This window comes from Streptomyces sp. NPDC047061, assembly GCF_040643955.1.
In the GTDB taxonomy this organism is placed as follows: Bacteria; Actinomycetota; Actinomycetes; order Streptomycetales; family Streptomycetaceae; genus Streptomyces.
Genome location: NZ_JBEYVI010000056.1, coordinates 1 through 53,968, shown reverse-complemented (window position 1 = coordinate 53,968; position 53,968 = coordinate 1). Strand labels below are relative to the sequence as shown.

Sequence of the window (53,968 nt, the reverse complement as noted above, 5' to 3'; positions counted from 1 at the left end):
GTCCGCGGCGAGGTCCTGCACAACCGCTACCGCGTGCTGACCCTGGAGTCGGCCTCCATCCCCAACGCCCTGGCCGCACTGCTGCTGCACGTCCGGGACGAGACCGGCTGCATCCCGCACATCTACTTCGAGTGGACCGAGGGCAGCCCGTTCGCCAACTTCCTGCGCTTCTTCCTCTTCGGCCAGGGCGAGGTCGCCCCGGTCACCCGCGAGGTGCTGCGCGAGGCGGAACCGGACCGCGCCCGGCGGCCCCGCGTCCACACCGGCTGAGGCTCCGGCGACCGCGTCAGGATCCCGTCAATATTCACCTGTGCCACGCTAGGACCCCGTCAGCAGCAGGAGCGGACCGCCCTACGGCCGCCTAGCGTCGGCGGCATGGAACGGAGCAGACCGGCACCCCCGGCCGGCGACCGCCACTGGCGCGGCAGCGCCCGGCTTGCGGTGGGCTGCGCCCTGCTGTTCTGCGCCATGACCCTCCTGGTCGACTGGGACGCGGGAAGCCTGACGCCTCTCCGCGCCCTACTCTGGTTCACCTTGTCGGCCGCGGTGTGCGCCATCCTGCTGCCGCCACGGGTCAGCGCGGGCTCAGGCTGGCTCGCGGTCCGCACTCCGTGGCGCCGACGCATCGTCCACACGAACGCACTGACGGCCGTACGACAGTACGAGGGCGTCTCCTCCCACCTGGTCCTGCGCGACACCTTCGGCAACCGGCTGGAACTCGATCCGCGGATCCTCGCGGCAAGCCCCTTGCTCTGGCACGAGCTCGACACGGGTGTCCGGCGCTCCCTGGAACGCGGAACGCTGCGCCTGGGAGCGGATGTCATGGAGCGGCTGGGGCATCACATCGACGACGAGACGGTCCAAGCGGTGCTTCGGGCATCGGGACTTTCCTGACCGCAGAGCAGATAGTCCCTGATAGCCCCCTCACGCATCACCTGTGAGCCCACCCATCACCAACACATTCGAGATGACAGAAATAAGTGTCATCTCAGTGATAGATGCTAGATTGCCGATGTGCCACAGGACGCCCAGTTGATCTTCGCCGACCACGTCGGCCGCTTCTACGCCCGCCACTACGCTTTCCCGCCCATGGCCGGACGTCTGCTCGGATATCTGCTCGTCTGCGATCCGGCCCAGCAGACGATCGACGAGCTGAGCGACGCACTGCTGGCGAGCAGAAGCGCGATCACGGGTGCGGTCAAGCTGCTGGAGAGCTATGACCTGGCACGACGCACCAGATCGGCCGGCGAACGGATGGACCGGGTGAGCCTGAACCCGACCGGCCGACAGCCGCAGAACTTCGACGCGACCCTCCACCTGGAGCACGCGGCACTGTTCCGGGAGGGCTTGGACCTGCTCACCGACGCGACGCCGACGCGCCGGGCCCCGCTCGAAGAGATGGTCGCGCTGGCGGAGTTCCTCGCCGAGCGCCTGCCCGCACTGCGGGACGAGTGGCACGCACACCGCGAGGGACTGCGCGACTCCGGGAAGCTGCCGCCTTCCGGCTCATAGCCCCTCACAGCCCCGACGGCACGGAGAGTTCCATGACGACCGAACCCAACCCGACCTACCAGTCCGATGTGGCAGCCCTGCGCGAGCGCATCGATCGCGGAGACCCGGACGCCGCCGACGAGCTGATCGAACTGGCCGCGGAACAAGGTGACATGGAGGAACTCCGGCGTCTCGCGGAGACCGGCAACTCCACCGCGACAGACCAGCTCATCGAACTCGCCGCCGAACAGGACGACCTCGCCGAACTCCGACGTCTGGCAGACCAGGGCAACACCACCGCCGCCGAGGTTCTCGACGAACTCATCGACGAATGAACCGGATCCGGCTGCTTCACCGCGTCCGCGCACACGAATGACCGAGTGCCCTGCACGGTCCGGACGCAGCCGTGGTGGGCGGTGATGACGACGGTGGCGAGAACGTAGAGCCGCCGGTCCGGCGATCGCGTCTTCAGTGCTCGCCGCGATCGAGAGCGGCCACCTCGCGGACGGCCTCGGCAACGGCCGTGAAGTCCTTCTTCAGGATCGCGTCGTGATTGCTGGCGACCTTCGCGCTGAGCCGGAGGTTCGGGTTTCGCTCGAATACCTCGTCGAGGCCGGCGCGGATGCGTTCCTGCTCGTCACCCTTGCTTCCGAGGGACGCCCCGGAGGCCAGCACGTACCGCACCGGAACGGTGATGTCGTCCAGCACGGGGCCCAGTTCGCCTGCGCGGGAGATCTTGCCCAGCTCGATATTGCAGTCCGCCATCTGTACGGGGGTCATCCGCGGGGTCAGGCCCGTCGGGCGCAGCAGCGGCAGGAACCAGCCCATCCGCCGGAACAGCTTCCGGATCCGCTGCTCCATGGCCTCGTCCAGCCAGTCGTACGGCTGCGCGCCGTCGACCAGGACCGCGCCCAGCGCACGCTCCGGATTCCGGTTGGCCCAGTGCGCCCCGACGAACGCCCCGTACGACCAGCCCACCACCAACGCCCGGTCGACGCCCCTGGCCGCGAGAACGGCGTCGACGTCCCGGACGGCGGCCTCGAAGGAGTAGTCCGCCGAACGCTTCGACTTCCTGCCGCGGGCCCTCTCGTCGTAGGTGATGTGCCGCCATTCCGGCCCCAGTTCGGCGATGACCCGCCGCCAGTACCCCTGCGTGGCGAACTGGCCGTTGAGGTAGACCACCGGAGTGCCGGCACCGTCGGTGTCAGTGACGGCCAGGGCTGTGTCGTCGACCGGCACCATGCCGGTCCACGCCGAACCGTTCGAGGAAGTGCTGTTCTTCGTCATGTCGCTGTTCCCCCTGATCGTATGAGCTGTCGGGTACGGCTGTTGCGGGCCGGGCCCCGCATGTGGATCGCGGCGGGCCCGGACGGGGCGGTTCTGGTGGCGCTTCTTCAGAGGCTGCGGGCGGTGATGTCGCCGCGGGAGGTGGTGGCGCGGATGTCCAGTTCGGTGCTGCCGTCGTTCTTGAGGGCGTTGCTGACGCGGCCGTAGTCGGTACCGGCGTCCAGGGCGCCGGAGACGCCGGGGGCCGTGGCGACCGAGATGTCGCCGTCCTGGGTGCGGAGGACGACCGTGCCGGGGCCGGCTTCGTTGATCCGGATGTCGCCCCGTGCGGTGCTGATCTCCGCGGAGCCACCCAGCCGGCCGACCTCGACGTCGCCGTCGGTCGCGGTGAGGCGGAGGCTCGCGGCCTCGTCGATCTTGATCTCCCGGTACGCGCCGTCGAAGACGACTTCCCCTAGGCGCCCGACGCCACGCAGCTCCGCCCCGGCGGCCTTGCCCTCGACGCGGGAGCCGGCGGGCAGCTGAACGGTGACCTGAAGGGATCCGGAGGGTCCGAAGAGCTGGTTGCCGGGGGCCGACGCCGTGATCCGCAGGACTCCGTCGGCGTAGGTGACAGTGGTCTGCTCGGCGGCCTTGGTGTCGCGGTTCTTGGAGGGGTTGGCGGGCAGGACCTCGACGGTGGTGTCGGCGCGATCCGCGGCGATGAGCTGGACACGGCCGGCGGGGATGTCCACAACGGCGGTGATCGGGGCGGGGGTGGCGAACTTCTGCATCACTGTCTCCCATGACTCGCTGTTTCCGATGAACGAAAAGCTACGTTGCATTCACTGATCACACAACAGACTCGTTGCACATAACCTCAGTTTGCGCAGCTACATGGCGTTAAAGCGTTGCGTTGACTTTCAAGGTCAATGCAACGGAGGTCATCTATCCGTTGCATTAGATTGAGAATGAACGCTACTCTGAACACTGCGGGGACCGCCGAGGGACGCGAAGGAGACCGCGATGCCGGGAGGCAGGCTCACCCAGCAGGAACGACAGCAGATCGCGCTGGGACTGGCCGACGACCTCGCTTACGCCGAGATCGCCCGCCGCCTCGACCGTCCGACCTCGACGGTCACGCGGGAGGTGATGCGCAACGGCGGCCCCACCGCCTACCGCGCCGACCTGGCCCACCGCACCACCGAACGCCGCGCCCACCGGCGCAGGCAGACCGCGCGCCGAGGGACCGAGACACCCTCGCCGGCCTACGGACGCGATCCCGAGGCCGTGCGGGAGTACGAGGAGACACTGACCGCCGTCATGATGGCCTCGGGCATGACCGCGATGCCGGCCCGGGTGATGGCCTCCATCACCCTCACCGACACCGGCAGCCTGACCGCATCCGAACTCGTCGAGCGCCTCAAGGTCAGTCCGGCGTCCATCTCCAAGGCAATCGCGTTCCTGGAGAGCCAGAGCCTCGCCCGCCGGGAACAGGGCGAAGGCCGCCGTGAGCGCTACATCGTCGACGACGACATCTGGTACCAGTCGATGATGGCCAGCGTCCGGGCCAACGCCCGGGTCGTCGAGATCGCACGGCAGGGCGTCGACGTCCTCGTCCCCGGCACCCCGGCCGCCAACCGCCTGGAGAACGTCGCCCGCTTCCTCGACTTCGTCAGCGAGAGCCTCGCCCGCGCCGCGGAGCAGGCTCGCGAGATCCTCCACACGAAACCCGGAACGTCCTCGACCGGCGCCGGCCGACCAAGTCCGGACCAGGAGTAGACAGCCGTCCCGATGGACACGGTCCGACGATCCTCGGCTTCCTGCCCGACGCCACCGTCACCCTCTGCATCAGCTGCCGACACGACGGCGTGACTCTGCCTCGCCGAACCTCGGCCCGGCCGACAGGGGCACGTACTGTACGCCGAGGAGTCCGGGCCGCGCGCCATGGTGCCGGCGCGGCCGGGAGGGGACGGTCCGGCCTCGGGGTAGAAGTCGGCGGTCGCCTACACCTCGATGTGCGAGCCCATGATGACCGTCCGGTCTCGGGGCAGGCCGAAGTACTCGGCGGCATCCGCGGTGATGTAGGAGGTGGCGATGAAAAGGCGCTTGCGCCAGGGCGCCATAGTCGGCGCCGTTCCGCGGCGGAGCTCGATCGTGGAGAGGAAGTAGGACGCCTCGTCGAGTTGGAGTGGCCCCTCGGTCGAGGCCGGGTCCAGCGACGCCAGGACGCCGGGCACGTCCGGTGTCTCCATGTAGCCGACGTGAGCGGTGACGTGGATGATCCCGTCGTCGCCGTAGCCGAGACCGTCGACGGTGATCCGCTGGTCGGCCGGGACACGGGGAATGGGTTCGGTCGTGATGGCCAGGATCACGACGTGATCGTGTCGTACGTGGTTGTGTTCGAGGTTGGCCCGCATCGCCAGGGGCGCGGTCTGCTTGCCGCGGTTGAGGAAGACGGCCGTGCCGGGCACGCGGAGCGTCGTCGCCTCCTTGGCGCGGAGTTCGTCGATGAACTCCTCCAGCGGGCCCTCGCGTCGCGCCCGTTCGGCGGTGACGAGCTCGCGGCCGCGCTGCCAGGTGGTCATGACGGTGAACACGGTGAGGCCGATCAGCAGCGGCAACCACGCGCCGTGCACGAGCTTTGTCAGGTTGGCCGCCACGAACAGCAGGTCCACCGTCAGCAGCAGCGCGGCACCGGTACCGATCAGCCAGCGCGGGGTGCCCCACTGGGCGCGGGCGACGTAGAAGAACAGCAGGGTGGTGATGGTGATGGTGCCGGTGACCGCCATGCCGAAGGCGAAGGCCAGCGCCGCGGAGCTGCGGAACGCGAAGACCAGGGTGAGGACCGAGACCATCAGCAGCCAGTTGATCCACGGGACGTAGATCTGGCCCGCGGCGGACTCGGAGGTGTGCGCGATCCGCAGCCTCGGCAGATAGCCCAGTTGGGCCGCCTGAGAGGTGACCGAGTACGCACCGGTGATCACCGCCTGGGAAGCGATCACCGTGGCGGCCGTGGCCAGCAGGATCATCGGCCAGCGTGCCCAGCCCGGTACGAGCAGGAAGAACGGGCTGCTGATGTTGCCCGGGTCGGCGAGGATCAGCGCGCCCTGACCGAGGTAGCTGAGGACGCACGCCGGGAAGACGAGGAACATCCAGGCGCGCGTGATCGGGCTGCGCCCGAAGTGGCCCATGTCGGCGTAGAGCGCCTCGGCGCCGGTGACCGCGAGCACGACCGCGGCCAGGGCGAAGAATGCGGTGTCGAAGTGGCCGTGCAGGAAGCCCACAGCGTAGGTGGGCGACAGGGCCTTGAGGATCTCGGGGTGGTCGGTGATGCCGACGACGCCGCACGCGCCAATGGTCAGGAACCAGACGATCATGACCGGCCCGAACACCCGGCCCACCGCAGCGGTTCCCCTGCGCTGCACCAGGAACAGCACCACGATGATCACCGCGGTGATCGGCACGACCGCGTCACCGAGCGACGGCTCGACGACCTTCAGGCCCTCGACCGCGGACAGCACCGAGATCGCCGGCGTGATCATGCTGTCGCCGAAGAACAGCGACGCGCCGAAGATGCCCAGGGCCGCCAGGACGACGGCGGCCCGCGCGCCCCGCGGGCCGCTCCAGCGGCGCAGCAGGGTGATCAGCGCCATGATGCCGCCCTCACCGTCGTTGTCGGCGCGCATCGCGAGCAGCACGTAGGTGACCGTGACGATGATCATCACCGACCAGAACGCCAGGGACACCACCCCGTACACGTTCTCCCTGCTGACCGGGACGGGATGCGGGTCGCCGGGGTTGAACACCGTCTGGAGGGTGTAGATCGGGCTGGTCCCGATGTCGCCGAACACCACACCGAGCGCCCCGACCATCAGCGAGAGGCGCACTGCGGACCGCGGGTCCGGAGCATGAGGCCCGGGCAGTCCCGTCGGCGGTCCCTCGCCCGAGCCGATCGGGTGCCGATGGCTGGTCATGTCGATCCTCCGCGGCGCAGGCCGGTTACCGGGCGTGTCGTGCGGGACGATACATGTCCGTTGAAAGCCTCTCGGCAGCACACCCCGCATGCCGGATCCCGATTCGGCACGATGCCGCAGAGGTCCACGAGTGGTGGGGGTGAGCGACCCTCAGGTACTGCCTCCGAAGCCAAGGCAACCACTGGCGCTGCGACGGGCCGAATTGCAGTCGACAGTCAACTCTCAACTACGCAGGCCCGGTTAAGGAACCGCTAAGAAATGCACCATCGAATGTCATGAGCATCCCAAAATGACCTAACGTCGTGATCGACCACAACTTACCGCGAGCGCTCGGGGGAACGGACGCTCGCCGAAATCGGGGAATTCATGTCTTTACGCACCCGCACGCTTGCCGTCGGCACTGCGCTCTCGGTCGCTCTCCTCACAGGGTCGACCACCGCCGCGTCAGCCGACTCGCAGCAGGACGAAGTGGTGTCGGTCCAGAACGGCGACACCGCATACGGCTGGGTATCCAGTGATTATCTGCAGGCACATCCGGGGTTCCTCGAATCCCAGGCGAAGTCCGTCGAAGCGGAGCCGCAGAGCCACTTCGGATGCAACACGGACGTGTGCATCGACGTCCTGGGAACCGGACTCAAGGTGAACCAGTGGAACACCACCGCCAACGCCAACGTGGGCTGTAGCCAGGCGAAGTACGTGCGGAACTCGAACCAGGTCTTCGAATCGGATCCCATCTGCCCGCCAAACAGCAATCCGGGTGTGTACTACTACTACACGAACCCGAACACCACCTACCCGCAGAACACCAAGCTGTGCAACGCCTGGACGAAGATCACCGGATACCCGTGCGCCACCGTGCATCGGTGAACTGTTCACCGGCGAAACGAAATCCCGTTCATCAGGAGCGACATGCAGGACGATGAAGTGGTCGCCCGGGGAATGCTTCCCTCCGGAGAGGACTGGCAGCTCACTGCCACCGTCCGTCCGGACAATGTCATGACGATGCTCAGCATCACCAGACAGGGCACCTCGGTATTCGGTGGCGGCATGGGGGGACCGGCGCTTGCCGAGAATCAGAGCCTCAATCTCTACTGGGGCAGCGAGGGAGACGTCTTCGGAATCGTCGTGCGAGCCGCAGAGTCCGTCGCGCATCTGACCGTGACGGTGGGATCGGCCGAGCCGACCGAACTCCGGCTGCATCCGGTCCCGCACTGCCCTGGAGTGAACGTTGCCGCATTCGGCCTGAAGATGGACCGCAGGGAAGAGATCTCGCTGTCGGCTCGTGACAGGAATGGACACGTGCTGGAGACGCGCTCGTCCCCAGTTGCCCCGCCCGCTCCTCCCGCGGGAACCACTGGCGGCGGCTGGCTCGCTGAGTGACAAATCCATAGAGTGTGCCCCTGCCCGGCGAGAATGAGGAGTTTGAAGATCCTCGTTTCGCTTCGGGCGGAGGCACTCTCTTGTGACCAGTACTCCCGGGCGGTTCAGTTCCGGTGGATGGTGATCGTTGTCCAGAGTCCGACGTGTACCAGGTCGCCGTCCGTCAGCGGCACCGGCTTGTAGGGGACGACAGGGTCCTCGGCGCCGTTGACCGTCGTGCCGTTGGTCGAGCCCTTGTCCATGAGGGACCAGGTGGAGTCGGGCTGCTGGATGAGGATGGCGTGTTCGTGGGAGACGCCCGGGTCTTCGGAGGCACCGCCCAGGTCGATAAAGGGGGTGTGGCCCGAGGACCGGCGCCGGCCGATGGTGATCAGGACGTGGGTGAGGGGGATGTGGCGGTCCGGGGAGTGGGTGGGGAAGTAGAGTCTCTGGTCCTCGGGTTCGCTGCGGGCCATCACCTTGGCGAAGTACTCGTGGTCGACGGAGACGGTGGCCGTCCAGGAAGGTGACCGAGACGCGGAGACGGCGCCGGCCCCTGCCCCGGTGGTGAAGTCGTAACGGCACGCCTCGCAGAACCGGGCCAGGTCGCCGCGGGGCGCTCCGCAGTCGGGGCAGAGTTCGGCGGCGGAGGGTGCCGATACGGAGGTCATGCGGTGGCCGCAAACCTTGCACCAGTCGTCGGTTCCGGACTGACGGCCGTTCGGGCAGGTCGACGTGCTCGCTTTTCCCTCTTCACCCCTCTACGCACGGAGAGCGCTATTTCTTCTTCACGCGTATGGTCTTCGTCGAGCGGGTTTCCAGCATCATCTCGCCCACAACAACCACCTTGGCCTTGAGCCGCACCGCGCCGTTCGCGGCGTCGACGACATCCACCACCTTGGCCAGCAACTTGGCGGTGTCGTCGTTGCCGGACGTGCTGGCGAGCTGGACGGCGCGGCCCAGCTTTGCGGTCGCGGAGTCGAAGTCGCCCTGCTTGCGCGCTTCCACGCCCTCCTGGATGGCCTGGGCGAGCTCGGCCTGCCCGGTGTAGTGGGCGACCTGGGGGTTGATGTGGGTGGAGGCCGCCATGTCGTCGGTCCAGCAGGCACGTACGAGGCCCTGGGCGGCCGCCTGTGTCGTGCCGTCGGGCTGGGGGACCACGAGGGAGATCCGGGCGGCCAGCATCTCCTCGCCGACTTCCGAGAGGGGCACCCGGACACAGACGTGGTAGTCCCGGGACTCGTCGCCCGAGGAACCTGTCGGGTAGTCGCCTGCGCGGGGGCCGGTCTCGGCGCGGCGGAAAGTCAGGCCCTCGACCGTGGGGGCGACCTGCTTGACCCACTTGATCTCGGAGCCCTCCGGGGTCCAGACGCGCAGCGCCACAGCGGTACCGGGTTGGCTGTGGAGGCGCCGAGGTCGTGGGGACGGGGTGGATCCGGCGGACGACGACCGCCGTTCCCGTCTCCTGCTCCATCCGGCTCAACGAACTCGTCGGCAATGGTTCGGCGCCCTGGCCGACGGCAAGCACACCGCAGAGTCCGCCGACTGGATCGCCGCCACTGTCAACGACTGATCCCCCTGACGGCCTTGGGTGCATGCCGCCGCTGCGGCGCGCCCTCGTCCCACGTGCCAGAGCACTTGGCCTCGTCCGGGACGTCCGACCAGCAGGAGCCAGGAACTCCGCGTTCAGCGTCACCCGCCCTCTGCGCCCGATCGATACGCGCCGCCTCGACACGCCCTGACCTGCCCGCAGGTCACCTGACACCCCATCAGAACGAGCGTCAAATGAGCGTCAAGATACCCCCGAGAGCGTCATTTCAGCGTCAAGATATCGCCCGTAACGCCCACACCGCACATTACGCACACCACCCAAACCCGCAGGTCAGGTGCCCTTTGCGGCCAGTTCAAGGATCGCCACGCACTCCACGTGATGCGTCATCGAAAACATGTGAAACAAAAACATGCGGAAGGAACTGGCAGGTCAGAGCCTCGCACTCCACAAATCGAACACAGTGTCGATGTGCGTTACGTGCGGAGTGGGCGGTACGTGCAAAATGTTGACGCTCAATGCACTGCCGAATCGTCACTGCGCACGCCGCTGTCCCGGACGGCGAGGCAAACGGCAGCCCATTCGGCGCCAGTGCGCCACCCGCGCCGACGGCGGCCAGGGCAGCGCCACCACGACCGAGTACGCCGCACATCGCCGGCTCAAGCCCGCCAAAACCGCGGGCTCATCAAAATCACCAAGCGCCGTCGCCGTTGGAGCGCGCGGCTCACCGATAAGGGAAAGCAGCTGCTGGCGTCCCAGGGCCGGCCTTGCACCGAAGCCGCGAGCCCGTCGCTGCCTGATTTTCTGGGCACTCGTGCCAGAAACGCCCGCTCATCATGGGGACTTGAAGGATGTGTGGAGGTCACCATCCATGCGCCGGCGCAGTCGCGCGTCCTACGGCTCGATCACCGTCGACTACGAGCACGAACTCGCCCAGCTCGACAAGCAGGGACACCGGCCGCTGCGGACCACAGGCATGGACGACCCCGGAGCTGGGCTGTAGCAGCGATCGGCCCGGTGACGCTCTGAGCCTGCCGGATGGCTGGTTGATTATGCTGCGATGAGGTCCTCGACGGTCTTGGCTCGGGCGGTCTCGCGGTGGGATTCATGGCTCCACCGTGACGGCCGCCCAGCGGGCCGGACAAGCATCAACCGGATCATCGCTACCTTGAGCATTGAGGCCCTAACTTCCCCTTCCGCCTCAGATATCTCCAGCCCTATGCCGAGGCGGCCCGCACCTGGCTGCACGCCGAGGCCGAGGTCGTCGACACCACGCGGCTCGCCCCCGCCGAGGCGGCCCGGCGGATCGCGGAGGCGGTCATGATCCAGCCCTGAAAGAGTCATGGATGATCACACCTGCGACAGAAGGGAAAATGTCAGTCGGAAACGGGCCTCCGGATTCTACGGTGACTCCCCCGCGGCAGGTGATCCGCGGTAAGTGATCCATGGGGGGAACCATGTTTCTGTCACGCGGAACCCGCACAGCTCAAGAGCCGCTGCCAGAGCCGGAGTCGGCGGTGCCGGTTCCCGGGCCCGGCGGGTGGGCGGCCGTGGAGTCCCTGGGGCGTGCCGTGTTCGCGGTGCTGGACACCGACGGCCGCGCCGACTACGCGGAGTGGTTCGAGGAGTTCCGGGAGGATCCGCAGGGCGTGGTGAAACCCGCGCTCACTCCGGCCGTCAGTTCAGGAGTGATCGTCACCTCGGCTCTCCTGTACGTGCTCCCGGTGGCGGCCTGGCTGGTGAAGATGGTCGCCGAGCGCCTCGCGGGGCAGGCCGTGGACACCCTCGGCGAGACCGTCCGGGCGAAGATCGGACGCCTGCTGGAAGACCGCCGCGGCGGGGCGGCGCCCGCCCTGGACCCGGACGAGGAGCAGGTGGCCCTCGCCGCGCTGGCGGCCTGGGCCCGGAGCGTCGGCGCCGACGCCGAGCAGGCGGGCACCGTGGCCACGGCCGTCATCGCCGTCCTGCGCGCCGGAGGTGCCGGTTGACGGCCGGTGACGACCGGCAGCGCGGGGTCCTGTCGCCCACCGGCGCCCGCTATGTACTGCTGATCGTCACACTGACCCTCGCGGGCGCGTTCGCGGGGCAGGTGATCCACAATCTGGTGCTCGGCCCGTCGTGGGCCGCGGCCGTGCTGAAGTGTTCGGGCAGGGGCGCCGCTCTGTTCCCCGACTCCGCCTTCGACCGGGCGCTGTACGTGTCCCGCTGCACGGGACCGGTGCAGCGCCGCGAGGCCGAGGTCTCCCTGGTGGGCTCGGCGGCGGTACTGCTGCTCGGACTGGCCGGTCTGTGGGTCCTGCCGCGCCGGCTGCTGCGCCGCGCGGGTCCGCTGAAGGCCGTACCGGCGCGCTGGCAGGAGCTCGCCGACCGGGTCGCCGCCGAGATGGGGGTACGGCGTCCGCCGCGACTGGTCTGGGGCGCCGCCCCCGTCCGGGAGGCGTTCGTGCTCGGCCGGGGCGGGCGCTCCCGCGTCGTCCTGCCGCGCGGCATCCGGCTGCTCCCCGAGGCGGAGGCGGAGGCGATCGTCCGCCATGAGGTGGGGCACCTCGCGGCGGGCGACACCGTTCTGGTCTGGCTCACCCGCGGCCTGTGGTGGGCCCTGCCGCCGGTGCTGCTCGCCGCGCCCCTCGTCGCCGCCGTCCAGGGCTGGCGGCTGCCGGAGACGAGCCCTGTGCGGATGCTGTCCCACCCGTTCTGGGCCGAGTACGGCGCGAGGGCCCTGGTCCTGCTGGTGGTCGCCGCGCTCGTCACTCAGCTGATCATGCGGTCGCGGGAGCACGAGGCGGATCTTTCCGCCGTACGAGGGCAGTCGGTCGCGCTGTGGGAGTCTCTGCTCGGCGGGGCGCAGCCGACCGGGAGGCGGAGCTGGCTCGACCGGGCGCGCGCCAACCACCCCACCCACGACCGCCGACTCGCCGTACTGCGCGCGCCGCTGACGCTGCTGCGCCCCAGCCTCCTGGACACCCTTGTGGTCGGGCTGCTCGCGGCCGTCCTCCTGGACTCCATGGACGGCCTCGGCAACCTCCTCCTCAGCGGCACCTCGTGGAGTTCGGCACCGGTCGGCGCCCTGTCCGCCGGGCTGTTCCTGGCCGTCGGCTGGGGCATCGCGGTGTGGCGCGACACCCAGGCCCGCGGCGGCGCGAACAGCGGGGCCCTACGGTGGCTCCACGCCGCCCTGGGCATGAGTGCCGGGGCCGGGCTGCTGGTCCGGTTGCAGAGCACGGGGACCACGGCCAGCGGGCCGATGCGGGGATGGCCCCTGCTGATCGTGCTGCCGCTCGCCGTCATGGGGGCGGCCTCGCTCGGTGCCGCGTTCGCCCGTCTGTGGAGCAGCAGGCGCGGTGCCGAACGCATCGCCTTCCGGGACCAGTTGGCCGTTGTCACCGTCAACGCACTGCTCTTCGGCGGCGCGTTGTGGCTGGCGATGGACTTCTGCACGATGCTGAAGGCGGCGTTCGCCGAGCCGGTGCCGTCCGCGGCGCTGCTCACCGGCCCCTACTCGGCATCGAGCGGCACCCGTGCCGTCGGGTTGGCGGCGGTCGCCGCGACGGCCCTGTGGGCGGCCCTGCGCCGGGCCCGGCCGCTGGACAGCCACTGGCTCCCGGCGCTGGGCGTCGCCGGTGCCGTCGTCGCCTCGGCGGTGACCCGGCTGGGGTACCGGCCGTCGGCGATGCCGCGCGACTGGACCGCGACCTGGCAGCTCGACGTACTGACCGCGCTGTGCGCGGGGGCGGTCTGCGCCGTCGCACTGGTCGTCTGCCGGGGTTCGGACGGTCTCGGCCCCGCCCTGTACGCGGCCCCGGCGGCGTCCGTACTCACGGCCACCGTGCTGTGGGCGGCGCGCTTCGGTTCCTGGCGGCATCCCTTCGACGTGTGGGCCACGGTCCTGGTCGAGGGCTCGCTGTCCGGTCTCGTCGTCGTGCTCGTGGCCCTGGCCGCGCCGGCCGGGCTGCTGCCCGCGTGGGGCGCCGGGCGCCGGACCGTGACCGGCGGCGCGGCGGCCGTCACCGCGCTCGCGGCGACCGCTGCCGTCGTGGCGCTCGAACACTTCGGGGACGCCGTGCTGTTGCGCTGAACCGACGCCGACGCGCCGAACCGCTCGACCGCGACGCGCCCGGCCCGCCCTCGTCAGCGCCGCCTCGACCAAGCCCGGTAGGGCTCAAGTGCTCTCAGAGGGCAATTCGCCTAGATCAAATGCCCTCTCAGAGGTCGATGACAACCTTGCCCTTCACGCGCCGGCCGGCCTGGAGCTCGACCGCGCGGCGGATCTCCTCGATCGCGAAACTCGCCTCGACAGGCACGTGGAGTCGACCCGCCACAACCAGGCGCGCGATCTCTTCCAGGGCGCCGGGAGCCGCGTTCGCGCCGTTGGCCGCCGTCACGCCGTCGATCTGTGCTGCGATGGTGCAGATTCGCTTGTCCGGGACGCCGAGTTCCCGTGCGACGTGCACGGTCTCCTCTCCGTGCAGGTCCATGGCGGCGGTGACGCCGTCGGGAGCGAGGGCACGGACCCGGTCGGCCAGGCCGTCGCCGTAGACGACCGGTTCGGCTCCGAGTTCGCGCAGGTAGTCGGGCGAGGACGGCGATCCCGTCCCGATCACGCGCGCTCCGGCGATCCGGGCGAGCTGGACGGCGAACACCCCGACCCCGCCTCCGGCGCCGCCGATCAGCACGGTGTCGTCCGGACCGGGGTTGATCGCGGCGAGGGCGGCGGATGCCGTGCGGCCCGCGATCGTGAGGGTGGCGGCGATGCGGTCGTCGACGCCGTCGGGCGTGTGGTGGGCCTCGTTCGCCGCGGTGTCCCCGGATGAGTCGACCACCACGCAGTCGGCGACCGCGCGGGACAGAGCGCCCCCGAACGCCCGGTCGCCGTGCGTGAAGCCGCTCACCCCGTCGCCGACCTGGTCGACCACTCCCGCGTAGTCGGTCCCGAAGCCGACCGGCAGGGTCAGGCCGAACCGGGCGGCGGTGTCCGCGTCGGCGGTCATGAACCAGTCCATCGGATGGCGCTGGATGGACTTGTTCGGGGACTGGGTCGCGACCAAGAACGGCATGCTCGACACGCTGCTCGCGATGATCGAGTCGGGTGAGATCGCCCAGGCGCAGACTCGGACCGAGCTCCTGACGGCCATCACCAGGATGCTCGACGCCGGCCGCGCGGCGGGCGACCTCCGCTCCGACGTCACCGCCGAAGACATCGCCGCCGCCCTCATCGGCATCTTCACCGTGGCCCCCCGACCCGAGCGCGAAGCTCAGGCCGGTCGCTTGCTGAACCTCCTGATGGACGGCCTCCGGGCCACGGACCGGCCAGCCTGAGCCCGGATCGAGGCCGACGCATCTGGGCTCTGCCCGACTGGCGCCAGGCGGCTGCTGACCGCCGATTACTGCTGGTCGTCGGTGAGAAGCTCGGTCAGCTGGGCGTCCACCAGTCGTACCTGCTCGGTGAACGGCTGCAAGGTGGCGGTGACGTCCGTGAGTTGCTCGTCCTCGCCGACGTCAGCGTCGGTGACGACCAGCTCAAGGTTCTGGTCGATGATGCGCATGTGCAGCCCTTGGAACACACCGCGCAGGTGGGCGACGGCCTGGTTGCCGCCGCGGGTGCCGCAACTGGCGACGGCGGCGGGCTTGTCGCGCCACTCCGCGTACGCGGGCGAGCCCGGTGAGGTCGTAGTTGAGCTGGGCGAGGATTCCCTCATCGCGCCAGGAGGCGTAGTGCACACCACTCATTCATGGTCCAGAGGCCGAACTGCGCGACTCCGCACGGGTGATCGCGGGGGCGGTTCGGCCGCGGGGACGGCTCCCGGTGCCGGTGCCACGGGCGGACGACCCGGCCCGCGAGCTCTACCTGCTCGGCCACGGGCTGACGTAACCCAGGCGGTCTCGTGCGTCAACCCGTGGGTTGACGCCAGGTATCAACCCGGGAGTCAACCTGCGGGCCGAGGCCGTGCGGCGCCGCGGGCGGCAAGCTCTTCCCCATGACGACGACTGACTACCTCATCTCCGCCGCCCTGATCCTTCTGGTGATTCCGCAGATGCGCGGCGGCCGTCTGACGCCCCGCACGCTCCTGCTGCCGCTGGTGTCCGTCAGCGCCGCGGCCGCGCACTACCTTCATTCCTTCCCGACCGAGGGCCACGACGTCCAGCTGGACCTGTTCGGCGTCACGATGGGCATAGTGCTCGGTCTGGCCAGTGGTCTGGCCACCCGCGTCAGCGTGACCGAGGACGGTGCCGCGTACTCCAAGGCCGGGTGGCTGGCCGCCCTTCTGTGGGTGCTGGGCATGGGCGCGCGCTCGGCCTTCGTGTACTGGGCCGAGCACAGCGGCGCTCACAGCATTGCGCAATTCAGCCGCGACAACCTGATCACCGGCACCGCCGCCTGGACCGCCGCGCTGCTGCTGATGGCCGTCACTCAGGTGGTATGCCGCCTGGTGGTGGTGCGCGTCCGGGCCTACCGGCTCACCTCCCCCCTTGTCACCCCCGCCGTGGCGTGAAGCGTGGCACCCAGCAGACCACCGCTCGCAACACAATCCGCCCTGGCCCGGTTCCGCGTTCGCGGGCCCGGGCCGGGCTTTGCGATCAGCGGCGCAGCGTGCATCTATTCTTCAGAAGTGACGGACATACTTCAGCCGACGGGCCCGGTCAGTCCACGGCTGGCGGTGGCTCTTGCCAGTGCCCGGGAGCGACGCGAAGGCAGGGGCCGGCGTATGCAGCCCGTGTTGTGGGGAGTCATGGCCGCCGTCGCAGTCCAGTCCCTGCACGCCTCCCCCGCCCCCGGCGTCAGAGGCAGGCACCTGGCAGTCACCCTGGTGCTCGTCGGCTGTCTGCTGCCCATGGCCGCGGTCGCGTCGAACCTGTGGCCCCTCACCGGTCGTCCTGCCCGCTGCCTGGTGTTCTGCGTGCTGGTGGACGGCTTCGGGTTTGCTCTGGGTATCCTGCAGCCCGGCTCGATGTCCACCCTGCCACCGTCCGTCGTGGTCCTGGTGGCCTTCCTCATCCTGGAGCGACGGGCGGCCACTGTGCTCGCGGCCGTCGTCATGGGCTGTCTGACCGGGGCGGCGGCCGCCGGGTTGGACGGCGGTACCGACAACTTCCTGCATCAAATCCTGTTCGGCGTCATCCTGGCCGTCGTGGGCATCGTGGTGCGGCAGTCGATCATCAACGAGGTGGCCGTCACCGTGCTGCTGGCCCAGCTCGAGGACGCCCGGGAGGCGGAGACCGAGGCGGCGGCGCTGGCCGAACGCACCCGTATCGCCCAGGATCTGCACGACGTGCTCGCCCATACCCTGTCCGGACTGGCCGTGCAGATACAGACCGCCCGGCGGATGACCCGGCGCGACCAGGTGAGCGGGGATCTGCGGGGGCTGCTGGACCGGGCCGGTGAGCTGGTCAAGGAGGGTGTGGCCGATGCGCGCCGGGCTGTGCGGGCGCTGCGCGGCGAGCGCGTGCCTTCTCTCGCGCGGCTGCCCGAACTGGTCGAACGCTATCGGGTGGACCTGGAGCTCGACGTGACGCTGTCCGTGATCGGGCCGCACCGGGAGCTGCAGCCCGACGTTGGTGAAGCCCTGTACCGCGGTGTGCAGGAGGCGTTGACCAATACGGTCCGCTACGCACGCGACGCACAGGCCACGGTGACGCTCAACTATGAGCCCAGGGCCACCATCCTGACCGTCGAAGACCGCCGCGCCGGGCCGGGACCGGTCCGGGCGGCACTGACCGAAGGCTCCGGCCTGGGGCTGACCGGCATGCGCGAACGCGTGACCGGGGTCGGCGGCACCCTGCACGCGGGGCCGACAGCGCATGGATGGGAAGTACGGATGGAGATACCCGCGTGACGGAGCCCGGCGAGGCGGCATCTGACGGCGAGAAGATCAAAGTACTGGTCGCGGACGATCAGCAGGTCGTACGCAAGGGCCTGGTCCTACTGATCGACATGCTGGACGGCATCGAGGTGGTCGGCGCAGCCCGTGACGGTGCCGAAGCGGTGCTGCTCGCCGGACAACTGGCCCCGGACGTAGTACTGATGGACCTGAACATGCCGGTACTCAACGGTGTCGCGGCCACTGCGACACTGCGTGAGCAGGTACCCGGCTGCAAGGTACTCGTGCTGACCACCTACGCCGACGACGACTCCGTCTTCCCGGCACTGCAGGCGGGAGCGCGGGGCTATCTCACCAAGGACGCCGACGACGACGCGATCGAGGACGCCATCCGCAGCGTCCACGATGGCCGTATCTGGCTCGATCCCGAGGTACAGGCCCGCCTGGTCGCGGCCGTGCAGACCAGCGAGGTCGCGCCGCCCGCCGCGCAGCGAAAACAGGCCCACACGCCGCAGACTCCCGCACCTTCCGACGTTCTGACCCCGCGCGAGACCCAGGTGCTCACTCTCATCGCCCGGGGCCTGTCCAACGCGGAGATCTGTGCCCGGCTCGTCGTCAGCCCGGCCACGGTGAAGACGCACATCAACCGCATCTTCGCCAAGATCGGCGCAGCCGACCGTGCCCAGGCCGTCGGCTACGCCTATCGCAACAACTTGGTCGAGCCCTGGGACTGAAGACGCCACGACGGCCGGCGGCGGGCAATGGCCCGCCGCCGTCCCGGTTCGGCGACGTGGCAAGGGCTCTTCGTCATCAAAGGGACGATCGGTCAGGGAGAGCAGGCGCACGGAGCAGCCGGTGTCCCGTTTCATTCGATCTTGCCGTCAGGTGACAGAGTGACCTGCGGAGATGCAAAGTCGAGTGAGACGCCGAAGCCCCGCCGTCTCACCTGTTGTTGTCGGTCGCCGAGCATCCCGCACATGCCTGCGGAGCCGACCTGACCCAGGAGAGCGCCCCGCCGGAAAACTCGATTCGGCCACTATGGCCGCGCATGACCGCGCTCGTCCAAGTGCAACGACACCTTGCGGGCTTGCTCGCTGCGGGAAGCCCCGAGAGCACGACGAGCGCGGGGGCGCCGGTCCCCTCCGCCGATCTGCGCGCGATGGTCACCATGATCTTCCGGACCTGGCCCGAAGCCCGCCCGTACGCAGGCACATCGTTCCTGGCCGCCGTGCTCGACGCCGAGCATGCTTCCCGCACCGCGCAGGCCCAGCCCATGCTCAACACCGCCCGCCCGCGCGGTCACCACGCAACTCATCAGGAATCGGGCTGTTCTGGTGCGATGTCCAGGACCACCTTGGAGAGCGGGCAGCTAGTGCAGGCGAGGATATACCCGTCCGCTTTCTGCTGCTCATTCAGGCAGTTGGGCTCGGCCTGGGTGACCTGGCCACTGCGCAGGCGGACCACGCACTCGCCGCAGTTGCCGACGGTGCAGGAGTGCTCCATGGCCACGCCCGCAGCCAGGCCTGCTTCCAGCAGGGTCTGGCCCGGCGCGACCGTGGTGGTGACCAGCGGCCGGCCGTCGTCCCAGACGGTCATCTCCTGCGCCTGCTTCACCCCGCCGCCCGGTGCCTGGCCCGCAGTGAAGCGCTCCTGGTGCAGCCGGTCGTCGGGGATCTCCAGCCGCCGCAGTGCCTGCTGGACGGCGGCCATCAGCTGCTCGGGCCCGCAGACGAAGAAGTGGGCATCCCCCGGCGGCAGGGCGCTGACCCAGGACCGGATCTTCTCCTCGTTCAGCCGGCCCTCGTCGGCACTCAGCACGTGGGTGACGCCGAGGCGGTCGGGACGGGCGGCGGCCATCCGGTCCAGCTCGTCGCCGAAGATGACGTCCTGGCGAGTGCGGCTGCTGTAGAGCAGCGCGATGGAACCGCTGGTTTCGGCGGACAGCTGGGTGCGGATCATGCTCATCATGGGGGTCATGCCACTGCCCGCTGCTATCAACACCGTCCGCTCGGACGGCGGGCTGACGGCGTGGAAGGTGCCCGAGGGGCCCCGTACGGCGAGCTGGTCACCCACGCGCACCTGCCGGTGGACGTGGGTGGAGAACCGGCCCTCGTCGACGCGCTTGACCATCAGGTGCAATCGGCACTCCCCCGGGATGGAGGTGGCGGAGTAGGCGCGCCGGTAGGGCGCGCCGTCGATGTCGGCGACGAGCGTGAAGTACTGCCCGGGCTTGAAGTCGAACGGGCGCTGGGGCGTCTTGACGTCTTCCAGCACAAGGGTGAGCGCGTCCGCGGTCTCATGGCGCACCTCGGCGACTCGTACAGCGCGCAGCAGCTGCGGCGCAGCGGTCGCGGTCAGGGGGCGGCGCCTGCGCAGCAAACTGCGGCGCCCTGCGGCGGGAGCGGGCTCAAGACCTTCGTAGCCTTCCTTGGCCAGGGAGCTGCGGTAGCCGCGGTCGGCGGCCCGCCGCAGCAGACGGCTGATGCCGGGGATCGCCTGGACTGCGCGAAGCAGGAAGGCGGGGGGACCGCCGTCGGCGGCTGCCGCCCCGGAAGCCAGATGCGCTCCGGCCACGGCCATCATGTCCGGCATCACCGCACGGTCATACCGTGTCCCGGGAGCCCACAGGGCCGCGCGGGCCAGAGCGTCGTTGCCGGTGATCACGGCGTCCTCGACATCGACGACCACGGCCAGGTGCGGAGGCACGCCGCGCAGCGCCATCGTCTGCAGCAGCTCAGGGTCGTCGGTGATCGAGGCGCGACCGTGTGCGTGCAGCACCGCGTCGCGCCCCGGCACGAGGGCCGCCAGGGACAAGCGATCGTCCTGAAGCAGATTGTGCAGGGTGTCGGCGCGCTTGTTCCCCTTGCGGTCGGCGAGGGCGAGCGTGTGTCCGTCGATGATCCGCACCACCGCCGAGCGTTCGCCGCGCGGGCTGGTGTCGCTGCCGCCCGAGGTGTCCCACGTGGACAGAGCAAGGAACGGTGCGGCGTTCAGAAAGTCGGCGATCCCAGGCCCGCCCAGGGGGCCTGCATCCCCGGCCACGACAGGCCCGGGCGCGGCTTCGGTGGCTGGCGGCTGCCACAGCCCCGAGCGAAGAACGGCCTGGGCGCAGTGGACGTACGCCTGCTCGATATCGACGTGGACGCGGCGGCCCCTGGCGGCCGCGGCGCCGTTGACACGGAGGATCTCCCCCACCCCTGGCAGCAGGAAGAACAGCGAGACTCCTCCGGGCACCAGGGCCGACCCGGTGTGCGCAAAGGAGAGCCGGGTGGGTGAGTGGACGTGGGCGAAGCCTGGCGTGCCGCCCACGAACGTCGTCCGCGCGGTACCGGCGGCGTCGCGGTAGCCGAACGCGGCCAGCGGGCTGTGGGCCAGGATGCTGCGACATCCCACGTCGAGCTCGGTGACCTGCTTGAGCATGACCGCCGACGCCGGACGTCCGACGATCTCCTCGACCTCGTCTACCGTAGTAAGCCTGCTTACGGGCGACGCGGACCTGGGCTTATGCATGGGCGCTTCCTCTCACGGGCAAGACAGCGGCGTGCTCTGGTCCCGCCCTCATGCACGTCTGGCGCAGCGATGTGCTCCGCGGGCGGTGCGGGTTGCCGGAGGCGAGTTCAGTCGAGGCCCTTGCGGCCCGGCGCCCAGAACGGCTTGGTACGCACCTGGCGCCGTGACCAGCCGCGTTCCTCGACCAGATGACGCCGGATGAGCTGGATCGTGCGGGCTTCGCCCGCCAGATACGCCACGCCGGGCTCCTCCGGCAGCGGAGGGGCGGCCACCGCGTCGACGACCGACTGCGAGGACGCGGCGGAGCGCCCCTCGCGGTAGACCCAGTCGATGTCCCAGTGCGGGCGGGCGCCGACATCCGCGGCGGGCGCCAGCCGCTCGCTCGGAGTTTGGGTCTCTAGACGGGCGAAAACCTGCACGCCTGCTGGCAGGGCACGCATCATCGGTCCGAAGGCGACCTGGGCGGTCTCCTCCCCGGCAAAAAGATGAAAAGGAGCGTCCCGTGTGGTGAAGGTGCCGGTCGGGCCCAGCAGTATCAGCTCGTCGCCCGGCCTGGTCTCACACGCCCAGCGAGCGCCGGGCCGCTGACCGTGATCGAACACGATCAGCTCCAGGCTTTCGCCGCGACACTCCCATACGGAGCAGGTCCGCGGCGTGCCCACGAGCCAATCGAGCGCGGCCGGGGATGGAGCCACCTGCACACGCACATGCTGACCGGGCGTCCAGTCGGCTCCGGCCAGAGCCGGTCCGGTGAGCGTCACTTTCCGCAGCCGTGGCCCTAGCAGTTCAACGTTGGCGACACGAACCAGCACGAACAGCCGGTCCATCAGACGCCTCTTCACGGACGCCTCCCTTCGAGTGTGAGCAGAGGAGGGGTGGACACCCAGCGCACAGACCGTTGCGAGCCCCCGAGCAGACCCCCTAACTAAACTAAACCGTTCAGTACCCAATTGCAATACTGAACCGTTCAGTACCCGATCGGAGGCGCGGCGGGTACCCTGCATGTCATGCCGACCACACCCCTGACACAGCCCGCGCCGCCAAACGGCCGGGATCTACGGGCAGCCCAGAAACGCGCCGCGATCCTTACCTCGGCGCGTGAGTTGTTCGTGAACCGGGGGGTGGACCACGTCAGCATGGACGCGGTCGCGGCCGGAGCTCAGGTCTCCAAGGCGACGCTCTACAGCCATTTCGGCAGCAAGAGGCTGCTATTCGAGGCAATCCTGGCCGACGTGTCGGAGGCGATGCTCGCGGCGAGCGACGAGGCCCTACGCCTGCGGATCGATGAGGCGGACATCCGCACCCTGGGCCAGTTGGAGCAGGCCCTCGTCCATCTCGCCTCCGACCTGTCGGCAATGATGATGGGCTCGCAGGGTTACGGCGGCTTCCTGACACTGGTCAACCAGCGTCGCTGGCAGTCCGGCGCTCCTGCGGACGAAGTCTCAGCCGAACCGGTCGCCCGCGTGCTGGCCGCGCGGTTCGACCGCTTCGTAGCCGCAGGGCTACTGGACATCGAAGACACCCGCACGGCCGCGTTCCAGTTCGGCGCGCTGACGCTCCTGCTCGTCGAAGACGACCAACTCGATCCACGGAACGTCGCCGAGGACCGGCTGCATCGCGTCGTCGAAGCCGGCGTGCGCACGTTCATCCGCGCCTTCGGCGTCAGCGCCAGGTAGCGGTCAGACACAGCACCGGCGTCGGGTCACAGCCTCCGGACGACGTCAACGGCCAGGACAGCAGGACAGGCCAGCCGCCGGAGCCGGGCCACGCCCACCGGCCGCGGTTCAGACCTGCCGCAGAATCGCCGCGGCTCGCGGTGCCCGGGTGCCACGCGAGGCCGACTGGTGCCCCTGCCAGCCTCCGGCACACGGAACCGCGCCGGTCAGCTCGACCAGCGCATCCGTGCGGGCAGTGAGGCAGTCGTGGAAGCCGGTCCGGCAAACGCGACAACACGGTCATGCAGTCAACACGGACAGCGTCGCACAGCCCGGCCGTGGCGTGATCGAAACGCCCCGACCGCACGCTCGGCTGTGTCGTCTAGCCCGGCACGCCATTGCGCGTCAACTCCCCCTCACGGTAGCGCTGTTGAGAACAGGCCCGCCGCCACCCGGGAGCAGGGCGGGTTTCACCAGGAGCGCGTTCGACGCCATGCGGTTCAGCAGCACCTCCGACAGGACGGCCCTCAGATGTCCTGCCGCCGCGAGACCAAGCCCCTTCTCCCGAGCGCGACCATAGCGCTGCCCGGGCCCTCGGTAGCCACTCGCCCATCCCGACCGTGCGCCCTCATGCAAAACCCAAGGGAGGGCCTCCCGGGCATCTTGCTTCCCTCGCCCTTTCGCCATGACGGTCACCGCACCCGTTCACCGTCCCGGGGCCGGGCCGGGGTCACAAACTCGAAGAGCCCCCCCTCTCGTATCGGTACCGGCACCGATACAGGAGGGGCACCCGAACTCACCCATCTGCGTCAGCACTTGACTGGCGTGGGCTCGGCGATACTGACCGGGCCACCAGCCACCACAAGCACCGTTGCAGTACTGGTGACCGCGGACTCCGCCTACGGCCAGGAATGGCGGCTGCGCCGCATGCTGGAAGAGGCCGGCGTCGGCTACGTCCCGGCCGTGCCGAAGTCCCAGCACGTCCATGCCCTGGGCCGCATCGACTTCGCCATCGCCCAGGCGCCCGACGATGCCTGGGAGCGCCACTCCTGCGGCAACGGCGCCAAAGGCCCGCGCATCTACGAGTGGGCCGCGGCGAGGCTGCCCGCCATCGAGGACTTCGACGGCGATCAGCCCACCCACCAGCGCTGGGTCCTGGCTCGCCGAAGCCTGGCCCGGCCGGACGAGATCGCCTACTACCCGGCCTACGCGCCCAACGGCACCGCTGTCGCCGAACTCGTGCGCGTCGCCGGGAGCCGCTGGGCGATCGAGGAAGCCTTCCAGGCCGCGAAGAACGAGTGCGGCCTCGACCAGTACGAGGTCCGCCGTTATCCGGGCTGGTACCGGCACATCACACTGGCCATGCTCGCCCACGCCTTCCTCGCCGCCATCGCCTCAGCGGCAGCCGAAAAAGGGGCGGCAGAAACGGTTCCGGCGCTCTCGCGCCGCTCACCGTGGCAGAAATCCGACGGCTCCTGGCAGCTGGCCGTCCCCCGGTGACACACCTGCGGCGCACCGGCCACGCACTGAACTGGTCGCGCCGGCGCAGGCGTCACCAGGCCATCGCCAGACGGTGCCACTACCCCCGCCGCATCCGAGGTCACGAGCTTCCACAACCTGACGTGACGTCAGCCGAGTACACTCAGAAACACGGCTCTGACCAGCAGTGATAGCGAACTGCAACTGGAGCACTAAGCCCAGACCAGCAGACCTGGAGCCGTTCCTCCACGGCTGGAGCCCGCACGGACCCCGCTTCTACTGAGCCGCACCCTCACCAAGAGACAGTAAAGAAGGGCTTCCCACAGGAAGCAACTGACCGCCCGTCACCTGGAAGAACGGTCGCCTGACATCCCATCAGAACGTGCGTCAAACGTGCGTCAAACATACGCCGCATGCGTCAAGATATCGCCCGTAACGCCCACAGCGCACATAACGCACACCACCCGAACCTGCAGGTCAGGAGCCCTTTGCCGCAGGCTCAAGGATCGCGACACACTCAACGTGATGCGTCATCGGAAACAGATCGAACGCCCGCAGTGACCGCACCCGGTACCCCCCGTCCCGGAAGTACGCCAGGTCCCTGGCCAGGGCCGCCGGGTCGCAGGCCACGTAGGCGATGCGGCGGGCGCCCAGCGACGCCAGGTGGGCGACCGTGTTGCGGCCGGCGCCCGCGCGGGGCGGGTCGAGGACGATGAGGTCGACCTCCGTGATGCCCGTGCGCGGGAGCACCGACTCGACCTTGCCCTGCTCGACGCGGACCCGGGGGAAGTCGGCGAGGTTGTGGCGGGCGTCCTCCACCGCGCGCTTGCCGGACTCGATGCCGAGGACCGCGCCCTTCTCGCCGAGGCGGTCGGCGAGGGCGCCGGCGAAGAGGCCGACGCCGCAGTACAGGTCGAGCGCCATCTCGCCCTTGCGCGGGAGGAGGCCCTGCATGACGGCGGTGACCAGGGTGTCCGCCGCCTTCGGGTGGACCTGCCAGAAGCCTCCGCTGCCGACCCGGTGGGTACGGCCGTCGGCGCGTTCGCGGACGAAGGCGCGGCCGTGGACGCGGTGGATGCCGCCGTCGTGCTCGTCGACCCGCATCACCGAGACGGGCCTGTCGAGTTCGACGAGGGGGAGGCGGGCGCCGGGGCGCGGCTCCAGGATGACCATGCGGTCCTGGGAGCCGGTCGCGGCGATCGCCTCCACCGCCGCCATGCCCGACCAGTCGCGCTCCTCGATGCCCAGCTCGCTGACGCCCGGCGCCGCGATCATGCAGTGCTCGATCGGCTCCACCTCGTGCGAGCGGTGCCGGCGCAGTCCCGCGTTGCCGTCGGCGTCGACGGCGTACTGCACGCGCGTGCGCCACTGCGGCACCTCGCCCGCCGGGAGCTTGTCGCCCTCCGCCGGCACCACCGTGCCGTCCCAGCCGGCCTCCTCGGGAGTGAGGCCCGCGAGCCGCTGGAGCTGCTCGGCGATCACCTCGCCCTTCAGCCGGCGCTGGGCTCCCGGCTTCGCGTGCTGCCAGTCGCAGCCGCCGCAGCGGCCGGGGCCGGCGTAGGGGCAGGGGGCCGGCAGGCGGTCCTTGGACGCGTCCAGGATGTCCACCGCGTCCGCGCGCAGGAAGCGGGCCCCCTCCTCGCCCTCGGTCACCCGGGCCACGACCCGCTCACCGGGCAGCGCGTGCCGGACGAACAGCACCTGGCCCTCGGCGGTCCTGGCGATGCAGTGCCCGCCGTGCGCGACCGGGCCGACCTCGACCTCGTACTCCGTCCCCACCAGCGATTTCTTCGGTTCTGCCTGCATGGCGGGGTGACTCCAGATCAAGGGGGAGGGAAACGGCCCGGACGAGGGCCGACGACAGCCCACCAGTCTACGTGGTCGCCGGTGCCGGCCGTGCCCGTCCAGAGGGAGCGAGACCGACGCCCTCCCCGTCCGTGCGCCCGCGCTCCCCGCCCCCTCAGCCCCCGCTGTGCTCCTTGGGCCGGTGCTCCGCCGGACCGCGCCGCACCGCGCCCGGTGCGTTCCACTCCTGCCGCTTGCGGGCCCGGTTCCTGGCCACCTCGGAGGACTCCAGCTGGTAGGGCACGGAGGTCACCATCACGCCGGGCGTGAACAGCAGCCGGCCCTTGAGCCGCAGCGCGCTCTGGTTGTGCAGGATGTGCTCGTACCAGTGGCCGACGACGTACTCCGGGATGATCACGGAGACCGCGTCCCGCGGGGACTGGGCGCGCAGGCCCTTCACGTACTCGATGATCGGCCGGGTGATCTCGCGGTACGGCGAGTCCAGGACCTTCAGCGGTACGTCTATCCCGCGCCGCTCCCACTCCTCGCGCAGCGCCTTCGTCTCGGCCGGGTCGACGTTGACGGTGAGCGCCTCCAGGGTGTCCGAGCGCATGAGCTTGGCGTAGGCCAGGGCGCGCAGGGTGGGGCGATGGATCTTGGAGATCAGCACGACCGAGTGGACCCGGGAGGGGCGGACGAGGTCGTCGTCGGGCTCCTCGGGGGCCGAGATCTCCTCGGAGACGCGGTCGTAGTGCTTACGGATCGCGGTCATCGTGGCGTAGAAGATGCACATGCCGAGCAGCGCCACCCAGGCGCCGTGGGTGAACTTCGTGACCAGGACGACGACCAGCACCAGGCCGGTGAAGAAGGCGCCGAACGCGTTGATCGCGCGGGAGCGGATCATGTGGCTGCGCTTGGCCGGGTCCTGCTCGGTGGCCAGGTGGCGGTTCCAGTGCCGGACCATGCCGGTCTGGCTGAGCGTGAAGGACACGAACACGCCGACGATGTAGAGCTGGATCAGGCGGGTCGAGTCGGCGCCGTAGATGACCGTCAGGAGGGCGGCGGCGCCGGCGAGCAGCACGATGCCGTTGGAGAAGGCGAGGCGGTCGCCGCGGGTGTGCAGCTGGCGCGGCAGGTAGCGGTCCTGGGCGAGGATCGAGCCGAGGAGCGGGAAGCCGTTGTACGCCGTGTTCGCCGCCAGGAAGAGGACCAGGGCGGTGGCCGCGGCGAGCACGACGAACAGGAAGCTGCCCTTGCCGAAGACGGCCTCGGCGACCTGGGAGATCACCGGGTTCTGGACATAGCCGGAGCCCAGCGCGACGCCGTTGTGGATCAGGTCGGTGGCCGGGTTCTCGGCCATGCGGACCTTGGTGACCGCGGCGAGCGCGATGATGCCGCAGAACATGGTGACGGCCAGCAGGCCCATCGCGGCCAGCGTGGTCGCCGCGTTCTTCGACTTGGGCTTGCGGAAGGCCGGGACGCCGTTGGAGATCGCCTCGACACCGGTGAGCGCCGCACAGCCGGAGGAGAAGGCCCGCAGGAGGAGGAAGACCAGGGCGAAGCCCGCCAGGCCCTGGTGCTCGGCCTTGATGTGGTAGTCCGCGGTCGGGGCGCGCATCGTGTCCCCGAGGACCAGCCCCCGGAACGCACCCCACGCGATCATGATGAAGACGCCGCCGACGAACACGTACGTCGGGATCGCGAAGAGCTTGCCGGACTCCTTCACGCCGCGCAGGTTCATCAGCGTCAGCAGCACGATCACGGTGACCGCGCAGAGCACCTTGTGCTCGACGACGAAGGGGATCGCGGAGCCGAGGTTCTCGATGCCGGAGGCGATGGAGACGGCGACGGTCAGGACGTAGTCGACGAGCAGGGCGCTGGCGACGGTGAGGCCGGCCTTGGGGCCGAGGTTGGTGGTGGCGACCTCGTAGTCGCCGCCGCCGCTCGGGTAGGCGTGGACGTTCTGCCGGTAGGAGGCGACCACCGTGAACATCAGCACGACGACCGCGACGGCGATCCAGGGGCTGAAGTGGTACGCCGACACGCCCGCGATGGACAGGACCAGCAGGACCTCCCCCGGCGCGTAGGCGACGGAGGACAGCGGGTCGGAGGCGAAGACGGGGAGTGCGATGCGCTTCGGCAGGAGCGTTTCGCCCAGCCGGTCACTGCGCAGAGCGCGCCCGATCAGGATCCGTTTGGGCACGTCGGTCAGTTTGGACACGAGAGAGGATCGTAGGCCTTCGACCTGGCAGTCCTCCAGCCGCAGTACATGATCTGCCTCCAGAGTGAAAAAGGTGACTGCTGGAACTGCGGATTCCGCAGCCTTCGCCCGATCCGTGCCTAGATGGCAGACCCCGCCTGTCTTCGCACTTCGGAGGTCCTATGCCCGCGACCGCAGAGCTGATCGGTGCCACGGTCGCCCTCGTCGGCCTCGGAATCCTCACCGCTTGGAGCGTGCGCAGCATCACTCGGCGATGAGCACGGCAGAGGGGTGCCCGGCCGGGACGGTGCGTGTGTAGCTTGGGCCTCGGTCTGAGACCCTGATGGGGCTGAGCAGTAACTTTTGGACACCGGAAGGACGGTCGTGCACATCGTCATCATGGGCTGCGGCAGAGTGGGTTCCGCTCTCGCCCAGACCCTGGAGCAACAGGGGCACACGGTCGCCGTGATCGACCAGGACCCCACCGCCTTCCGCAGGCTGGGCCCCGGATTCGGGGGCCGCCGGGTCACCGGAGTCGGCTTCGACCAGGACACCCTGCGCGAGGCGGGCATCGAGGAGGCCGGCGCCTTCGCCGCCGTCTCCAGCGGCGACAACTCGAACATCATCTCCGCGCGCGTCGCCCGCGAGATGTTCGGGGTGGAGAACGTCGCGGCCCGGATCTACGACCCCCGGCGCGCCGAGGTCTACCAGCGCCTGGGCATCCCGACCGTCGCCACCGTCCGCTGGACCGCCGACCAGATGCTGCGCCGGCTGCTGCCCTCGGGTGCCGAGCCGCTGTGGCGCGACCCCACCGGCGGGGTCCAGCTCGCCGAGGTGCACGCCTCCCCGAAGTGGGTCGGCCACAAGATCAGCAAGCTCCAGGAGGAGACCGGGGTCCGGGTCGCGTTCCTGACCCGGCTCGGCGAGGCGATGCTGCCCACCTCGCAGACGGTCCTGCAGGAGGGCGACCTGGTGCACGTGATGATGCGGACGGACGACGTCGACAAGGTCGAGGCCGCCTTCGCCGGGGGTCCGGAAGAGGAGGGCGGTCACTGATGAGGGTCGCCATTGCCGGGGCCGGTGCCGTCGGCCGCTCGATCGCGGGCGAGCTGCTGGAGAACGGCCACGAGGTCCTGCTGATCGACAAGGCCCCGACCGCCATCTCGGTCGAGCGGGTGCCGCAGGCGGAGTGGCTGCTGGCCGACGCCTGTGAGATCACCTCCCTGGACGAGGCGGCGCTGCAGCGCTGCAACGTCGTGATCGCCGCGACCGGCGACGACAAGGTGAACCTGGTCGTCTCGCTGCTCGCGAAGACGGAGTACGGCGTTCCGCGCGTCGTCGCCCGGGTCAACAACCCCAAGAACGAGTGGCTGTTCAACGAGTCCTGGGGCGTGGACGTCGCCGTCTCGACGCCGCGCCTGATGTCGGCCCTGGTGGAGGAGGCGGTGTCGGTCGGCGACCTGGTCCGGCTGCTGCGCTTCAGCCACGGCGACGCGAACCTGGTGGAGCTGACGCTGCCCGAGGAGTCGGCCCTGGCCGGCACCCAGGTCGGCGACGTGGAGTGGCCCGAGGACACCTCCCTGGTCACGATCATCCGCGGCACCCGGGTCCTCACCCCGTCCAAGGAGGACTCCCTGGAAGCGGGCGACGAGCTCCTCTTCGTGGCGGCCCAGGCCCGCGAGGAGCAGCTGGAGGACCTGTTGTCGGTGCGGCGGGAAGACAGCTGACGGCAGGCAGGACAACGAAGAAGGGGCGCCCTCCGCGGGGAGGGCGCCCCTTCTCTCGTATCGGCCGTATCTGCCTACTTGCGGTGGCGTCCGCCCGAGGCCGCCTCACCGCTCTCCGCGGCCTGCGCCGCCTTGCGCGCCTCCTCGGCCTCCTCCTCGGCCTTCTCCGCCGCCTCCATCTCCGCGAACACGTCGATCGGCGCCGGCGCCTTGGCCAGGAAGACCCAGGTGAGCCAGACCGCGAGCAGGAACGGCGGGATCTTCAACGCGACGAGCACCCAGCCGAGTTGGGCGGTGTTCGCCCACCAGTAGAGCGGGAAGAGGATCGCGCACTTGGCGAGCAGGATCAGGCCCCAGGCCCAGCTTGCCTTGGCGTACGCCTTCTTGCGGCCGGGGTTGCGGGTGCGCCAGGAGAGGTTCTCCTTGAAGACCGGGCCGAGGATCAGGCCGATCAACGGGACCCCGCACAGGGTCGTGATGATGTACGCCAGCGCCAGGCCCAGCGTGTAGAGCATGCCGGGGAGGTAGAAGTCCTTGGCATTGCCGGTCATCATCGCGAAGACGACACCGAAGACGACGCCGAAGACCCCGCTGAAGGCGTGCTTGACGGTGTCCCGCATGGCGAGGCGGACCACGACCAGCACCACCGAGACCGCGAGGGCGGCGATCGCCGACCAGTGCAGGTCCTTGTTGATGGTGAAGATCGTGACGAAGAGCAGGCCGGGCAGGACCGTCTCGACCATGCCCCGGACACCGCCGAACGCCTCGAAGAGCGCGGCCTCGGTCACCGCCCGCGCATCCTGCGCCCGGGCGTCCTCCGCCTGCGTGTCTTCGGTCGGCTTGTCGAGCGACGTCACCGGCTACTCCCTACCGAGGGGTCTCAGTTCGTACTTGGGGTTGAACAGCACCCGGCGGCCCCGGCTCAGCGAGATCCGGCCCGATGCGATCAGCCTGCGCCCCGGTTCTATGCCCACGATGGAACGCCTGCCGAGCCATACCACGTCCAGTGCCGCGGAGCCGTCGAACAGCTCGGCCTCCAGGGCCGGGACTCCGGCGCGCGGCCGCAGGGTGACCGTGCGCAAGGTACCAGTAACGGTGACGATCTGCCGGTCGTGGCAGTCGCCGATCCGGATGCAGCCCGTGGTGTCGGCGTCCTCGCGCAGCTCCTCCGACTCCAGGTCCTCCTGCGACGAGGAGAGCCGGTCGAGCATGCGCCGGAACCGGCCGGCCGGCTTTTCGGAACGAGGAACAGCACTCATGTCTGAAGCGTACCGGGGCACACCGACACCGCCGTAGTCCAGCTCACTTCGCGACCTGCCTCACTTCTCGGACCGGCTCGCCGCCCGAACCGGATCACTTCTCGAACCGGTACCCCATTCCCGGCTCCGTGATGAAGTGCTTCGGGTGCGACGGGTCCGCCTCCAGCTTCCGGCGCAGCTGTGCCATGTACACGCGCAGGTAGTTGGTCTCCGTCCCGTACGACGGCCCCCACACCTCCTGCAGCAGCTGCTTCTGGCTGACCAGCCGCCCGGTGTTGCGCACCAGCACCTCCAGGAGGTGCCACTCGGTCGGGGTGAGCCGGACGTCCCGGCCGGCCCGGTTGACCTTCTTGGCGGCCAGGTCGACGGTGAAGCCCTCGGTCTCCACCAGGACGTCGTCCTCGCCGCCCCCGGCGACGGGCTCGGCGCGGCGTACGGCGGCCCGCAGCCGGGCCAGCAGCTCGTCCATGCCGAAGGGCTTGGTGACGTAGTCGTCGGCGCCCGCGTCGAGCGCCTCGACCTTCTCGTCGGAGGAGTGGCGGGCGGAGAGGACCAGGATCGGCACCCGGGTCCAGCCGCGCAGCCCCCTGATCACCTCGACGCCGTCCAGGTCGGGCAGGCCGAGGTCGAGGACGATCACGTCGGGGTGGCGGGAGGCGGCCAGTTCGAGGGCGGTACGGCCGTCGGGGGCCGCGTCGACCTCGTACTTGCGCGCCTTGAGGTTGATCACGAGGGCGCGCACGATCTGCGGCTCGTCGTCGACCACGAGCACACGGGTCATGAGGGCGTCCTTTCCGGTTCTGCCAAGGGTTCCGCCACGGCTCGCGCCGCTTCGGTGACCGATCCTGCCGCGCGGAGGCTGAGGACCATGGTGAGCCCGCCGCCGGGCGTGTCCTCGGCGTTCAGGGTGCCGCCCATCGCCTCCGCGAAGCCCCGGGCGACCGCGAGCCCGAGTCCGACCCCGGCGCCGCGCGGAGCGTCACCGTAGCGCTGGAAGGGCTCGAATATGCGTTCCTTGGCCTCGTCGGGCACGCCGGGCCCGCGGTCCACGATCCGTACCTCCACCCGGTCCGCGATGGCGCTGGCGGAGACCAGCACGGGCCGGTCGGGCGGGCTGTACTTGACGGCGTTCTCGACCAGGTTGGCCACCGACCGCTCCAGGAGCCCGGCGTCGGCCTCGACCATCGGCAGGGTCTCGGGGACGTCCAGGTCCACGCTGCCGTCCGGTACCCCGACCAGCGCCATCGGGACCACCTCGTCGAGGTCGGTCTCGTGGACGATCGGGGTGACGGTGCCCGTCTGCAGCCGGGACATGTCGAGGAGGTTGCCGACGAGGTGGTCAAGGCGGTCGGCACCCTCCTCGATGCCTTCGAGGAGCTCCGCCCGGTCCTCCTCGGACCAGTCCACGTCGTCCGAGCGCAGCGACGTGACCGCCGCCTTGATCCCGGCCAGCGGGGTGCGCAGATCGTGGCTGACGGCGGCCAGCAGCGCGGTGCGGATCCGGTTGCCCTCGGCGAGCGCGCGGGCCTGCTCGGCCTCCTCCTGGAGGCGTCTGCGGTCCAGGACGACGACCGCCTGCGCGGCGAAGGCGGCGAGCACCCGGCGGTCCTCGGCGGGCAGCACCCGGCCGGTCAGCGCGAGGGCCATGTGGTCGCCTATCGGCATGTCGACGTCGGCGTCCTCGGGCCGCTCCAGAGCGGGCCCGAAGCCGGCGCGGCCCGCGCAGCTCCAGGGCTCGACGTCGCCTGCCCGCTCCAGGAGGGCGGCGGACTCCATGCCGAAGGTCTCCCGGACCCGTTCGAGCAGCTCCTCCAGGCTGGTCTCGCCGCGCAGCACGTTGCCGGCCAGGAAGGAGAGGATCTCCGACTCGGCGCGCAGCCGGGCCGCCTGGTGGGTGCGGCGGGCCGCGAGGTCCACCACCGAGGCGACGGACAGCGCGACCCCGAAGAAGATCACGATGGCCACGATGTTCTTCGGGTCGGCGATGGTCAGCCGGTGCAGGGGCGGGGTGTAGAAGTAGTTCAGCAGCAGCGATCCGAAGGCCGCCGAGGCCAGCGCCGGGAAGAGCCCGCCGAGCAGCGCTGCCGCGACCGTGAGGGTCAGGAAGAGCAGCATGTCGTTGGCGAGGCCGAGGTCGACGGTGTTCAGCAGCACCGCCATGACGGCCGGGCCGGCCAGTCCGACCAGCCAGCCCGCGATGATCCGGCCCCGCCCGAGCCGCGCGCCCCGGGCCACCGGCAGTCCGCGGCCCTTGCCGGCCTCGCCGTGGGTGACGATGTGCACGTCCAGGTCGGGGCCCGACTCGCGGGCGACGGTGGCGCCGACGCCGGGTCCGAGGACGTACTGCCAGGCCCTGCGGCGCGAGGAGCCGAGCACGATCTGGGTGGCGTTCACACCGCGGGCGAAGTCGAGCAGGGCCGCGGGGATGTCCTCGCCGACGACGTGGTGGAAGGTGCCGCCGAGGTCCTCGACCAGGGTGCGCTGGACGGCGAGTTCCTTCGGGGAGGCCGAGGTCAGGCCGTCGCTGCGGGAGATGTAGACCGCGAGCACCTCGCCACCGGCGCCCTTCTCCGCCAGCCGCGCGGCCCGCCGGATCAGCGTCCGCCCCTCGGGACCGCCGGTGAGCCCGACGACGATCCGCTCCCGTGAGCCCCAGATCGCCGACACCTGGTGCTCACTGCGGTACTGCTTCAGGTACTCGTCGACCCGGTCGGCCACCCACAGCAGCGCCAGCTCGCGCAGGGCGGTGAGGTTGCCCGGCCGGAAGTAGTTGGACAGGGCCGCGTCGACCTTGTCCGACTGGTAGATGTTGCCGTGCGCCATGCGCCGGCGCAGCGCCTGGGGCGACATGTCGACCAGCTCGATCTGGTCCGCGCGCCGTACCACCTCGTCGGGCACCGTCTCGCGCTGGCGCACCCCCGTGATGGACTCGACGACGTCGCCGAGCGACTCCAGGTGCTGGATGTTGACGGTCGAGATCACGTCGATGCCGGCGGCGAGCAGTTCCTCGACGTCCTGCCAGCGCTTGGCGTTGCGGGAGCCGGGGATGTTGGTGTGGGCGAGTTCGTCCACCAGGGCGACGGCGGGGGCCCGGCGCAGTACGGCGTCCACGTCCATCTCCGTGAACAGGGCGCCCCGGTACTCGAGCTCCTTGCGCCGGATCTGCTCCAGGCCGTGCAGCATCACCTCGGTGCGCGGCCGGTCGTGGTGCTCGACGAAGGCGACCACGCAGTCGGTGCCCCGCTCCACCCGCCGGTGCGCCTCGGAGAGCATGGCGTAGGTCTTGCCGACGCCCGGTGCCGCACCGAGATAGATCCGAAGCTTGCCGCGTGCCATGGTTCCCATTGTCTTCCTGCAACTGCCGCCTACGCAGCGTCGACCTTACGGCCAACAATCCGGGCGAACGGGGCAGGGGGCCCGGCAGCGGGCATCTTTGACGCAACCCTGATGGGCGCCGGTACCGCGGGTCCGGCGCCCATCACCGTGCACGTCAGTTGGGGTTGTCGCCGTGGGTGAGGGTCTCCCAGGCGACGAAGAGGTTGTTGCTGCCCGCGGGGCGGTTGTTCAGGGTGAGCGTCTGGGTGTTGGTCATGGCGATCCCCAGGCGGTTGTGGAGGGCGTTGTAGCCGACCTCGGTCACGGGTCCGAGCCCGAGGTTGAGGGAGCCGCCGCAGAGCCAGCTGGGGACGGCGGTGCCCAGCTGGTACTTGGCCTGGAAACCGAGCGCCTGGCGCAGCCGCTCGCCGACGTCCGTGCCGTACAGGTCCTCGCCCTGGATCCGGCTGGTCTCGGCGACGTGCGAGATCGCGGAGATGCCGTACCCGGTGTGCGTGAAGTCCCGGCAGGTCTCCTGGGTGAGGCCGGTGACGAAGGTGGACTGGCCCTGCCAGTAGGAGACGATCTTGGCGGTGGTGTCGAGGTTCTGGCTGGGCACGGTCTTCGGCACCGACCCGTCGGAGGCCAGGTACACGTAGGCGGCGCGGGTGCGGAACTTCGCCATGGCCGTGTCGTACGACGTCTTGTCCTCCAGGAAGACGGAGATGCCGACGGCGGCCTCCATCATCGACAGCTCCCAGTTGCCGTTGGAGTTGGAGCCCTTGACGACGGTGGGGAGGTAGACGTTGCGCAGCATGGTGGCGAAGCGGGCCTCGTTCGCCCAGGTGCCGGTGTAGGTGTACCTGATGATCTCGGCGGCCTTGGGCCAGGAGGAGCCCGCCCAGCCGGTCTGCAGGGGCGCGTTGCTGTTGGTGTGGCTGGTGATGGTGGCCGACCAGGCGTCCATGATCTGGATGGCCTTCTGGGCGTAGCGGGCGTCCTTGGTGACGTACCAGGCGAGGGCGTCGGTGTAGGCGGCGATCGCGTCCTCGCGCTCGTCGGTGCAGCCGTAGTTGGGGTTCGAGTACGAGCCGCACTCGACCGTCGCCCAGGGTGTGGGGGTGCGGTTCAGGTCGGCGTACTTGCTCGCCGTCATCTGGTCGTAGGCCGCTTTCCAGGGCTGGGCGCCGGCCAGCACCTCGGTGCGGGCGAAGTCCAGCTGGGCCTTGGAGACGGTGACCCCGGGGTGCACGAAGGTGCTGGGGGCCGAGTGGGCGGCGGGGGCCGTGAAGACGCCCAGGAGCAGAGCTCCCGCGGCCGCGAGCAGGGGGATACGACGCACAGCGACTCCGTTCTTGTATGTGAACGTGGAGCGCCTCTGTGAACGTAGGCGTGAATCGAGACCGTAGGTACGGACCAGACTTCCGTCAAGGTGTGAAGTAAGCGGGAGTCATTCACACCGGAGCATCCGGGCATGTGAAAGGGCCGCACCCCGGTGTGGGGGTACGGCCCTCGTCGCCTGCCTGTTCCGCTACCGGACCTCGGTGATCTCCGGTCCGCGCTGGAGCTGGCCCATGCCGCCGGAGAAGCGCGAGGACTCCTCCTGCTGGACGCCCTCGGGGACCATCTGGGCGTCGTTGGGCAGCTTCAGGACGATCGGGTCGCGGGGCGCCATCGGGCCCTCGCCACGGACCACGACGGTGTCCCGGAAGATCTGCTCCAGGAGCCCGGCCGCCTGCGGCTGCACCGCGCCCTGCCCGGAGATCACCCCGCGCAGGAACCAGCGCGGGCCGTCCACGCCGACGAACCGCACGACCTGGAAGCCGCCCGTGCCGTCCGGCAGCTGCACCGGCACCTGGGCGCGCAGCTCCCAGCCCAGCGGCCCCTCGACCTCGTCGACGATGCCGCCCTGCTGGGTGATGCCGGTCGCGATCTCCTCGCGGACCTCGCCCCAGATGCCCTCGCGCTTGGGCGCGGCGAAGGCCTGCAGCTGGACGGCGCTGTCGCGGAGCACGACGGTCGCCGCGACGATCGCGTCGCCCGCGACCTCGACCCGGAGCTCCATGCCGTCCACGCCGGGCACGAACAGACCGCCCAGGTCCACCCGGCCCTCGCCGGGCTCGCGCACCTCGGTGTCGTCCCACGGCCCGTCGGGCCGGGGCTCCGGGTCCAGACGAACGCGCTCGCGCTCGCCCTCTTCCTCGTCCGCCTCGGTGTCGACGCTGTCGACGACCTGCTCGGCCTCGCCGGCCGCGTCCTCGGCGGCACCCTTCTTCTTGCGACGTCCGAACACGTCACTGTCCTTCCCGGTCGGATACGACCGAAGCGTATCGATTCCCACCCGTCCGACCGCCCTCGGCGGCCTGACCGCTTGTGCCGCTCACGTCGCCCACCGCGGCATGACCGCCGGTGGACCCGAAGCCCCCCTCGGCCCGCGCCGAGCCGGGAAGTTCCGCCACCTCCTGGAAGCGGACCCTCTCGACCTGCTGGACGACCAGTTGGGCGATCCGGTCGAAGCGCTCGAACCGCACCACCTCGCGCGGGTCGAGATTCACCACGATCACCTTGATCTCCCCACGGTACCCGGCATCAATCGTCCCCGGGGCATTCACGAGGGCCACACCGCATCGGGCGGCGAGCCCCGAGCGGGGGTGCACGAAGGCCGCGTACCCCTCCGGGAGGGCGATCGACACTCCCGTGGGCAGCACGGCCCGTTCCCCCGGCTTCAGCTCGCACGCCGCCGTGGTGCGCAGATCGGCCCCGGCATCACCGGGGTGCTCGTACGCCGGAAGCGGTACGTCGGGGTCGACGCGGCGCACGAGGACGCCGAGCGGGCTCGCCGAGCGGGCCGGGGTCGCTGGACTTGCGGAGTTCACGGATTCACCTCGAAGGCGCGGGCGCGCCGGGCCTGGTCGGGGTCCTTCATGGCGGCCTGGATCTCTTCCTGGCGGCCGTTGTCGACGAAGTGCTCGACCGGGACCTCGATGAAGAGGGCCTCGGCACGGACGGCGACGGGCCCCGTGGGGCCGTCCATGCGTCCGGTGGCGGTCGAGTAGATCTTCCGGCCGGCCACGGCGACCACCTCGGCCGCCAGGTGGAGGGTGGTGCCGACGGGTACGGGCCGCACGAAGTCGGTCTCCAGCCGTCCGGTCACCGCGATCTTCCGCAGCAGCCAGTTGAGCGAGCCGAGCGTCTCGTCCAGGGCGGTGGCGAGCACGCCGCCGTGCGCGAGGCCCGGGGCGCCCTGGTGGGCGGGGCGCACGGTGAACTCGGCGGTGAGGGAGACGCTCTCGCCGGCCCGTGCCTCCAGGTGCAGCCCGTGGGACTGCCCGTGACCACACCCGAAACAGTGTTCGTAGTGTGCACCGATGAGCTCACCGGGCGCGGGCGCGTCGGGGTGCCGCTCCGGTTTCCGGGCACTGGCGGGAGGCTGAAGAGCTGCGGAACTACCACTCACAGGCGCAGACCTTACCCGCGCGTCCAGTGAATCCGGACACCGTGCCAAGCTTGGCTCCATGCAGCTCTCCGCGACCCCGTACGAAGAACGCCTGACCGCCCCCCGGTCCTGGTGGTTCCTCAGCTTCCTGATCGGCGTCTCGTTCGCCCTGGTCCTGCTGCCGTTCGGCACCCTGCCGATGCTGGGCGGCCTGGTCGGCGGCACCGCGGCGGCGGCTGTGGTGGCCAGCTCGTACGGCTCCCCGCGCATCCGGGTCGTCGGCGACTCGCTGATCGCGGGCGAGGCGCGGATCCCGGTGTCCGCGCTGGGCTCGTCGGAGGTCCTGGACCCGGACGAGGCGCGCGCCTGGCGCACCTACAAGGCCGACGTCCGCGCCTTCCTCCTGCTGCGCTCCTACATCCCGAGGGCCCTGCGCGTGGAGGTCACGGACCCGGAGGACCCGACGCCGTACCTGTACCTGTCGACCCGCGAGCCGGAGGCCCTGGCGGCGGCGATCGAGGCGGCGAAGACCACCACGAAGGCGTAGACGCGCCGCTGGGGGTGCCGCGATCCGCCGATCTCGACAGCGCCCCGCAGGGGCGCGGGGAACTGCGCGACCAGCCACGACGGCGCGGCAGACGGCACAACGCGGCGCTCCCGGCAGAGCGCTCACGGCGGCGCGGTCCGACGGTGCCGAGTCTCCCGCGTCCCCGGCACGGCCGTCAGCCCCCGAAGTCCTCCGGCAGCTCGGCGATCGGCAGCGGCTCCGCCGGCTTCTCCAGCGGCGGTAGCTCCGGCAGTTCCTCCCACGGCACCTGGATCTTTCTCAGGTCCGCCCGGATGCGCGCCGCGAGTTTTCTGGTGTCCCTGCGGTTCATGACCGCTCCCACCGCGGCACCCACCATGAACGGCATCAGGTTGGGCAGGTCCCGCACCACCCGCTTCATGATCTGCTGACGCAGCTCGCGCTTCATCTGGCCCCCGAGGGCCGTGTTGATCGTCGACGGCTTCATCACGTCGATCCCGCGCTCCCCCGACCAGGAGGACAGATAGGCGGTGCTGCGGGCCTTCAGGTTCCCCGGCGGCCGCACGCCGTACACCTCGTGGAGCTCGGCGATCAGCTTCAGCTCGATCGCCGCGACCCCGGTGATCTCGGCGGCCAGCTCGGTCGGCATGGCCGGCGGCACCGGCAGCATCGCGGCCGCCCCGACACCGGCCCCGACCGCCGAGGTCGCGCCCGCCGCGCCCGCCACCAGTTTGTCGGCGAGCTGCTCGGGCCCGAGACCCGGGAACTGCCGGCGCAGGGTCGCGAGGTCACGTACGGGGACACGCGGGGCGATCTCGATGATCCGGTCCGCGAGGTACGCCAGCCCCGCTTTAGCGCGGCTGCCGCCCTTACGGGCGCCTTCCCGGGCCATGTCCACGGCCTTGTCGCGGATGACCGCGGCCCGTCGCCGGGCGACGGGCGCGGGCCGGTCCGCCGGCGCCGGGAGGTCACCCCGGCCGGCCGCCGGTTCGAGCGAGGCTCCCGGTTCGGGTGAGCCCCGCTCGTCGTCACGCGCACGTGGGCCGTCGGACGGCCCAGAGTCCGCTCCCGGCAGCGGGAAGCGGCGCTTCCGAGGTGGGGTCGAGCCAGTCATGCCCGACCCGCCCTCAGTCGCAGTCGCGGCAGATCGGCTGACCGTTCTTCTCCCGGGCCAGCTGGCTGCGGTGGTGCACCAGGAAGCAGCTCATGCAGGTGAACTCGTCCTGCTGCTTGGGCAGCACCCGGACGGCCAGCTCCTCGTTCGAGAGGTCCGCGCCGGGCAGCTCCAGGCCTTCGGCGGCCTCGAACTCGTCGACGTCCACCGAGGACGTGGACTTGTCGTTCCGCCGAGCCTTCAGCTCTTCAAGACTGTCCGAGTCGACGTCGTCGTCGGTCTTGCGTGGAGTGTCGTAATCGGTTGCCATGTCGCTCTCCCCCTCTGGGTGTCTGCGGTGTCTCCAGCGCACGTAACGCGTGAGAGGCCGGACTTGTGCCCGACCCGAGGCGGAGATTTTGCCTCACATCAAGGTCTGTTACTCAATCGACACCCAACCGGACCCCTCAAGAGTGATCAGGTTGAATGGCGATGGGGACCGTACACGGTCCTGCCGGGGCACTTCAAAGGCGCCTCACCCTGTACTTCCCGTGATCAAGACCCCTGAAAACAGGGATTTTCCCGGCTTTATTCCCCCAGCCATGATCACAGAGAGTAGATGGCCGGAAATCCGCCCTTGTGATCGATCACACACGGGGGAATGTGCCGCGCCGCTGGAAAATTCAGCGCAAAGCGAACACCCCCCGCGTGTGTCGCGATCTTGTAACGGCGTCAGACCGGCAGCGTGACCCGCATCACGAGACCGCCGCCCTCGCGAGGCTGGGCCGCGACGTACCCGCCGTGCGCCCGGGCCACCGACCGCACGATGGACAGGCCGAGGCCGACGCCCTTGTCGCTGCCCGTGCGCTCGGTACGGAGCCGCCTGAAGGGCTCGAACAGGTTGTCGATCTCGTACGCCGGCACCACCGGCCCGGTGTTCGAGACGGACAGCACCGCCTGCCCGTGCTGGATCTCCGTGTCGACCTCGACCCAGCCGTCCTCGGGCACGTTGTAGCGCACCGCGTTCTGCAGCAGGTTCAGGGCGACCCGCTCCAGCAGCACGCCGTTGCCCTGCACCACCGCCGGCTTCCGCACGCCCCGGATCGTCACACCCTTGGCCTCCGCCTCGGCGTGCACCTGGTCGACGGCCTGGGAGGCCACCTCGGCCAGGTCGACCGGCTTGCGCTCGACGATCTGGTTGTCGCTGCGGGCGAGCAGCAGCAGGCCCTCCACGAGCTGCTCGCTGCGCTCGTTGGTGGCCAGCAGGGTCTTGCCGAGCTGCTGCAGCTCCATGGGCGCGCCCGGGTCCGAGAGGTGCACCTCCAGGAGTGTGCGGTTGATCGCCAGGGGCGTGCGCAGCTCGTGGGAGGCGTTGCCGACGAAGCGCTGCTGGGCGGTGAAGGCCCGCTGCAGCCGTTCCAGCATGTCGTCGAAGGTGTCCGCGAGCTCCTTGAGCTCGTCGTCCGGGCCGTCCAGCTCGATCCGGCGGGACAGGTCCGAGCCGGCCACCGCGCGGGCGGTGCGGGTGATCCGGCCGAGCGGGGACAGCACCCGGCCGGCCATCGCGTAGCCGAACGCGAAGGCGATCACGGCCAGGCCCAGCAGGGCCAGCAGCGAGCGGCTCAGCAGGTCGTCCAGGGCCGCCTGGCGCTGGTGGTCCACGCACTGGGCGATCGCGGAGTTGAAGTCCGTGATCGGCACGTTGGGCATGCCGGTGATCGCCGCGCACTTGTCGCTGGAGACCTTGATGTCGGAGCCGCTGACGATCTTGAAGAACGGCTGGTTTCCGGTGCTGATCGCCTGCGCGGCCAGCAGGTAGATGATCGACAGCAGCAGGATGCCGGCGATCAGGAACATGCCGCCGTACAGCAGGGTGAGCCGTATCCGGATGGTCGGGCGCAGCCACGGCAGGACCGGCTGCGGCCTTCTGGGGTCCCAGGTGGGCTTGGGGGGCGCCTGCGGGGGCGCGGGAGTCGTGGCCACGGTCATCAGATCCGGTATCCCGAGCCGGGGACGGTGACGATCACCGGGGGCTCACCGAGCTTGCGGCGCAGGGTCATCACGGTCACGCGCACGACGTTGGTGAAGGGGTCCGTGTTCTCGTCCCAGGCCTTCTCCAGGAGCTGCTCGGCGCTGACCACCGCGCCCTCGCTGCGCATCAGCACCTCCAGGACGGCGAACTCCTTCGGCGCGAGCTGGACCTCCTTGCCGTCGCGGAAGACCTCGCGGCGGTTCGGGTCGAGCTTGATGCCGGCGCGCTCCAGGACGGGCGGCAGCGGCACGCTGGTACGGCGGCCGAGGGCGCGCACGCGCGCGATGAGCTCACTGAAGGCGAAGGGCTTGGGGAGGTAGTCGTCGGCACCGATCTCCAGGCCCTCGACGCGGTCGCTGACGTCACCGGAAGCGGTCAGCATCAGCACGCGGGTGGGCATGCCGAGCTCGACGATCTTGCGGCAGACGTCGTCGCCGTGCACCAGGGGGAGGTCGCGGTCGAGGACGACCACGTCGTAGTCGTTGACGCCGATGCGCTCCAGGGCGGCCGCACCGTCGTACACGACGTCGACGGCCATGGCCTCCCGGCGCAGTCCGGTGGCCACCGCATCGGCGAGCAGTTGCTCGTCCTCGACGACGAGTACGCGCACGTCGCTTGTCCTTCCTCTGTCCACTCGCGTAGCGCGCACCGGCGCACGCGGGCAGGGTTCTCCGTGGGGTGTGACCTCCATCCTGCCCTTTTCGGCCATAAGTCGGCAGTAAGACAGGGACCCCGGCAGTCGGATCGGAGGCCGCCGGGCGGGAATGCGAGATTTTCTCCTGCGGTTGAGGTTTCCACGGAGGGGAGCGGGGGGAGGACGGCATGTACACCCCGCGATCACGCTCTGCATGTGCCGCAGCACCATGCGGTACGTACACCGCCGCTACAGCAGAGTGGACGATGGGGGTGTCCGGCACCGTCGCCGCCCGGCTGGGCAGCGCTGGGCACCCGCAAGAGACGTGATCGCCCCTTCTGAACGGCACACCCCCGTGCCACCGACCCACGACCCAGGACGAGGGGGCGCAGCATGGACGCATTCACCGCAGGACTTCTGCAGCGCATAAAGGCGACCGAGTCCGACATCACGAGGGCTCGTGACGAGGGTGACGACTTCCTCGTCGAAGTGGAACAGGCCGAGCTCGACGACCTGCGCCGCCTCGCAGCCGAACACGGTGTGGAAGTCGGCGCGACCAGCGTCTGACAGTCCCGCAGCAGGACACCACGAGAACAGGGCCCCGGCGAATCCAGCGCCGGGGCCCTGCTCGTACCTGATCCATTCCCACCGCGACGGCGTTCGATTCCTGCCGACCGGCAGGACAAGGGATCTCTTTCGCGAGACCGGCTCGCCGACACCCGTCATCATCTTCATTTCCCGCCGCCACGGCGCCCGGCCGTCGCGGCGGTCTCCGGCGGTGCCGAAGCGACCTCGGCCTGCGCGGGCGGCGTTCCTCGGGCGTCCTCAGTCGTGCCAGGCTCCGAAGTCCTCCAGGAGGCGCTGGAGGGGCTCGAAGACGCCCGGGGTGCCGGCGACCGTCAGATCGCGGGACAGGGGCTCTCCGGGGCGTCCACCGGTGCGGGCGCCGGCCTCGCGGGCGATCAGGTCCCCCGCTCCCCAGTCCCACGCGTTCAGCCCGCGCTCGAAGTAGCCGTCCAGCCGGCCGCACGCCACGTCGCAGAGGTCGATCGCCGCGGAACCGCTGCGCCGGATGTCGCGGAGCAGCGGGATCAGCCGGGCCGCGACCTCGGCCTGGTGGGTGCGGACCTCGGTGACGTAGTTGAAGCCGGTCGACACCAGGGCCTGGTCCAGCGGCGGCGCCGGACGGCAGCGCAGCTCCCGCTCGCCCTCCCACGCCCCGGTCGCCCGGGCCCCGCCGCCGCGTACCGCGTGGTAGGTCTCGCCGCGCATCGGGGCCGCCACGACGCCGACCACGGTCTCACCGTCCTGTTCGGCGGCGATGGAGACCGCCCAGGTCGGCAGCCCGTACAGGTAGTTGACGGTGCCGTCGAGCGGGTCGATCACCCAGCGCACGCCGCTCGTGCCCTGCGTGGACGCGCCCTCCTCGCCGAGGAAGCCGTCGTCGGGACGGTGCCCGGCGATCAGGTCGGTGATCAGTTTCTCCGCCGCGATGTCCATCTCGGTCACGACGTCGATCGGACTGGACTTGGTCCGGGCCACGGAGAGGTCGGCCGGGCGGCCGTCCCGCAGCAGCTCGCCCGCGCGGGCGGCCGCCTCCCGGGCGAGCTTCAGGAGGTCGGTGTGCAGGGCGTCGGTCACGGGACTCCTCACGCGTAGGGGCTGTCGGCGCCGGCCGCGGCGGGGCGGAGCGCGCGGGCCGGGCAGCAGCCGACCGGGCAGAGGTTGTGGCTCGCGCCGAGCGTGCCCAGGGCACACGGCGTGGCCTGCCGCCCGCTCTCCACGGCGGCGCGCTCCAGGACCAGCTCGCGGATCGCGGCGGCGAACCGCGGGTCGTCCCCGACGGTCGCGGACCGGCGGACCGGCAGACCCAGCTCCTCGGCCTTGGCCGTGGCCTCCGTGTCGAGGTCGTAGAGGACCTCCATGTGGTCGGAGACGAAGCCGACGGGGGCCATGACGACGGCCGGGACCCCGGCGCCGTGCAGCGCCTCCAGGTGGTCGCAGATGTCCGGCTCCAGCCACGGGATCTGCGGGGCGCCGGAGCGGGACTGGTAGACGAGCCGCCAGGGGTGGTCGATGCCGGTGCGCTCGCGGACCGCGGTGGCGATCAGCTCGGCCACGTCCAGGTGCTCCTCGACGTACGCGCCGCCCTCGCCGTGCGTCCCGACCGGGCCGGAGGTGTCGGCGGACGCGGTCGGGATGGAGTGGGTCGTGAACGCGATGTGGGCGCCCGCGCGGACGTCCTCGGGGAGGTCGGCGAGGGACGCGAGGACCCCGTCGGTCATCGGGTCGAGGAAGCCGGGGTGGTTGAAGTAGTGCCGCAGCTTGTCGATCTTGGGGAGTTCGAGGCCCTCGGCCGCCAGCGCGGCCAGCGAGTCGGCGAGGTTCTCGCGGTACTGGCGGCAGCCCGAGTAGGAGGCGTAGGCGCTGGTGGCGAGCACCAGGATGCGGCGGCGGCCGTCGGCCACCATCTCGCGCAGGGTGTCCGTCAGGTACGGCGCCCAGTTGCGGTTGCCCCAGTAGACCGGCAGGTCCAGGCCGTGCTCGGCGAAGTCCTTGCGCAGGGCGTCCAGCAGGGCGCGGTTCTGGTCGTTGATCGGGCTGACCCCGCCGAACAGGAAGTAGTGCTGCCCGACTTCCTTGAGACGTTCCTTCGGGATACCGCGCCCGCGCGTCACGTTCTCCAGGAACGGGACCACGTCGTCCGGGCCTTCCGGGCCGCCGAAGGAGAGCAGGAGCAGGGCGTCGTAGGGGGTGGCATCGAGCGCGTCTGACATGAGCCGATCCTGCCACCCGGCACTGACGGCCCGGAAACAGGAGCATGAAGAGTCGGATTCGGGAGGTTTATCCCCGGTACCCGGCGGGTGCAGAACAGCCGCCTCACTCGTAAGCTGTATCAGCCGCAATCACGCCTTACCTCGTACATCTGTCGGAGACCCCCGTGCCCAGCCCCTATCGCGCCCTGTTCGCCGCCCCCGGCAGCAAGGGCTTCTCCGCCGCGGGCTTCGTCGGCCGGATGCCGCTGTCCATGATGGGCATCGGCGTGGTCACGATGATCTCCCAGCTCAGCGGCCGGTACGGGCTCGCGGGCGCCCTGTCGGCCACCATGGCACTGTCCGCCGCCGCGATCGGGCCGCAGGTGTCCCGGCTGGTCGACCGGCACGGCCAGCGCCGCGTCCTGCGCCCCGCGACCCTGCTCGCGCTGGTGGCCGCGGCCGGACTGCTGTTCGCCGCGCACTACGGGTGGCCGGACTGGGTGCTGTTCGTGTGCGCCGCCGGGATCGGCGCGGTGCCGAGCCTGGGCGCGATGATCCGGGCCCGCTGGGCCGCCCTCTACCGGGGCACCCCGCAGCTGCACACCGCCTACTCGTTCGAGTCCGTCGTCGACGAGGTGTGCTTCATCTTCGGGCCGATCCTCTCCATCGGCCTGTCCACGACCTGGTTCCCGGAGGCGGGCCCGCTGCTGGCCGCCGGCTTCCTCGCCGCCGGCGTCTTCTGGCTGACCGCCCAGCGGGCCACCGAGCCCGAACCGCACCCGCATGACCGCCACGGCGGCGGTTCGGCGCTGCGCGCGCCCGGTCTCCAGGTGCTGGTGGCGACCTTCGTGGCCACCGGAGCCATCTTCGGGGCGGTCGACGTGGTGACCGTCGCCTTCGCCGACGAACGCGGCCACAAGGCCGCGTCCAGCATCGTCCTGGCGCTGTACGCGGCGGGTTCCTGCGTGGCCGGGGCGGTCTTCGGGCTCATGCGGTTCGGGGGGAAGCCGGAACGCCGGTGGCTGCTGGGCATATGCGCGATGGCCGTGAGTATGATCCCCCTCCTACTGGTCGGAAACTTGCCGCTTCTGGCCGTGGCGCTGTTCGTTGCGGGCCTGTCCATCGCACCGACGATGATCACGACGATGTCCCTCATCGAAAAGCACGTACCTCGCGCGAAACTCACCGAGGGCATGACCTGGGTGAGCACCGGCCTCGCGGTCGGGGTGGCGCTCGGCTCCTCGGTCGCCGGCTGGGTGATCGACGCGGCCGGCGCCCGTGCCGGGTACGGGGTTCCGGCCGCGTCCGGAGCCGTCGCGGTCGCGGTCGGTTTCCTCGGGTACCGCCGGCTCAGCAGGCCGGTCACGGGTCGGGGAGGCACCGTTGAGCAGTACAGCGAGCGGGAAGAGCGGCACGTGGCGTAACTGGGGAGGGAATGTCACCGTCCGCCCCGCGCGGGAGGTGACGCCCGCCTCCGTGGACGAGCTGGCGGCGGCCGTACGACAGGCGGCGGAGGACGGCCTGAAGGTCAAGGCGGTCGGCAGCGGCCACTCCTTCACCGCGATCGCCGCGACCGACGGACTCTCGGTCCGCCCTCACCTGTTGACGGGCATCCGCAACATCGACCGCAAGGCCATGACCGTCACGGTCGAGGCCGGTACGCCGCTCAAGAGACTCAATGTGGCCCTGGCCCGCGAGGGACTCTCGCTGACCAACATGGGCGACATCATGGAGCAGACGGTCTCCGGGGCCACCAGCACCGGCACCCACGGCACCGGCCGCGAGTCGGCCTCGCTCGCCGCGCAGATCAGGGAACTCGAACTGGTCACCGCCGACGGTTCGGTGCTCACCTGCTCGGAGAAGGAGAACCCGGAGGTGTTCGCGGCCGCGCGGGTCGGACTCGGCGCGCTGGGCATCGTCACGGCGATCACGTTCGCGGTGGAACCGGTCTTCCTCCTCACGGCCCGCGAGGAACCGATGGCCTTCGACCGGGTGCTGGCCGAGTTCGACCAACACAGCACGGAGAACGAGCACTTCGAGTTCTACTGGTTCCCGCACACCGCGTCGACGAACACCAAGCGCAACAACCGCAGCGCGGGCCCGCCCCAGCCGGTGGGGCAGCTGGCCGGCTGGTTCGACGACGAGTTCGTCGCCAACGGCCTCTGGCAGGCGGTGAACATGCTCGGCCGCGCGGTGCCCGCGACCATTCCGTCCATCGCGCGGATCTCCACCCGCGCCTGGTCCGCCCGGACCTTCACCGACATCCCTTACAAGGTCTTCACCTCGCCCCGCCGGGTGCGGTTCGTCGAGATGGAGTACGCCGTCCCGCGCGAAGCCCTGGTGGACACCCTGCGCGAACTGAAGGCCATGGTCGACCGGTCGGACCTCAGGATCAGTTACCCGGTCGAGGTCCGCACCGCGCCCGCCGACGACATCGCCCTGTCCACCGCGTCCGCCCGGGACAGCGCCTACATCGCCGTGCACATGTTCCGGGGCACGCCCTACCAGGCGTACTTCACCGCCGCCGAGCGCATCTTCACCGCGCACGAGGGCCGCCCGCACTGGGGCAAGGTGCACACCCGGGACGCCGGCTACTTCGCCGGGGTCTACCCGCGCTTCGGCGAGTTCACGGCGCTGCGGGACCGGCTCGACCCCGACCGTCTGTTCCAGAACGACTACTTGCGAAGGGTTCTGGGGCAGTAGCCGGGGAGCCGCCCGGCTCCGAACTCCCCTTCGCGCTCTCCCCGCACCGGCCCGGTCATCAGAACCGGGCCTTTCGCGCATTCCCAACCCCGCCCGCCTTTCCCGCACTTGTTCGACCGACCGCGCAGGAAAGGGACGTACGGACGAAACAATTGGTTCCGTTTCCGAAGATTGCGTGAAGTACGCCACGTTCAAGATCGCCCGAGATGGGCAAACAACGGCCGAGGAGCGGTTGTTGCCAGAAGTTGGGCGGCGCGCCAATCCACGCACGTGGCCCGAATGGAGTACTGTTGCGAGCCCTGGGTCCGGTCTCCCGCCGGGGTGTCCGAGGCCTTGCAGGACCGCCGGGAGGGGGCTAGTTGCACAGGGTGACAGCTTTGGTCACTTAGCGTTGCGAACAGGTAACCGTGCCATAACGGCGACCCAGGGCTCACGCCCGACACGCCGGGCAACTCGGCAAGGTTGTGGCAGGCTGCACCCGGGCAGGCCACACTCGACTAGCGGAAGCAGCGACGCACGTGACGTCGGCAGGCACCACCCGGGAGGTCCCCATGCCCGAACTGCGTGTCGTGGCCGTCTCCAATGACGGCACACGGCTGGTGCTCAAGGCTGCCGACTCTACGGAGTACACCCTTCCGATCGACGAACGGCTCCGTGCCGCCGTACGCGGCGACCGGCCCCGGCTCGGCCAGATCGAGATCGAGGTCGAGAGCCATCTCCGGCCCCGAGACATCCAGGCGCGGATACGGGCGGGCGCGAGCGCGGAAGAGGTCGCCCAGCTCGCCGGGATCCCCGTGGACAGGGTGCGGCGCTTCGAGGGTCCGGTACTGGCCGAGCGCGCCTTCATGGCCGAGCGGGCCCGCAAGACGCCCGTCCGCCGGCCCGGCGAGAACTCCGGTCCACTGCTCGGCGAGGCCGTGCAGGAGCGACTGGTGCTGCGCGGTGCCGAGAAGGACACCGTGCAGTGGGACTCCTGGCGCCGAGACGACGGCACCTGGGAGGTCCTGCTCGTCTACCGGGTCGCGGGCGAACCGCACTCGGCGAGCTGGACCTACGACCCGCCCCGGCGGCTCGTCCAGGCGGTCGACGACGAGGCGCGCTCGCTGATCGGCGAGTCCGACGACCTCGCCGTACCGGAGCCCAGCTTTCCGTTCGTGCCGCGCATCGCGCGGCTGCCGCGCGACCGCCCGCTGGACCGTCCCGGCGACCGGGACCGCGAGCGGCCGAGCCTGCCCACGCAGTCGTCCGAGCCGGTCGAGGAGAGCACGGGCGAACGGGACTCGCTGACCAGCCTGCTGGAGGCGGTGCCGAGCTTCCGGGGCGACATGGTGGTGCCGGAGCGCCCCGTGGAGGTCCCGGAGGAGCCCGCGCCGGAACCGGCGGCGGAGGAGCCCCCGGCCCCTGCGGCCTCGGCCGGCTCCGCCTACGCGGACGTCCTCATGCCCCGCTCCGTCGGCAGCCACCGCGACCGGCTGGTCGGCGCCACCGACCGCCAGGCCGAGGCCGACGGGGTCCGCCCCGGACGCCGGGCCGCCGTGCCGAGCTGGGACGAGATCGTCTTCGGGACGCGGCGCAAGAAGCAGGAGTAGGAAGCCGGAACAGGCAGTACGAAGAGGGGGCACGCGAGCGTGCCCCCTCTTCGTACTGCCTGTTGCCGCCCTACTGCGGGTCGGGCCCGACCGCCACCGGACGGGACGGGTCGGCTGACCACTCCGACCACGAACCGACGTACAGCGCCGCCGGAATGCCCGCGACGGCCAGCGCCAGGACCTCGTGGGCACCGGAGACGCCCGAGCCGCAGTAGACGCCCACCTCGGCCGCCTCGGTGGCGCCCAGCCCCTTGAAGCGGTCGCGGAGTTCGGCGGCCGGCAGGAAACGGCCGTCCGGGCCGACGTTCTCGGTGGTCGGCGCCGACACGGCGCCCGGGATGTGGCCGCCGACCCGGTCGATCGGCTCCACGTCACCCCGGTACCGCTCCCCCGCGCGGGCGTCGAGCAGCACACCCGAGCGGGCCAGCGCCGCCGCCCCGTCCGCGTCGAGCAACTGGCCCGCACCCGAGGCCGGTTCGAAGTCACCCTCGGCCGGCTCGGTCACGTCAGCCGAAAGAGGGCCCGGCCAGGACGGCAACCCGCCGTCGAGGACCCGCACGTCCGGGTGACCCGTCCAGCGCAGCAGCCACCAGGCGCGCGCCGCCGCCCAGCCCTGTCCGCCGTCGTAGACGACGACCGGACGGCTCGCCGACACCCCCGCGCGGCGCATCGCCGCACCGAAGACGGCCGGGTCGGGCAGCGGATGGCGGCCGTTCGCGCCGGGTGCGGAGGCGAGTTCGCCGTCCAGGTGCACGTAGACGGCGCCCGGCAGATGCCCGGCCGCGTAGGCCGCGCGGCCGTCGAAGGGCGGTGTGCCGGGCGGGGTCAGCTGCCAGCGGACGTCCAGCAGGACGGGCGGGGTCGGCCCGGTCAGGCCGTCGGCGAGTTCGGTTGCGGTGATGATGGCTTCCATGGCCCCATCCTTACGCCAGGGGTGGCCGCATCGTCCAGGTACGACTACTCTGCTCGGCCGGACAGCCTCGATCACCGGGCGTACGGGATCGGGCACATGCTGTACAGCTGATGGACACCCGACGGCAATCGACCGGAAACGGGCGAGAAACGGCAGATCAGGCATCCTCGCGGCGAAGCCGCCCCACGGCCGTGGACGCACGGCGACACGGAGGGTGCGAGCATCGGCACGGGGCGTGTCCGCGGCTGCGGCACAACCGGTCCGGACAGCGGAAGCGACACGGCCACCGCGAGGGGCCGAGGAGAGAGTGACGATGACCGAGGTACGGGGAGCGGCCGGCCCGAACGGCGACACGCACGCTCGGCGCGCGCCCGGCACCCCCTGCTGGGTGAGTCTGATGGTGCACGGCTTGACCACGACCGAGGAGTTCTACGAGGCGCTGTTCGGCTGGGAGTTCCAGCCCGGACCCCAGCAGCTCGGGCCCTATGTCCGGGCCCTGCTCGACGGGCGGGAGGTCGCGGGCATCGGGCAGCTGCCGCCGGACCTGCATCTGCCGATCGCCTGGACGCCGTACTTCGCCTCGGACGACGTGGACCTGACGGCCGAGACGGCCCGGCTGTGCGGCGGCACCGTGGGCGTGGGCCCGCTGGACGCGGCGGAGGCCGGGCGGATGGCGATCGCCTCCGACCCCTCGGGCGCGGTGTTCGGGATCTGGCAGGGATCGGCCCACCTCGGCACGGCCCTGACCGGGGTCCCCGGCACACCCGTCTGGGACGAGCTGCTCACCTTCGAGACGTCGAGCGTCGCCAAGTTCTACGAGACGGTGTTCGGTTACGAGGAGGAGCCGGTGGTGTCCGCCGACTTCGACTACGTGACCCTGCACGTCGGGGGCCGCCCGGTGGCCGGCATCCACGGCGTCGGCCTCTCGCTGCCCCGGGGCCGGGGGCCGCACTGGCTGACGTACTTCGAGGTGGCCGACGCGGACGCGGCCCTGCGGGAGGTCGCCGAGCTGGGCGGGCAGGTGCTGAAGCCGGTCCGGGACAGCGCACACGGACGGGTCGCGACGGTGGCCGACCCGGAGGGCGCGGTCTTCTCGGTGATCGAGAGCCCGAACTGAGCCGGCGCCGGCGTGGGACGGTGCGAGTCCGCCCGTCCCACGCCCCTGTTCCGGTGACGCCGGTCAGTGCCTACGGCACTTGCTGACGTCGATCCGTACGATCTGCGGGTCGTGGTCGCTGGCCTGGTCGGCGAACTCGGCGTTGATGTGCACCACGTCGTAGTCGAGGCGGGTCACCGCGGGGCTGGTCAGGATGTGGTCCAGGGTCTGCGAGTTGCCGTCGTACACGTAGGTGTAGCGCTCGGCGGCCGGCAGGGTGGTGATCAGCGGGGTCAGGACCCCGCCGTCCGTCAGGCTGGTCACCGTCTGCGAGAACTCGTAGTCGTTCAGGTCGCCGAGCACCACGGCCTTGGCGTCCTCGTCCGCCGCGAGCAGGGACTTGACGAACGTGTTGACCTCGGTGGCCTGGGCCGCGCGCTGGGTCTCCGAGCTGCGGGCCGGCGGCTGGTAGCGGCCGTGCAGGGGCTGGTCGCCGCCCTTGGACACGAAGTGGTTGGCGACGACGAAGACGGTCTGGCCCTGGAAGACAAACTCGCCGACCAGCGGCTTGCGGCTGTCGTCCCAGGCGTCGCTGGTCGGGTCGATCCGGCCCGGGGAGTAGGTGAGCCGGGCACCCTTGCGGGTCTTGACGACACTGGTGCCCGTGGTGGCGTCGCCGCCGGGCCGGTCGGTGAAGGAGATCCGCTTGGGGTTGAAGAGGAAGACCTGGCGGATGTTGCCGCCGGGCTCGCCGCCGTCCTGGTCGTTCTCGGGCGCGATGTAGCGCCAGGAGTAACGCGGGCCGCCGGCCGCGCGGATGGCGTCGGTGAACCGCTTGAGGGTCGCCTCGGCGGTGACGGTGCCGTCGTCGGTGGCGCCGTTGTCGTCCTGGATCTCCTCCAGGGCGACGACGTCGGGCGAGTTGAGGTTGACCGCGACGCCCTCGGCGAGCCGGTCGAACTTCTCCTGGTCGTCCAGCGCGTCCAGGTTCTCCACGTTGTAGGTGGCGACCGCGAGTTCGTCGCCCTTCTGCCGGCGGGTCACCTCCCGCTTCAGCCCGTTGTCGACCAGGGCGCCGAGCTGGGTGGCCTGGACGTTGTAGCCGCCGTAGGTGGAGTAGTCGAGCGGGCCCGTGGTGGTGCCGGACAGCTCGTCGCCGACGTTCGCCGCGGGGAACGCCGTGGTGGTGTCCAGGGACATCACCTCGATGCGGCCGGTGCCCGGCTGGTCGTAGGAGGAGTAGAGGGTGCCGCCGCGCGGGGTCGGGTTCTCGTCGGGCTTGACGGTCACCCAGAGTTCGCCGTACGCGTCGCTCGCGCCGACCACGCGGGCGTCGGCGAACGTCGTCCGCATGCCTTCCAGGGACTCGTAGAAGTCCTGGGCGTAGACGGCCGGTTCAAGGGCGAGCGACTCGATGCTCGCGCCGTCGGCGGTGGGGATGTACGCGTCCGGGACGGAGGCCGCGTCCAGGGTGACGGCGGCGGGCAGCGCGTTGCCGGTGGAGAGCACGGTCGCGGTCGGGCTGTCGAGCTCGGTGACCGACTGGCTGGTGCTGCTCGGGTAGTACTCGCTGACCTTGCCGCTGACCAGCACCGAGTCCCCGACCGCCACGGTCGGGACGGCCGAGCCGGTGTAGACGAAGACGCCCTCGCTGGTGCGCGGGTCTGCGTCGGGTGTCGGGTCCTGGATCCAGTAGCCCTTGGAGCCGGACGTACGGACGCCGGTGACGATGCCCGGCACCTTGGCGACGGTCTGCCCGGCGAGCGGGGACTTGCGGGTGGTGCCCTGGATGTCGTGGACGCGGACGGTGCCCGGCTGGGTCGGGTCGTCGCCGCCCCCGCCGTCCCCGTCGCCCGAACCCGGGGTCTGCCCTGCCGAGTTGACCGGGGAAGGGGTACCGGCGGTGAGGTCCGCCGCGTTGTCGTCCGTGTCGGCGAGGGTGTCGGCCCGTGCCACGGAGGCGGTGTTGGAGGCGCCGGTGACCGGGCCGCTGCCCTCGCGGACCACCGCGGTGCCGTAGCCGACCAGGTCCACGACACGGCTGTCGGCTGCGCAGTCGGCGGCGGTCTTGCAGGTCAGCGCGGTGGTGCCGGAGACCAGGGCGACGGTGCCGGTGGTCGCGCTCATCGCGATCGAGCCGGTCACGTCCGGGGTCGGCAGGGCCGTCGTACCGCCGCTGCCCTGCGACTCGGCCACCAGGAAGCGGCCGCCGGACGCCACCGAGCCGCTGAGCGCGGTCACCTGCCACTGCGAGGACGAGGACGGCGAACCGGGCAGGTACTGCACGCTGTAGCCCGCCAGGTCGTAGGCCGCGGACCCGGCATTGCCGAGTTCGACGAAGTCCCGGGTCAGGGTCGCGCCGGAGTTGCCGCCACCGCCGTACACCTCGGCGATCACCGCCGTGGCGGACGGCGTGGCGTACGCGGCGGGAAGGGCGGTCATCGCGAAGGCGCTCGCCACGCTCACGGAAATCAGCGGGTAGGCGGCGCGGCGCATACGGGATCTGTTCCCTGCGGGTCTGGACACGCTGGCGGTCTCCTCGGACGTCGGATGCTTCAACGCGCCGCGGACGGGCGGCGCTTGAACCGGGCGTGTGGGGGGAGGCGGGCCCAAGTTACGCGTGTAGATGCCGAGTCGCCAAGATGTCGCGGGTTAAATCCAGGGAACGGAGGGGTGGTTGGCGCGACAGGAGACCCGGTGTGCCGGTCACCGGATGGCCAGGTGGTCGAGGTACGACCGGACGTTGCGCCCGGTCTCGGCCACGCTGTCACCGCCGAACTTCTCCGCCACCGCGTCCGCGA

46 protein-coding genes and 6 pseudogenes are annotated in these 53,968 nt (G+C 70.4%); 25 read left to right on the top strand and 27 right to left on the bottom strand.

The window, feature by feature from the left end; genetic code table 11:
* The 4 genes and pseudogenes from ABZ887_RS45830 to ABZ887_RS45815 all read left to right on the top strand — a co-directional run.
* A pseudogene (locus ABZ887_RS45830) lies at positions 1-270 on the top strand (amino acid transporter); the annotation flags it as partial.
* A 105-nt stretch (positions 271-375) separates the two neighbouring features.
* The gene (locus ABZ887_RS45825; protein WP_361304646.1) at positions 376-894 is read left to right on the top strand and encodes a hypothetical protein; all 519 of its coding nucleotides are present in this window, start codon (positions 376-378) and stop codon (positions 892-894) included.
* A gap of 120 nt (positions 895-1,014) precedes the next feature.
* Positions 1,015-1,512, top strand: a complete 498-nt coding sequence (locus tag ABZ887_RS45820) for a hypothetical protein (protein WP_361304643.1) — start codon at positions 1,015-1,017, stop codon at positions 1,510-1,512.
* A gap of 32 nt (positions 1,513-1,544) precedes the next feature.
* The gene (locus ABZ887_RS45815; RefSeq protein WP_361304640.1) at positions 1,545-1,826 is read left to right on the top strand and encodes a hypothetical protein; all 282 of its coding nucleotides are present in this window, start codon (positions 1,545-1,547) and stop codon (positions 1,824-1,826) included.
* Between the two features lie 133 nt (positions 1,827-1,959).
* Here ABZ887_RS45815 and ABZ887_RS45810 read toward each other — a convergent pair whose 3' ends face one another.
* Together ABZ887_RS45810 and ABZ887_RS45805 are read right to left on the bottom strand one after the other, a co-directional pair.
* Positions 1,960-2,778 (bottom strand): alpha/beta fold hydrolase, encoded by an 819-nt coding sequence (locus ABZ887_RS45810; protein WP_361304637.1) that lies wholly within the window; start codon positions 2,776-2,778, stop codon positions 1,960-1,962.
* Between the two features lie 107 nt (positions 2,779-2,885).
* Positions 2,886-3,551, bottom strand: coding sequence for a DUF4097 family beta strand repeat-containing protein (locus ABZ887_RS45805; RefSeq protein WP_361304634.1), 666 nt, complete (start codon positions 3,549-3,551; stop codon positions 2,886-2,888).
* A 232-nt stretch (positions 3,552-3,783) separates the two neighbouring features.
* Between ABZ887_RS45805 and ABZ887_RS45800 the strand changes: the two genes are divergently transcribed.
* Positions 3,784-4,539 (top strand): helix-turn-helix domain-containing protein, encoded by a 756-nt coding sequence (locus tag ABZ887_RS45800; protein WP_361304631.1) that lies wholly within the window; start codon positions 3,784-3,786, stop codon positions 4,537-4,539.
* Between the two features lie 224 nt (positions 4,540-4,763).
* Here the strand turns inward: ABZ887_RS45800 and ABZ887_RS45795 are convergent, their stop codons facing one another.
* Positions 4,764-6,734 (bottom strand): potassium transporter Kup, encoded by a 1,971-nt coding sequence (locus tag ABZ887_RS45795; RefSeq protein ID WP_361304629.1) that lies wholly within the window; start codon positions 6,732-6,734, stop codon positions 4,764-4,766.
* Between the two features lie 366 nt (positions 6,735-7,100).
* On the opposite strand from ABZ887_RS45795, the gene ABZ887_RS45790 reads away from it, so the two are divergent.
* Both ABZ887_RS45790 and ABZ887_RS45785 read left to right on the top strand, forming a co-directional pair.
* Positions 7,101-7,601 (top strand): hypothetical protein, encoded by a 501-nt coding sequence (locus ABZ887_RS45790; protein ID WP_361304626.1) that lies wholly within the window; start codon positions 7,101-7,103, stop codon positions 7,599-7,601.
* Positions 7,602-7,643: 42 nt separating this feature from the next.
* A complete protein-coding gene (locus ABZ887_RS45785) occupies positions 7,644-8,114 on the top strand; it encodes a hypothetical protein (protein WP_361304623.1) in 471 nt (156 codons plus the stop codon).
* 104 nt (positions 8,115-8,218) lie between these two features.
* Here ABZ887_RS45785 and ABZ887_RS45780 read toward each other — a convergent pair whose 3' ends face one another.
* Together ABZ887_RS45780 and ABZ887_RS45775 are read right to left on the bottom strand one after the other, a co-directional pair.
* The gene (locus ABZ887_RS45780; protein WP_361304620.1) at positions 8,219-8,764 is read right to left on the bottom strand and encodes an FHA domain-containing protein; all 546 of its coding nucleotides are present in this window, start codon (positions 8,762-8,764) and stop codon (positions 8,219-8,221) included.
* A 106-nt stretch (positions 8,765-8,870) separates the two neighbouring features.
* Positions 8,871-9,476, bottom strand: a pseudogene (locus ABZ887_RS45775) (hypothetical protein); the annotation flags it as partial.
* A gap of 1,037 nt (positions 9,477-10,513) precedes the next feature.
* On the opposite strand from ABZ887_RS45775, the gene ABZ887_RS45770 reads away from it, so the two are divergent.
* The 4 genes and pseudogenes from ABZ887_RS45770 (at position 10,514) to ABZ887_RS45755 (ending at position 13,717) form a co-directional block, all read left to right on the top strand.
* A complete protein-coding gene (locus ABZ887_RS45770) occupies positions 10,514-10,645 on the top strand; it encodes a hypothetical protein (protein ID WP_361304617.1) in 132 nt (43 codons plus the stop codon).
* A 176-nt stretch (positions 10,646-10,821) separates the two neighbouring features.
* Positions 10,822-10,977, top strand: a pseudogene (locus ABZ887_RS45765) (ATP-binding protein); the annotation flags it as partial.
* A gap of 182 nt (positions 10,978-11,159) precedes the next feature.
* Positions 11,160-11,630 carry a hypothetical protein gene (locus tag ABZ887_RS45760; RefSeq protein WP_361304614.1) on the top strand — a complete coding sequence of 157 codons (471 nt, stop codon included), beginning with the start codon at positions 11,160-11,162 and terminating at the stop codon, positions 11,628-11,630.
* Positions 11,627-13,717, top strand: coding sequence for a M48 family metalloprotease (locus ABZ887_RS45755; RefSeq protein ID WP_361304611.1), 2,091 nt, complete (start codon positions 11,627-11,629; stop codon positions 13,715-13,717). Before ABZ887_RS45760 ends, ABZ887_RS45755 begins: the two co-directional genes overlap by 4 nt.
* A 127-nt stretch (positions 13,718-13,844) precedes the next feature.
* On the opposite strand, the gene ABZ887_RS45750 is transcribed toward ABZ887_RS45755, so the two are convergent.
* Positions 13,845-14,696 (bottom strand): zinc-binding dehydrogenase, encoded by an 852-nt coding sequence (locus ABZ887_RS45750; RefSeq protein ID WP_361304608.1) that lies wholly within the window; start codon positions 14,694-14,696, stop codon positions 13,845-13,847.
* On the opposite strand from ABZ887_RS45750, the pseudogene ABZ887_RS45745 reads away from it, so the two are divergent.
* A pseudogene (locus tag ABZ887_RS45745) lies at positions 14,650-14,958 on the top strand (TetR/AcrR family transcriptional regulator); the annotation flags it as partial. The gene ABZ887_RS45750 and the pseudogene ABZ887_RS45745 sit on opposite strands and share 47 nt — an antisense overlap.
* Positions 14,959-15,023: 65 nt before the next feature.
* Here ABZ887_RS45745 and ABZ887_RS45740 read toward each other — a convergent pair.
* Positions 15,024-15,233, bottom strand: a pseudogene (locus ABZ887_RS45740) (hypothetical protein); the annotation flags it as partial.
* Positions 15,234-15,617: 384 nt separating this feature from the next.
* Here ABZ887_RS45740 and ABZ887_RS45735 point away from each other — a divergent pair.
* The 3 genes from ABZ887_RS45735 to ABZ887_RS45725 all read left to right on the top strand — a co-directional run bounded on the left by ABZ887_RS45735 (position 15,618) and on the right by ABZ887_RS45725 (position 18,193).
* On the top strand, positions 15,618-16,133 hold the full coding sequence (locus tag ABZ887_RS45735; RefSeq protein WP_266557461.1) for a hypothetical protein: 516 nt from the start codon (positions 15,618-15,620) through the stop codon (positions 16,131-16,133).
* A gap of 339 nt (positions 16,134-16,472) precedes the next feature.
* On the top strand, positions 16,473-17,474 hold the full coding sequence (locus ABZ887_RS45730; RefSeq protein WP_361304604.1) for a histidine kinase: 1,002 nt from the start codon (positions 16,473-16,475) through the stop codon (positions 17,472-17,474).
* Positions 17,471-18,193, top strand: a complete 723-nt coding sequence (locus ABZ887_RS45725) for a response regulator transcription factor (RefSeq protein ID WP_361304601.1) — start codon at positions 17,471-17,473, stop codon at positions 18,191-18,193. Before ABZ887_RS45730 ends, ABZ887_RS45725 begins: the two co-directional genes overlap by 4 nt.
* Before the next feature lie 580 nt (positions 18,194-18,773).
* Here the strand turns inward: ABZ887_RS45725 and ABZ887_RS45720 are convergent.
* Both ABZ887_RS45720 and ABZ887_RS45715 read right to left on the bottom strand, forming a co-directional pair.
* Positions 18,774-20,969 (bottom strand): 2Fe-2S iron-sulfur cluster-binding protein, encoded by a 2,196-nt coding sequence (locus ABZ887_RS45720; RefSeq protein ID WP_361304598.1) that lies wholly within the window; start codon positions 20,967-20,969, stop codon positions 18,774-18,776.
* A gap of 107 nt (positions 20,970-21,076) precedes the next feature.
* The gene (locus ABZ887_RS45715; RefSeq protein WP_361304595.1) at positions 21,077-21,811 is read right to left on the bottom strand and encodes a siderophore-interacting protein; all 735 of its coding nucleotides are present in this window, start codon (positions 21,809-21,811) and stop codon (positions 21,077-21,079) included.
* Between the two features lie 165 nt (positions 21,812-21,976).
* Between ABZ887_RS45715 and ABZ887_RS45710 the strand changes: the two genes are divergently transcribed.
* Together ABZ887_RS45710 and ABZ887_RS45705 are read left to right on the top strand one after the other, a co-directional pair.
* Complete coding sequence (locus ABZ887_RS45710) at positions 21,977-22,645, top strand: TetR/AcrR family transcriptional regulator (RefSeq protein ID WP_361304592.1); 669 nt, start codon at positions 21,977-21,979, stop codon at positions 22,643-22,645.
* A gap of 849 nt (positions 22,646-23,494) precedes the next feature.
* Positions 23,495-24,124, top strand: a pseudogene (locus ABZ887_RS45705) (transposase); the annotation flags it as partial.
* 456 nt (positions 24,125-24,580) lie between these two features.
* Here ABZ887_RS45705 and ABZ887_RS45700 read toward each other — a convergent pair.
* Both ABZ887_RS45700 and ABZ887_RS45695 read right to left on the bottom strand, forming a co-directional pair.
* On the bottom strand, positions 24,581-25,909 hold the full coding sequence (locus ABZ887_RS45700) for a TRAM domain-containing protein (protein WP_361304589.1): 1,329 nt from the start codon (positions 25,907-25,909) through the stop codon (positions 24,581-24,583).
* Between the two features lie 154 nt (positions 25,910-26,063).
* Positions 26,064-28,109, bottom strand: a complete 2,046-nt coding sequence (locus ABZ887_RS45695) for an APC family permease (RefSeq protein WP_361304586.1) — start codon at positions 28,107-28,109, stop codon at positions 26,064-26,066.
* 363 nt (positions 28,110-28,472) lie between these two features.
* Here ABZ887_RS45695 and ABZ887_RS45690 point away from each other — a divergent pair, with 363 nt between their 5' ends.
* Both ABZ887_RS45690 and ABZ887_RS45685 read left to right on the top strand, forming a co-directional pair.
* On the top strand, positions 28,473-29,144 hold the full coding sequence (locus ABZ887_RS45690) for a TrkA family potassium uptake protein (RefSeq protein WP_089104280.1): 672 nt from the start codon (positions 28,473-28,475) through the stop codon (positions 29,142-29,144).
* Positions 29,144-29,815, top strand: coding sequence for a TrkA family potassium uptake protein (locus tag ABZ887_RS45685; RefSeq protein WP_351713759.1), 672 nt, complete (start codon positions 29,144-29,146; stop codon positions 29,813-29,815). Before ABZ887_RS45690 ends, ABZ887_RS45685 begins: the two co-directional genes overlap by 1 nt.
* Positions 29,816-29,889: 74 nt before the next feature.
* Here ABZ887_RS45685 and ABZ887_RS45680 read toward each other — a convergent pair whose 3' ends face one another.
* From ABZ887_RS45680 to ABZ887_RS45645, 8 genes are all read right to left on the bottom strand, one after another.
* A complete protein-coding gene (locus tag ABZ887_RS45680) occupies positions 29,890-30,672 on the bottom strand; it encodes a DUF3159 domain-containing protein (protein ID WP_361304582.1) in 783 nt (260 codons plus the stop codon).
* Positions 30,673-30,675: 3 nt separating this feature from the next.
* Positions 30,676-31,074, bottom strand: coding sequence for an OB-fold nucleic acid binding domain-containing protein (locus tag ABZ887_RS45675; RefSeq protein ID WP_089104283.1), 399 nt, complete (start codon positions 31,072-31,074; stop codon positions 30,676-30,678).
* A gap of 94 nt (positions 31,075-31,168) precedes the next feature.
* Positions 31,169-31,855: a response regulator gene (locus ABZ887_RS45670; RefSeq protein ID WP_361304578.1), complete on the bottom strand. Its 687-nt coding sequence runs from the start codon at positions 31,853-31,855 to the stop codon at positions 31,169-31,171.
* Entirely contained in the window at positions 31,852-34,410 is a 2,559-nt protein-coding gene (locus tag ABZ887_RS45665; protein ID WP_361304575.1) for a sensor histidine kinase KdpD, read from the bottom strand. Before ABZ887_RS45665 ends, ABZ887_RS45670 begins: the two co-directional genes overlap by 4 nt.
* Before the next feature lie 154 nt (positions 34,411-34,564).
* Complete coding sequence (locus ABZ887_RS45660; protein ID WP_361304572.1) at positions 34,565-35,731, bottom strand: alginate lyase family protein; 1,167 nt, start codon at positions 35,729-35,731, stop codon at positions 34,565-34,567.
* A 189-nt stretch (positions 35,732-35,920) separates the two neighbouring features.
* Entirely contained in the window at positions 35,921-36,682 is a 762-nt protein-coding gene (locus tag ABZ887_RS45655; protein WP_361304569.1) for a DUF3710 domain-containing protein, read from the bottom strand.
* A 1-nt stretch (position 36,683) separates the two neighbouring features.
* A complete protein-coding gene (gene dut / locus ABZ887_RS45650; protein ID WP_361304566.1) occupies positions 36,684-37,265 on the bottom strand; it encodes a dUTP diphosphatase in 582 nt (193 codons plus the stop codon).
* Entirely contained in the window at positions 37,262-37,846 is a 585-nt protein-coding gene (locus ABZ887_RS45645) for a PaaI family thioesterase (protein ID WP_361304563.1), read from the bottom strand. The genes dut and ABZ887_RS45645 overlap by 4 nt, the downstream gene beginning before the upstream one ends.
* A 58-nt stretch (positions 37,847-37,904) precedes the next feature.
* Here ABZ887_RS45645 and ABZ887_RS45640 point away from each other — a divergent pair, with 58 nt between their 5' ends.
* A complete protein-coding gene (locus ABZ887_RS45640) occupies positions 37,905-38,372 on the top strand; it encodes a DUF3093 domain-containing protein (protein WP_361304560.1) in 468 nt (155 codons plus the stop codon).
* A gap of 175 nt (positions 38,373-38,547) precedes the next feature.
* Here ABZ887_RS45640 and ABZ887_RS45635 read toward each other — a convergent pair whose 3' ends face one another.
* From ABZ887_RS45635 to ABZ887_RS45620, 4 genes are all read right to left on the bottom strand, one after another.
* Entirely contained in the window at positions 38,548-39,465 is a 918-nt protein-coding gene (locus ABZ887_RS45635) for a hypothetical protein (protein WP_361304557.1), read from the bottom strand.
* A 13-nt stretch (positions 39,466-39,478) separates the two neighbouring features.
* The gene (locus ABZ887_RS45630) at positions 39,479-39,775 is read right to left on the bottom strand and encodes a DUF4193 domain-containing protein (protein WP_003997302.1); all 297 of its coding nucleotides are present in this window, start codon (positions 39,773-39,775) and stop codon (positions 39,479-39,481) included.
* A 401-nt stretch (positions 39,776-40,176) separates the two neighbouring features.
* A complete protein-coding gene (locus tag ABZ887_RS45625; RefSeq protein ID WP_361304652.1) occupies positions 40,177-41,427 on the bottom strand; it encodes a HAMP domain-containing sensor histidine kinase in 1,251 nt (416 codons plus the stop codon).
* A gap of 5 nt (positions 41,428-41,432) precedes the next feature.
* A complete protein-coding gene (locus ABZ887_RS45620; RefSeq protein ID WP_003993508.1) occupies positions 41,433-42,086 on the bottom strand; it encodes a response regulator transcription factor in 654 nt (217 codons plus the stop codon).
* A 417-nt stretch (positions 42,087-42,503) separates the two neighbouring features.
* On the opposite strand from ABZ887_RS45620, the gene ABZ887_RS45615 reads away from it, so the two are divergent.
* Positions 42,504-42,677 carry a hypothetical protein gene (locus ABZ887_RS45615; protein WP_167450044.1) on the top strand — a complete coding sequence of 58 codons (174 nt, stop codon included), beginning with the start codon at positions 42,504-42,506 and terminating at the stop codon, positions 42,675-42,677.
* 258 nt (positions 42,678-42,935) lie between these two features.
* On the opposite strand, the gene ABZ887_RS45610 is transcribed toward ABZ887_RS45615, so the two are convergent.
* Both ABZ887_RS45610 and ABZ887_RS45605 read right to left on the bottom strand, forming a co-directional pair.
* The gene (locus ABZ887_RS45610; RefSeq protein ID WP_361304554.1) at positions 42,936-43,751 is read right to left on the bottom strand and encodes an inositol monophosphatase family protein; all 816 of its coding nucleotides are present in this window, start codon (positions 43,749-43,751) and stop codon (positions 42,936-42,938) included.
* 8 nt (positions 43,752-43,759) lie between these two features.
* Positions 43,760-44,887 carry a ferrochelatase gene (locus ABZ887_RS45605; protein ID WP_361304551.1) on the bottom strand — a complete coding sequence of 376 codons (1,128 nt, stop codon included), beginning with the start codon at positions 44,885-44,887 and terminating at the stop codon, positions 43,760-43,762.
* A 164-nt stretch (positions 44,888-45,051) separates the two neighbouring features.
* On the opposite strand from ABZ887_RS45605, the gene ABZ887_RS45600 reads away from it, so the two are divergent.
* The 3 genes from ABZ887_RS45600 to sepH all read left to right on the top strand — a co-directional run bounded on the left by ABZ887_RS45600 (position 45,052) and on the right by sepH (position 49,158).
* Positions 45,052-46,290, top strand: coding sequence for an MFS transporter (locus ABZ887_RS45600; protein ID WP_361304548.1), 1,239 nt, complete (start codon positions 45,052-45,054; stop codon positions 46,288-46,290).
* A complete protein-coding gene (locus ABZ887_RS45595) occupies positions 46,250-47,569 on the top strand; it encodes a D-arabinono-1,4-lactone oxidase (protein ID WP_361304545.1) in 1,320 nt (439 codons plus the stop codon). The genes ABZ887_RS45600 and ABZ887_RS45595 overlap by 41 nt, the downstream gene beginning before the upstream one ends.
* A gap of 551 nt (positions 47,570-48,120) precedes the next feature.
* Entirely contained in the window at positions 48,121-49,158 is a 1,038-nt protein-coding gene (gene sepH, locus ABZ887_RS45590; protein ID WP_361304542.1) for a septation protein SepH, read from the top strand.
* Positions 49,159-49,228: 70 nt separating this feature from the next.
* Here the strand turns inward: sepH and ABZ887_RS45585 are convergent, their stop codons facing one another.
* A complete protein-coding gene (locus tag ABZ887_RS45585; protein ID WP_361304539.1) occupies positions 49,229-50,071 on the bottom strand; it encodes a sulfurtransferase in 843 nt (280 codons plus the stop codon).
* Positions 50,072-50,384: 313 nt separating this feature from the next.
* On the opposite strand from ABZ887_RS45585, the gene ABZ887_RS45580 reads away from it, so the two are divergent.
* Complete coding sequence (locus ABZ887_RS45580) at positions 50,385-51,188, top strand: VOC family protein (protein WP_361304536.1); 804 nt, start codon at positions 50,385-50,387, stop codon at positions 51,186-51,188.
* Between the two features lie 63 nt (positions 51,189-51,251).
* On the opposite strand, the gene ABZ887_RS45575 is transcribed toward ABZ887_RS45580, so the two are convergent.
* Entirely contained in the window at positions 51,252-53,663 is a 2,412-nt protein-coding gene (locus tag ABZ887_RS45575) for an endonuclease/exonuclease/phosphatase family protein (protein ID WP_361304649.1), read from the bottom strand.
* Positions 53,664-53,968: the final 305 nt, after the last annotated feature.

Bases quoted from the DNA above. Each gene is read 5' to 3' on its own strand.
- ABZ887_RS45825 (WP_361304646.1), top strand. From the start codon at position 376: ATGGAACGGAGCAGACCGGCACCCCCGGCCGGCGACCGCCACTGGCGC.
- ABZ887_RS45815 (WP_361304640.1), top strand. From the start codon at position 1,545: ATGACGACCGAACCCAACCCGACCTACCAGTCCGATGTGGCAGCCCTG.
- ABZ887_RS45810 (WP_361304637.1), bottom strand. From the start codon at position 2,778: ATGACGAAGAACAGCACTTCCTCGAACGGTTCGGCGTGGACCGGCATG.
- ABZ887_RS45805 (WP_361304634.1), bottom strand. From the start codon at position 3,551: ATGCAGAAGTTCGCCACCCCCGCCCCGATCACCGCCGTTGTGGACATC.
- ABZ887_RS45800 (WP_361304631.1), top strand. From the start codon at position 3,784: ATGCCGGGAGGCAGGCTCACCCAGCAGGAACGACAGCAGATCGCGCTG.
- ABZ887_RS45795 (WP_361304629.1), bottom strand. From the start codon at position 6,734: ATGACCAGCCATCGGCACCCGATCGGCTCGGGCGAGGGACCGCCGACG.
- ABZ887_RS45790 (WP_361304626.1), top strand. From the start codon at position 7,101: ATGTCTTTACGCACCCGCACGCTTGCCGTCGGCACTGCGCTCTCGGTC.
- ABZ887_RS45785 (WP_361304623.1), top strand. From the start codon at position 7,644: ATGCAGGACGATGAAGTGGTCGCCCGGGGAATGCTTCCCTCCGGAGAG.
- ABZ887_RS45780 (WP_361304620.1), bottom strand. From the start codon at position 8,764: ATGACCTCCGTATCGGCACCCTCCGCCGCCGAACTCTGCCCCGACTGC.
- ABZ887_RS45770 (WP_361304617.1), top strand. From the start codon at position 10,514: ATGCGCCGGCGCAGTCGCGCGTCCTACGGCTCGATCACCGTCGACTAC.
- ABZ887_RS45750 (WP_361304608.1), bottom strand. From the start codon at position 14,696: ATGCCGTTCTTGGTCGCGACCCAGTCCCCGAACAAGTCCATCCAGCGC.
- ABZ887_RS45735 (WP_266557461.1), top strand. From the start codon at position 15,618: ATGACGACGACTGACTACCTCATCTCCGCCGCCCTGATCCTTCTGGTG.
- ABZ887_RS45730 (WP_361304604.1), top strand. From the start codon at position 16,473: ATGGCCGCGGTCGCGTCGAACCTGTGGCCCCTCACCGGTCGTCCTGCC.
- ABZ887_RS45720 (WP_361304598.1), bottom strand. From the start codon at position 20,969: ATGCATAAGCCCAGGTCCGCGTCGCCCGTAAGCAGGCTTACTACGGTA.
- ABZ887_RS45710 (WP_361304592.1), top strand. From the start codon at position 21,977: ATGCCGACCACACCCCTGACACAGCCCGCGCCGCCAAACGGCCGGGAT.
- ABZ887_RS45700 (WP_361304589.1), bottom strand. From the start codon at position 25,909: ATGCAGGCAGAACCGAAGAAATCGCTGGTGGGGACGGAGTACGAGGTC.
- ABZ887_RS45685 (WP_351713759.1), top strand. From the start codon at position 29,144: ATGAGGGTCGCCATTGCCGGGGCCGGTGCCGTCGGCCGCTCGATCGCG.
- ABZ887_RS45675 (WP_089104283.1), bottom strand. From the start codon at position 31,074: ATGAGTGCTGTTCCTCGTTCCGAAAAGCCGGCCGGCCGGTTCCGGCGC.
- ABZ887_RS45670 (WP_361304578.1), bottom strand. From the start codon at position 31,855: ATGACCCGTGTGCTCGTGGTCGACGACGAGCCGCAGATCGTGCGCGCC.
- ABZ887_RS45665 (WP_361304575.1), bottom strand. From the start codon at position 34,410: ATGGCACGCGGCAAGCTTCGGATCTATCTCGGTGCGGCACCGGGCGTC.
- ABZ887_RS45640 (WP_361304560.1), top strand. From the start codon at position 37,905: ATGCAGCTCTCCGCGACCCCGTACGAAGAACGCCTGACCGCCCCCCGG.
- ABZ887_RS45635 (WP_361304557.1), bottom strand. From the start codon at position 39,465: ATGACTGGCTCGACCCCACCTCGGAAGCGCCGCTTCCCGCTGCCGGGA.
- ABZ887_RS45630 (WP_003997302.1), bottom strand. From the start codon at position 39,775: ATGGCAACCGATTACGACACTCCACGCAAGACCGACGACGACGTCGAC.
- ABZ887_RS45615 (WP_167450044.1), top strand. From the start codon at position 42,504: ATGGACGCATTCACCGCAGGACTTCTGCAGCGCATAAAGGCGACCGAG.
- ABZ887_RS45605 (WP_361304551.1), bottom strand. From the start codon at position 44,887: ATGTCAGACGCGCTCGATGCCACCCCCTACGACGCCCTGCTCCTGCTC.
- sepH (WP_361304542.1), top strand. From the start codon at position 48,121: ATGCCCGAACTGCGTGTCGTGGCCGTCTCCAATGACGGCACACGGCTG.
- ABZ887_RS45585 (WP_361304539.1), bottom strand. From the start codon at position 50,071: ATGGAAGCCATCATCACCGCAACCGAACTCGCCGACGGCCTGACCGGG.
- ABZ887_RS45580 (WP_361304536.1), top strand. From the start codon at position 50,385: ATGACCGAGGTACGGGGAGCGGCCGGCCCGAACGGCGACACGCACGCT.
- ABZ887_RS45575 (WP_361304649.1), bottom strand. From the start codon at position 53,663: ATGCGCCGCGCCGCCTACCCGCTGATTTCCGTGAGCGTGGCGAGCGCC.